Raw genomic sequence first — 57,369 nt, 5'->3', positions numbered from 1 at the left:
ACAGGTTCGACCGCGCAGTGTCACGACGCATCGTGCCGCTGGCGTCCGGACTGCTCTACGTCGCGGAGGCACCGACCGGCCCCTGGCCGACACCACCGACAGGCCGCCGGCACGCAGGGTGCTGAGGTCCGACCGGTCCGAGAACTAAGGGCACCTCGTCATCTGGCACACCTGAGGTCCTAGCGGCGCTGACCCTGCTCGTCCATCGCCCGTAGCTGCCCAGCCATCCAGCGCCACACCCAGGCGCTGCCCTCGGGTGACCAGTGGACCCCGTCGAATCTCAGTGTCACGCCGTCCACGACCTCCGCGTAGCGTCCCCCCGGGCAGACGGCTCCACGAAGATCGAGAAGCTGCACCTCTGGGTGCGTGCGCACGAACTCCCGGATGACACCGTTGAGCCAGTCCTGGCGCTCCTCGTCGTTGACGATCCGGTAGTTGTCGTCCAGGCCGGTGTTCGGCTTCCGGTAGCAGGGGATGGTCGTGATGGCGACTGACTGGGAGCTCCGGCCCAGCTCGGTCGTGGTGGAGTCCATCCAGTCGATGAGAGCCTCCCGGTAGGCCGACGACCCGAACTCGATGTCCTCACCGTCGGCGTCCTCGTGGTCGAACAGCTCGCCGTTCCCGGGCATCATCACCGAGATCTGGGGTCCCACGCGTTTGACGGCCTCGCGCCACTCGGCCGGCCAGTCCTTGCAGCTGGGGTGGATCGGCTGGCTGCGGCCGAAGACCACCTGCGCCCCGGGGAACTGTCCGCCGCAGCCGAGCTTGGTCAGGCCGGAGACGTCCAGGCCCAGGGCAGGGTCCGGACGGTGCTTGGTGTGCATGTACCAGGCGACGCTGTCGCCGAGCAGGAAGACGGACAACGGGGGGCCGGCCGGGGCCGCCCCCGACGGCTGAGCCGAGCTGAGGAGGTCATCCGACGACAGCTCGGGACGTGCGGCACGGGCCCCCGTGCTGAGCACGGTGGCCACCACGCTGACGGCCAGGGCGGACCCGACGACACCGACGACCCGACGGCTCCATCCCGCCTGGCCCCGGCGTGGACGCCACTCGCGGATCGGCTTCTCGACGAAGACGTAGGACACCGTCGCCATCAGCAGGGTCACGGCCAGCCGCACCCCAAGCAGGGCCGCGCCCTCCGCACCCGTGCGCTCCGGTGTCAGGATGACGAAGACGACCCAGTGCCACAGGTAGATGCCATAGGACGCGAGGCCGATCCAGCGAAGCGGAGCGAAGGACAGCAGGCGCGTCACGGGGTGGGTGCTCGGGTGGGCGACCGACACCACCAGTGCCGCAGCCACCAGGGCGCCAAGGAGGAAGCCACCGCGATACATCCACGGGGCGCTGTCCGAGGCGAACGCTGCAAGGGCCCCGACCCCCACAAGACCCACGACCCCCAGGCCGGCCGCCAGTCGTGCCCCAGAGCCGTGCCGGTCGTGCCACCACCCGCGGGAGGCGACGAGGCCGGCGGCAGCGGCGCCCACGAGCAGGGCCTGCGCTCGCGTGTCCGTGCCGTAGTAGACCCGCGAGGCGTCGATCCCCGGCTCGTACAGAGCGAACATCACCCCGGCCGAGACGACCGCCGCCGCTGCGCAGACGGCGGCGACCACGAGTGGGGCCCGCTCCTTCGAACCCTTGGCGACGAAGCGCCCGAGCAGGACGACGACCAACGGCCACACGAGATAGAACTGCTCCTCGATGGCGAGCGACCACGTGTGGAGAAGCGGGCTGGGAGTGGCGTACTGCTCGAAGTAGGACACGCCGTTGACGACGAACTGCCAGTTGGCGACGTAGAAGAGGGTCGACAGCATGTCTCCGCGCAGGCGCTCGCGCGTGACGTCGGGAGCCATCCAGGCGGCATACGCGGCGACGACGACGAGCACGAGGACGAGAGCAGGGAGCAGCCGGCGAGCCCGGCGGAACCAGAAGGTCGCGACATCGAGCCGGCCGCGCGCCGACCACTCGGTGATGAGGAGGCTAGTGATGAGGAAGCCAGAGAGCACGAAGAAGACATCGACGCCGAGGAAGCCACCGGGCAGCGAGCGCACCCCGCCGTGGTAGAGCAGGACGACGATCACCGCGATGGCGCGCACGCCGTCGAGGGCCGGACGGTGGGGCAGCTGTGCTCTCACGTCTACTCCTGAGTAGGAACCGGGAAGATCTTAGGTGGACCGTCAGAGAATCCGTGGACCATGAGGCATAGTCGTCAGCGGCCGTCCGAGGTGGGAGGGCATGACCGTGAGGAATCCACGTTGACCAGTCGACCTGTCGTGTCCGTGGTCGTCCCCACGAAGAACGTCGAGCGGACGATGGAACGCTGCCTGCGTTCCATCGTGGGTCAGAGCTGGGAGGCCACCGAGCTCGTCGTGGTCGACAACTTCAGCGACGACCGCACCTTCGACATCGCTCATCAGTTTGCGGACATCGCGGTGCAGGCGGGTCCGGAGCGCAGTGCCCAGCGCAATCTCGGCATCGAACGGGCCACCGGTGACTACGTGCTGTGGATCGACGCCGACATGGTGCTCACGCCCCACGTGGTCGAGGACGCCGTCCTCGCGGCTGAGCGCACCGGCAGCACCGCGGTCTTCATCCCCGAGGAGACCGTAGGGGAGGGCTTCCTCACGGCCTGTCGGTCGCTGGAGCGTAGGTGCTACGTGGGGGTGGAGATGATCGAGGCTCCACGGCTGATCCGCCGTGACTTCTTCGAGGCGCACGGCGGCTTCGTCCTCACCGTCGCTGGTCAGGAGGACGCCGACCTGCGCATGCGCCTCCTGCGGATCAACGCGCCGATGACGCACATCGACACCCCGATCCTGCACGACGAGGGTCGGCTCACCTTCGGCGACGTCATGCGCAAGCGTTACTACTACGGCCAGTCGCTGCCGGCATACAACGACGCGCAGCCCGGTGCCATCCGTGCACAGGGGATCGCGACCGTGAAGGCCTATGCCCGAGGACTTCCGCTTCTTGCGGGTGACCCGATCCATGCGGTTGCGCTCGGCGGGCTCCGGGTGGCTGAGGGGGTCGCCTACGGGATGGGCGCCGCGAAGGCCTCGATCTCGCGGTGAGCACGGGGGCACTGAGGCGCTGGGTCCCTGCGGTGGTCGCGGTGGTCCAGGCCCTCGTCATCCTGGGCCCGACCCTGGGGCCTGGCGTCGTCATCGCCTATGACATGCCGTGGTCCCCTGTCCCGCGCTGGACGCCGTTCGTGCTCGGTCAGGACACACCGGCGCCCCGGGTCGTCCCCAGCGACGCGTTCGCCGTCCTGCTCGGCAAGGTCCTCGGAGCCGGTGTGGCCCAGACCGTGGTCCTTCTCGGCATCCTTGTCGGGGCGGCTGCGGGGGCGGTCGCGCTGCTCGACGAGCTGGCGCCACGCGCCGGGGTGCTCGCCCGATGTGCGTGCGCCGTGGCCGCCGTGTGGAACCCCTTCGTCTCCGAGCGGCTCGTCATCGGACAGTGGGTGGTGGTCCTTGGGTTGGCGGTCCTTCCGTGGGCGCTGCGCGCCACCCTGCGGGCCATCGAGAGGACGGGCAGCGTGTATGCCGTTGGGCCGCCTCTCGTCGTTGCGGGCCTGGGCGGGGTCAACACGGTCGTCATCGTCGCGCTGGCAGTGATCCCGCTGGCCGGTGCTGCGGTGGCTCTCCACCGGTCCTGGCTGGCTGTGCGGGTCCTCGCGCTGACGACCGTCGTGACCCTCGGAGTCTCCGCCGTGTGGGTCCTGCCCTCCGTGGCGGCTGGTGCGCAGACATCCCGAGGTGGAGCAGCAGCTTTCGTGCCTGCTGCGGACACGCCGCTGGGGGTGTGGGGGTCGATGATCAGCGGGGGCGGCTTCTGGAACAGCGCATCGCACCCGGCCCCCCGTGCGTCCGTCCTCATAGCGACTCTCGCTGCGGTGCTCGCCGTCGCAGCGATGACCTGTCTGGTTCTCGCACTCCGTCGTAGCCGGAGGATCCTTCTGGCTGTGCCGGTGGTCGTGGCCGTCGTTCTCGTCGGTCTGAGCGTGCTGCCGTTCACTCGTGGTCTGTGGACTGTTTTGGTCACGGACCTGCCGGGTGGAGGGGCGCTGCGCGACAGCCAGAAGTTGTTGGCCGTCTGGGTGGTCGCCATCGCCCTGGGCGTTGGTCTCCTCGTCGACCGGGTCGCCGTGGCGGCGCCCTCCACCGTCGCCGCACCTGTGGGTGTGGGTCTCATCGGCCTCGTCGTCCTCCTCTCGCCGCAGATGGCGTGGGGCATCGGCGGTCGCCTCGACGCGGTGACCGTGCCCCGGGACTACCGGTCGGCGGCTGCCGAGATCTCCGCGCTGCCGCGAGGAGACGTGGGCCTGCTCCCGTGGAACCAGTACCGTCGATACGGGTGGAACGACAGCCGGGTCTCGCTGACGCTGGCGCCTCGGATCATCGACCAGCAGGTGCTCTTCGACGACTCGCTGCCACTGCGGACGCGGTCAGTGGCGGGGGAGAGCGGGCGGGCCGCGCAGGTCTCGCAGCGGATCGCGGAGGGTGTCGCACCCGTCGAGGCGCTGCGACGTGAGGGTGTGCGGTACCTGGCCGCGGAGCTGGACACCGGACTGCCGCTCGACGTCGCGGCGGTGCGGCGGGCGGGCAGCGTCGTCGTCGACGGCCCGAACCTGCTCGTCGTCGACACCGGTTCCCGAGGCCCACAGGAGCGTGCGGAGGGGTGGGCCGGTCCGGTCGGATGGGTGTTGTCCCTCCTGACCGTTGTCGTGCTTCTCGGCCATGGTGTCGGGCGCGTTCTGCGCCGTAAGTTACCAGCGGGTCTGCTACGCTCGCGGCCATGATGACTTCCCTCGCCTCGGTGATCACCGGCGTCGTGCTGGCCCTCGTCGCCGTCGTCGGTGGCATCTCTGCCGTGACGCCGTCCGCCAATGCCCCCTCGAAGAGCGAGCAGGTCGTCGTCTACGACGCCCCCTGACTGAGCGCGTCCCACAGGATGTGACCGAGACCGGTGCCCCGACGGGGTACCGGTCTCGCCTATGTCCCGGCGTCGGTTGCGACCACGCGCTGGCGCGCCCTCAGCGCCCTGCAGCGTCGAGCAGGGCTTGCTCCCACCGGTCCACCGACTCGTCCCAGTGGAACTGAGCCACCCAGGTCGTGACCTCCGAGGACATGGCCTCACGCAGTGCGTCATCGAGCAGGAGCGACCGCACGGCGTCAGCGAACTCCTTCGATCCATGGTCGACGAGCAGGCCGGTCCTGCCGTGGACGATCGAGTTGGTGGGGCCTCCTGCTTCGGTGAAGGCCACGGTCGGCGTGCCGTGCACGCCGGCCTCCACGACGACGAGTCCCCATCCCTCCTTGAGGCTGGGCATGGCGTGCACCCAGGCCCGGGCCAGCAGGTGGTGCTTCTCGGACTCCGACACGTGACCGTGGAAGGTGACGTGCTTGCCGATCCCCAGCTCCTCCACCTTGGCGTGGAGGTGCGGTTCCCACCATCCGGATCCCACGACGTCGAGGGTGAGGTCCGGCATCTCGTCGACCAGCCGCGCCACCGCCTCAAGTGCGAACTCGACGCGCTTTTGGGGCACGAGGCGACCCAGGACGATGAGCGAGGGGTTGAGCGAGCGCGGTGTCCCGTCGAGGGCGATGGCGTCCGTGCCGTTGTGGATCACCTCGACCCTGTCCGAGTCGATCCCCAACCCGCTGAGCTCACGGCGGGTGGCGTCGCTCACGGCCACGTATGCCGTGTTGCCGTACACGCGGGGAGCGATGCGGGACTCGAGCCACCAGCCCACCCTGGCCAGACGCGGCCCGAAGAACACGGGCCACTGTTCCTTGTGGACGTGGTGCACGAGGTTGATGACGGGCCGACGCCGGGTGAGGGGACTGAGGTAGGGGACACCGTTCTGCACGTCGATGACGACGTCGGCGTCATAGCGCCGTGTGAGGTTGGCGGCCAGGGCCCTCGGGTAGATGCCGAACCGCCCGCCCTTGCGGATGTAGCGCACGCCGTTGACGACCTCGTCCGCCAGGCCTCCGGGGTAGCCAGCCGTGCGGAAGGTCACCTCGTGACCCCGAGCCGCGAGCCCCTCTGCGACGGTGACCAGGTACTTCTCGGCCCCACCGGCCTCAGGGTGCTGCATGTCGCGCCAGTTGAACATGAGGATGCGAAGTCGCACGGGAATCCCTTCGCTGGCGCGTTGACTGCGGTGTCAGTGGGTGGTGCGCAAGGCCCTTCCGTGATGACTAGCATTCAGGAATGCGCCGTACGCCGACCCGAAGATACCGGACAGTAACGAGGTCGGCCGACTTGTTCCGTTCTTTCCTCGTGGAGCAGACGGATCCGGAGCGGTTCTACACCGACCTCGCGAACGACACGATCACGCTCCTCTCGCGGCACGAGCCGCTCACCGGCCGGCTCGTCCTCGACGTCGGTGCTGGCTCGGAGCAGTTCGGACGTGAGTTCGTGACCCGCGGAGCGCGCTACGTTGCGGTCGACCTGGATCGGGAGGCGCTCAGCCCGGGCCCGTCCAAGGGCGCGGTGGTCGGCCGCGGCGAGCAGATTCCCATCGCCGACGGCAGCGTCGACATCGTGATGGCCAACAACGTCATGGAGCACGTGCCCAGCCCCGGCCTCCTGGGAGACGAGATGGTGCGCGTTGTCCGGCCCGGGGGCCTCGTCTTCATCTCCTACACCGCCTGGGCGTCGCCCTGGGGCGGTCATGAGACGTCGCCCTGGCACTGGTTCGGGGGCCGCTACGCGGCTGAGCGGTACGAACGCAAGAACGGCCGCCCTCCCAAGAACGTCTTCGGCGAGTCCATGCACCCGACGTCCGTGGCAGGCGGCCTTCGCTGGGCTCGCAGCCACCCGGACGCCTGGCTCATCGAGGCAGCGCCCCGCTACCACCCCGACTGGGCCGACGGTGTGCTCAGCCTCCCGGGCATCCGTGAGGTGCTCACGTGGAACCTCATGATGGTTCTGCGCCGCACGTGAGGCGGGTGCCGCACGTCGGTGGGCTCACCTGGGCGGGACTGCTCGTCGTGTGGACCGTGGCGTGGTCGGTCACTCCCGGGCAGATCGCCGAGGACACCAAGAACGACCTCTACGTCGACCCCTGGGGCTTCCTGGGTCGGGCGCTGCACCTGTGGGACCCGCAGGTCACCTGGGGAGGCCTGCAGAACCAGGCGTTCGGCTACCTGTTCCCGATGGGTCCGTTCTTCGGCCTCGGGTCCGAGGTGTTCCCCATGTGGGTCGTGCAGCGACTGTGGTGGATGACGTTGCTCACCGCCGGTTTCGTCACGGTGCTCGGGTTGCTCCGGGACCTGGACGTGGGGACTCCGGGTGTCCGAACGATCGCGGCCCTGGCCTACACGCTGGCACCTAGGGTCGTGAGCACGATCGGCGGCCTGTCGTCGGAGGCTCAGCCTCAGCTGCTGGCTCCGGCCATCCTGTGGCCCCTCGTCCTCATCGACCGTGGACGGCTCGGGGTGCGCCGAGGGGTGGCGCTGAGTGGTCTCGCCATCCTCTGTTGCGGTGGTGTCAACGCGACAGCCACCGCGTTCGCGATCCTGCCCTCGGCGATCTGGCTGCTGACCCGGCAGGCATGGTGGCGACGGTCCACCACGTGGGCCTGGGGCCTGGCGGTCGGCGCGGCGACCTCCTGGTGGCTCGTGCCGCTGGTCGTCATGGGTCGGTACTCCCCGCCGTTCCTCGACTGGATCGAGAACGCTCGGACGGTCTCGTCTCAGATCACCCTGCTCGACGTCCTGCGAGGGACGACCCACTGGCTCGGGCACCTCGTCACGCCGGGTGGCGCCTGGTGGCCGGCCGGCTTCGAGCTGTCGTCGTCCCGGACGAGCATCGTGCTGACCACGTGCGTCATGGCTGCCGGCCTCGTCGGCCTTGCGCTCGGCCCCAGGGGCCACCGTGCCTTCCTCTGGACCCTCCTCGTCTGCGGTGTGGTCGCGATGAGCGTGCCGCACGGAGGTCCCTTCGACTCGCCTCTCGTGACGTCAGCGCAGACGGCTCTGGACGGACCGCTCGTCGCTCTGCGCAACATCCACAAGGCTGATCTCCTCGTCAGGCTCCCGCTGGCCGTCGGCCTGGCGCACCTGCTCGGACTCCTCGCCGTCTGGCGCCCTCGTCGAGGGTTGCTGCGAACTGGTGCGCTCGTGGCAGCTGTGGGGGTCGTGGTGGGTGCCGCAGCCCCGGCATTCGGCGGCGCCATCGCCACCCGTGGCACCTTCACCGAGATGGCGCCGCAATGGCGGGAGCTGGGTGCTTGGCTCGACTCCCGCGAGGGGGAGCGCGCGCTCATTGTGCCTTCGGCCAACTTCGGGGAGTACTCCTGGGGACGCACGATCGACGAGCCGCTGCGAGCACTGACATCCGCCCCGTATGCCGTGCGCGACGCGGTGCCGCTCACGCCGGCAGGCACGATCCGACTGCTCGACGAGGTGGAGAGGCGGATGCAGACCGGACGGTCCCTCGAGGGCGCCACGACGATGCTGCGCGCGGCAGGCGTGCGCCACCTCGTGCTGCGCAACGACCTCGTGCCGAGCGAGAGCGGTCAACCGCCCGTGGCGATCGCCCGCTCAGCCCTGACCAACACGCCTGACATCACGTTCACCCGTGGCTTCGGCCAGACCCGGCTCGACGCGGCTGGGGTACGGGTCTTCCCCGTCGAGGTCTTCACCCTCACGGGAGAGGTGTCGCCCGAGCTCGCCCTCTGGGAGGTGGACGAGGTCGTCGGCGCGACCGGTGCCCCCGAGGACCTCGCCCGGATGGCTGACGCAGGTCTCGACGGGCGCCCGGTCATCTTCGACGGGGACCGCACCGACGAGCTCGAGCCACTGTCAGCGGTCGTGACTGACGGCTTCCGCGCCAGGACTCGGTGGTTCGGTGCGCCACGGGGCCAGGACGTCTCGAGCGGCCTCGACGCACAAGCTGCGCAGGCGGCCCCCGACTACCTGCCCTGGCCGGAGGTGCATCGCCGGTCGGTCGTGGACCTGACCGGAGTCCGGGCCGTCCGGGCCAGCTCATCGCTCGCAGAGGACTTCGGCTTCGCGGGCCTCCAACCAGCCCACCGGCCCTTCGCCTCCCTCGACGGGAACCCACGGACCGCGTGGGCGACCATGTGGGACACCAGTCCCGAGCTCACCATCACCCTCGAGCAGGAGATGGACCTCGCGGAGGTGACGATCAGCTCATGGGCGGATCGGGTGAGGTTCGGCGAAGGGCTGGGCATCGCGACGCGGGTGACGGTGCGGACCGACGCCGGGTCGGTGGACGCACGCCTCCCCGAGTCGGGGGAGCCGACGAAAGTGACCCTGCCCGCCGGTCGGACCTCCAGCGTGAGGATCGCGATTCGCGACACCACGGGCGGAGCGCCGAGCCGGGTCGTCACCGGGCTGTCGGAGGTCGTCCTCCCGGGGATCACCGCGGGCGAGGTCGTCGTGACTCCGTCCAGGCCGGCGCAGCCCGCCGACACCGCGATCCTGGATGCGGGTCTCATCGGCAAGGACGGGTGTGCGGCGCTTCCGGCGCGGCACACCTGCTTCAGCGGCGAGCTCGTGGATCCGGAGTCGACCGGTCGCCTGGTGCGGGACGTCGATGGCCTTGCCGAAGGGCAGCGAGCCCTCCGCGGCACCCTGGCCGTCGACCCGCTCCGTCCACCCGAGGACCTCATGACGGTTCCGGGCGTCGACGTCACGGCCAGCAGCCTTCGGGGATACGCGCCGGCCATCCTCCCTGTCGGGGTTGTCGACGGAGACGGCCGGACCGCGTGGAGTCCCTCGCCCAGCGACGGGAGCCCCTCCCTGACGGTGACCCTGGACCAGCCGACGACGATCACGTCCCTGAGGCTCCAGACGCGACAGGAGTGGGCCAAGAAGGAGGCGCCGGCCGTCGTCATCGAGGTCGACGGGACCGAGGTGACACGGCGCCTGCAGTCCACAGGTGTGCTCACGATCCCGCCGACCACCGGCAGCAGGCTCACGCTGACGTTCGTCGCCGTGCCCGGCAGGAACCGTCCCGGCATCGGGGCGCTCGAGCTGGAGGAGCTGGAGCTCTTCGGGCACCCTTTCGCCCGGCCCCCGCAGGAGCTGCGCGGCTCCTGCGGGTCAGGACCGGAGGTCATGGTCGACGGACAACGCATCCGCACCTCAGCCGTCGGCCCACGATCGGCCCTCTTTGGTCTGGGTGAGTTCGCCTGGCAGGCCTGTGCACCCGTGGCCGTGTCGGACGCAGATGGTCACCGGGTCGTCGTCGAACCCTGGCGCGGTCTCGCCCCACGCACCGTCGTCATCGCTCCACTCGAGGCTCGCCCAGCCGCAGGTCCCGAGACCGTCGCCCATGGGCGCGCTGACGTCGGGGTCGTGGACGCCACCATCGGTGTGGGTCGCAAGCGGCTGCTGGTCATGGCCGAGAACTCCAACGATGGCTGGAGAGCCGAGCTCGGAGGTGTCGATCTGCAGCCCCAGGTGGTCGACGGCTGGCGCCAGGGCTTCGTCGTGCCCGAGGGGGCGTCAGGGCAGCTGAGCATCGACTTCGTGCCGGACACGCCCTATCGCTGGGCGCTGCTCGTCGGGGGTCTGCTCGTCGGAGCCCTGGCCCTTGCCGCCGCCCTGCCCGACCGCAAGCGCCGCATGGTCGATCACCGCCCACGTCCGATCGTGCGTCGACGCCTGGTCGAGCTCGGCGTGGTGGGCGTCTCGGCTCTGCTCGCCGGACCGGTCGGGCTGGCCACCGGTGTGGGGGTGGTCGCCCTCGTGCGAGCTCTTCCGGTTCGTCGCGAGGTGTGGCCGGTCGTGGTCGCAGCGCTCGGCGTCGCCGCGGCCCTCATCCAGGCCGGGCTCTCACCCGGTGCGGTGGGTGCCCCGGGAGTCGAGGGCACCGTGCGTCTCCTCGTCCTCGCCGCCATCTCGCTGGCGGTGACGTCGTCGGTTCAGGAGGCGTCCCGCAAGGCGTGAGCTGGGAACCTCGACCCAGTGATGGCTCACCGTGGCCAGGAGCAGGCTGACAGGTAGGCCGACGGCGAGGAGCGGCCACAGACCGCCGGCGAACTCAGGGACTCCACTCACGGCATACAGGGCAGTGAAGACCGGGAGGTGCCAGAGGAAGAGGCCGTAGCTGGTGACGCCCAGCCACCGGGCGACCGGCCTCGAGAGGGCAGCGCGATAGGCCGAGGCGCCTCCCTGGGTCAGGGGAAGCAGCAGTCCGAGGGCAACGACGCCGGACAGCGCCGTGCGGATGACCAGCTGCGAGGCGGTTGCCGGCTCCAGGGTCAGGGAGCCGGTGATCGGTGCTGTGGAGAGCAGGTAGGCGCCGCCGGCCAGCGCAAGGCACATGGTGGTGTCCGAGCCCCAGGAGCGCAGGCGCCGCGAGATCGTGTGCCCGGGCACGAGCAGGGCCTCTGCGCAGACCATGCCCACGACGAAGTGCGGGGCGCGCGCATGCAGCCATCGCTCGTAGAGGACGTCCTCGCCGAAGCCCGCCCCTCCGCCGAGACCGGACGTGAGCGTCAACGCCACGGCCAGGCCGGACAGCACCACCAAGGGCAGAGCCGGACGACGTCGACGCAGGGGCTGCAGCGCGAGGACGACGAGAGGCAGGGCCACGTAGAACGCGATCTCCGTGGAGATGCTCCAGGACTGACCGAAGGAGGGAATCCACGCGTCGGAGAAGTAGATCTGCAGGCCGGCTGCGTGGATGAGGGCGTCACGAGTGGGCGGGTGGGTGAGGACGACCACTACGACGAGGGTCAGCCAGTAGGCAGGCAGGATGCGAGCTGCTCGGCGGACGGCATACCCCACGAGGTCCAACCGCTTGTCAGCGTCGCCCGCGATGAGGCCCCGATGGAGCAGGAAGCCCGAGAGCGCGAAGAAGATCGCCACACCGAAGTCACCTCTGGCCCACAACCTGCCGAGGAGACCACTGCCCACACCGAAGCCGCTGAGGTAGGCCGCATGTGTCATGACGACGAGCCCGACGGCGACTGCCCTGAGCCCGTCGAGGGCAGGGATGAGGACCACTGCACCGTGGGGTGCGGATCGGACCTCGGACGGGCGCATCTCCGCATGCTAAACGAGTCCCGTGTCCTGCCCCCGAGATGACCTCGCAGTTGAATACCGGCTGGTAGGGTCACCCCAACCTCGCCCAATGCTTGCTGAGACAAAGGTGTCCCACAGATGCGCAGAATCATCGGTCTGGTCCTCATGGGCCTCGCCGGCTTCTTGGTCACGACCGCGTTGCTGGCCCTGATCTACATACCCGGACAGGTGAAGAAGACCCCGCTCGACACGGACTCGAGCACGCGTCTGCAGGGTCAGGCGACGGCGTTGCCCAGCGGGGACGGCGCGCCCGTCAAGGCGCTGAGCCGCACCGTGGCCGATGGCACGAAGTCTGACGGTGACGTGGTCGTGTTCGACACCTTCACCTGCCTGATCAAGGACCCGAGCGGTGACTCGCCGGACTGCGTCGACGACACGGACCCCGAGAAGCGGCTCGTGACGGCGTCGACCGACCGTTTCGCCACCGACCGCAAGACGGGTGTGGCGGTCAACGACGAGAAGTACATCGGCGACGCCAAGCCGCACGAGGGCCTGGTCAACAAGTTCCCGTTCGACGTCGAGAAGAAGACCTACCCGTTCTGGGACGGTCTCCTCGGCCGCGCCGTCGACGCGAACTTCGAGGGCGAGGAGAAGGTCAACGGCTGGAACACCTATAAGTTCGTCATCGACGTGCAGGACGAGCCGGCCGAGATCGCCAAGGGCATCCAGGGCAGCTACTCGTCGCTCAAGACGATGTTCGTCGACCCCCGCACCGGCGCGATCCAGAAGCAGACCGAGCAGCAGGAGCGCGTGCTCGACAACGGCACCACCGTCCTCGACCTCGACTTCGGGTTCACCGACGAGACCGTCGCGGCCAACATCAAGGACGCCAAGGCCAACGACTCGCGGCTCGGGCTGGTCGGCAACCTCCCGCTGATCGCCGGCCTCCTGGGTCTGATCGCGGGTGCTGCAGGGTTCTTCCTCTGGAACAGTGCGCGTCGCGCCGATGGCGAGGGCGACCCGGCCGTCGCCGGTGATCGTGGCGGGGACGGTGGCACCCACAACGACACCGACACCCTCGACGTCTTCGGTGCTGACGAGGACTCAACTCGCAGCCGCGCCGACCTGCACCGTTCCTGAGATGTTCGGCGTGACCACGTGAGCGCCGTGGGCACGTGCGCGCCGTAGTCACCGGTGGCGCCGGGTTCCTCGGCTCTCACCTGTGCGAGGCGCTCATCCGGCGGGGAGACGAGGTCGTGTGCCTCGACAACTTCCTCACCGGTGCTCCGGCGAACGTCGCCCACCTCGTCGAGGAGCCCGGGTTCCGGCTGATCCGGTCCGACGTCACCGACTTCGTCCACGTCGGTGGCCGGGTGGACCTCGTCCTGCACTTCGCGAGCCCGGCGTCACCGATCGACTACCTCAAGCTGCCGATCGAGACGCTCAAGGTGGGATCGATCGGCACCCTGCACGCCCTGGGCCTGGCTCGGGACAAGGGCGCCAGGATCATCCTGGCCTCGACGTCCGAGGTCTACGGCGACCCCGAGGTGCACCCGCAGCCCGAGACCTACTGGGGGCACGTGAACCCGGTCGGTCCGCGCGGCGTCTACGACGAGGCGAAGCGGTATGCCGAGGCGCTGACCCTCGCCTACCGCAACACCCACCAGGTCGACACCGGCATCGTGCGGATCTTCAACACCTTCGGGCCGAGGATGCGGCCCGACGACGGTCGCGCCATCCCCAACTTCATCCGCCAGTCACTGGCCGGTGAGCCGGTCACCGTGGCCGGGGACGGGTCGCAGACCCGGTCGATCTGCTACGTCGACGACCTCGTGGAAGCCATCCTGCGCATGGCCGACGGCCGGCACCAGGGGCCGGTCAACATCGGCAACCCGCACGAGATCTCGATGCTCGACCTGGCCCGCAAGGTCATCGACCTCACCGGGTCCTCGTCGCCGGTGGTCCACATCGAGCGACCGGTGGACGACCCCACGGTGCGGCAGCCGGACACCACCCTGGCGCGCGAGGTCCTCGACTGGGAGCCCAAGGTCGACATCGACGAGGGTCTGGCCCGCACCATCGCGTGGTTCCGCGAGGTGCACCCCTGGTCGGGTCCCTGAGGCTCAGGACGCTGCGGGCCGTCGGCAGACGAAGATCGCCGTCCCGGGGATGACCTTCCCGCGTGTGGGGGACCAGCCTCCCCACGTCGCCGTGTTGTCCTCCGGCCACTCCGGCTCGACGACGTCCTCGACGACGAGGCCACCGGCGACGATCTCGCGGATCCGGTCGCCCATGGTGCGGTGGTGCTCGACATAGGTGGCCCGGCCCGCACCGTCGGACTCGACGTAGGGCGTGCGGTCGAAGTAGCTGAGCCGCGCCGTCAGCCCGGACTCGGTGGGGTCGTCCGGGAACGCCCACCGGATCGGGTGGGTCGTCGAGAAGACGAACCGGCCACCGGGGCGCAGCACCCGCGCCACCTCTGCCATGACCGCTGCGCTGTCCGCGACGAAGGGCACGACGCCGTATGCCGTGAAGACCGTGTCGAACGACGCGTCACCAAAGGGCAGGGCGAGGCCGTCACACTGCACGAGAGGTGGAGCCACCCCGGTGCGCTCACTCACCTCGAGACCGACGCGCAACATCCCCGCTGACAGGTCCGAAGCCACGACCGAGGCACCCACGTGCCGCTTCAGCCAGCGGGCGCACTGACCCGCCCCGGCCCCGATCTCCAGGATCCGCTGGTCCGACGACGCGCTGAGCAGGTCGAGCATCTCCTCGGTCCACCCCTCGGGACCCCAGACGAACTCGTCGTCGCCGAGGAACGAGCCGTGCTCGGCGTAGTACCCCGCTGCCTCGCCGTCCCACCAGGCCCGGTTCGCGGTGTGGGTCTCGTCCGTGTCGGCGGTGCGCCGCCCGACGTCGTCGCTCACCGGCATACCCCGCTTTGACCGCTCACGGACAACCTCGGTAGGGTGGCCGAGCATTCGCGTGTGCTCTCGCCTGCCCACAAGGGCGGAAGAGCCCGTCGAACGGCACCAGTACCAACCCTCATCCATCTGTCCACATCGGAGTTCCTACTACATGACTGCCAGCACGGTCGAAACGACCGCCCCTCAGATCGCCATCAACGACATCGGCTCTGAGGAAGACCTTCTCGCCGCCATCGACGCGACGATCAAGCACTTCAACGACGGCGACATCGTCGAAGGCATCATCGTCAAGGTCGACCGCGACGAGGTCCTGCTCGACATCGGCTACAAGACCGAGGGTGTCATCCCCTCGCGTGAGCTGTCGATCAAGCACGACATCGACCCCAACGAGGTCGTCAAGGTCGGCGACGAGGTCGAGGCCCTCGTTCTCCAGAAGGAGGACAAGGAAGGCCGCCTCATCCTGTCCAAGAAGCGGGCTCAGTACGAGCGCGCCTGGGGCACCATCGAGAAGGTCAAGGAAGAGGACGGCGTCGTCACCGGCACCGTCATCGAGGTCGTCAAGGGTGGACTCATCCTCGACATCGGCCTGCGCGGCTTCCTCCCCGCCTCCCTCGTCGAGATGCGCCGTGTCCGCGACCTCCAGCCGTATGTCGGCAAGGAGATCGAGGCCAAGATCATCGAGCTCGACAAGAACCGCAACAACGTGGTCCTGTCGCGTCGCGCGTGGCTCGAGCAGACCCAGAGCGAGGTCCGCACGACCTTCCTCAAGGAGCTCCAGAAGGGCCAGGTCCGTTCGGGCGTCGTGTCCTCCATCGTCAACTTCGGTGCGTTCGTGGACCTCGGCGGCGTCGACGGTCTCGTCCACGTCTCGGAGCTGTCCTGGAAGCACATCGACCACCCGTCCGAGGTCGTCGAGGTCGGTGACGAGGTCACCGTCGAGGTGCTCGACGTCGACATGGACCGCGAGCGTGTCTCCCTGTCGCTGAAGGCGACGCAGGAGGACCCGTGGCAGCACTTCGCGCGCACGCACGCCATCGGTCAGGTCGTGCCTGGCAAGGTCACCAAGCTCGTACCGTTCGGCTCCTTCGTGCGCGTCGAGGACGGCATCGAGGGCCTGGTCCACATCTCCGAGCTGGCCGAGCGCCACGTGGAGCTGCCGGAGCAGGTCGTCACCGTCGGCGCCGACATCTTCGTCAAGGTCATCGACATCGACCTCGAGCGTCGTCGCATCTCGCTCTCGCTCAAGCAGGCCAACGAGGACGGCGCCGGACTCACCGAGTTCGACCCGACCCTCTACGGCATGGCAGCCGAGTACGACGAGGCCGGTGCCTACAAGTACCCCGAGGGCTTCGACTCCGAGACCAACGAGTGGCTCGAGGGCTACGAGAAGCAGCGTGAGGTCTGGGAGAAGCAGTACGCCGAGGCGCACTCCCGCTGGGAGGCGCACCGCGCCCAGGTCGACGAGGCCGCCAAGGCCGACGCCGAGGCCGCTGCCGGTGGCGACAACGCCACGTCCTACAGCAGCGACTCGTCCTCCTCGTCCTCTGCGTCCGACTCGGACGACGAGGGCACGGACTCGCGTCCGGCCGCTCCCGTGGCCAACGAGGGCACCCTCGCCTCCGACGAGGCCCTCGCCGCACTGCGCGAGAAGCTCACCGGAAACTGAGCCGACCGGCATACCTCGCGTATGCCGTGACGCACGACCGAAGGCCCGGTTCCCCTCGCGGGGACCGGGCCTTCGGCCTGTCCGGGAGATGATGCGACGAAATCTCGGCCACACTCAACCGATCGGGTCAGGCACTCGTAGAGATGGCTGACAGGCGGGACGGGCTGAACCGGACGACGGGGGGCGATGTGCAGACATCGAAGGGGGCGGATGCCGAGTTCACGGCCTTCGTCGAAGGGGCGCAACCGAGGTTGTCCCGCGTGGCGGTGCTGCTCACCGGCAACCGCGCAGTGGCTGAGGACCTGCTCCAGGAGGCCTTCATCCGCACCTACCTCAGCTGGGGCAGGGTGCGGCCCGAGGGTGCGTACTCCTACACGCGCAAGGTCCTCGTCAACCTCAACACCGACCGGTGGCGTCGCCGGCACCTCGAGCCCGTCGTCGGCGACCTCGGCGATCTGCACGTCAGCGGCGCCGCGTCACGGGCCTACGCCACGGTCGACCATCGCGACGACATCGTGCACGAGCTCGCGGGCCTGAGCCAGCGTGAACGCACGATCGTCGTCCTCCGCTACTACTTCGACCTCAGCGAGCGCCAGGTCGCCGAAGAACTCGACATCTCCGTCGGAACAGTGAAGTCCACGTGCTCCCGAGCGCTCTCGCGCCTCGGAACGCAGCGCGTGGAGGAAGGAAGGTTGTCATGAGCCCGATCAGTGAGGACGAGCTCCGCGCCAGGCTCAAGGACGTGCGGCCGTCACCGGCCCGTTCGGGTTTCGCGGAGCGAGTCGTCGACCAAGGACGTCGGCGCCGCCGTCGGCAGCGCTGGGTGATGGGGGCGGCTGCCGCCGCCGCAGTCGCGGTCATCGGAGGGGGAGCCCTCGCGATCGGGGACCAGATCGGGCGCGAGGACGCCCTTCCGGCCTCACCCACGCCCACACCGACGCAGCCCGAGGTGACGCCGACGGTGACCGGCACGTCGTCGCCGTCGCCGAGTGCGACGGCCACGAGCACCCCTGCACCCTCCGTGACCCCCACGGCAACGCCGACGGCGTCGGCGTCGCGCCCGACGGCTTCCGCCACGTCAGTCCCCTCGTCCACGCCCACGCGGACCACCGCCCCGGAGCCCACACCCACGTCCACTCCTGCCCCGGAGGTGACGCCGACCAGGCCGCCGACCATCGAACCGGCGTGGGAGACGGTCAACCCGATCACGTTGCTCCACGCCAGGTCGTGGACCCCCACCAACGCGTTCGCCGGACCATGTGGCAGAGAGGTCTCCGCCATCGCCGGCCTGCGTCACTCCTACCGATCCGACGCGCGTCGCAACGACACTGGCGAAGGCCAGGCCGACGGCGAGATCTACGAGTTCTTCGTCGACGAGGCCAATGCGGTCGACTTCATGAACGACCTGCGCAACCAGGGCCGCAGGTGCCTGTCCACCACGGACGGCGCCATCGGTGGGGTCGTCGAGGGACTGAGCGGGCCGTGGAGTGACGGACTCGCCCTGAGCTACTTCTCGACCCAGCCGGCCGTGACGGGTGGGTCGGTCGTCCTCGCGGTCCGGTCAGGGCGCGCCGTGACCCTGTCGAGCGCGTCCGGTTCGTTCACTCGCACCGACCGTGTCGACCCGGCACTCATCCGGGCTGCGCGACCGTCCGTGGAGCACGTGTACCCCCAGCTGTGTGGCTTCACGAAGGCGGGCTGCTGACGGCCGAGGCGGTTGCCGTGGAGCCTTCTCGTGCGAGAGTGGCTCCATGGCACGCACCATCGCGACGAACTCAGTGGTGGACCTCGACGGGCTGCTGGACTTCGTCCGGCCCCGCCACAACCTCGTCCTCATGACCACGCGCAGGGACGGGCGTCCGCAGGCCTCGCCGGTCACCGGAGGAGTCGACCAGGCGGGGCGCATCGTCATCTCGACCTACCCCGAACGAGCCAAGACCGCCAACGTCCGTCGGGATCAGCGGGTCAGCGTCCTGGTTCTCTCCGACGACTTCGGCGGAGCCTGGGTCCAGGTCGACGGCGACTGTGAGGTCATCGACACGCCAGAGGCGGCGGACGCCCTCGTCGACTACTACCGCTGCATCTCGGGGGAGCACCCCGACTGGGACGAGTACCGGCGGGCCATGCGTGAGCAGGACAAGTCACTGCTCCGCATCACGCCGACGCGGTGGGGGCCCGTCGCGACGGGCGGGTTCCCGGCTCGACTGGAGGCTGGGCACTCGCCGACAGGTCCGTGACGAGGCCGCGCGGCGGGCGAGTCGTGAGCTGGGCAGGGCTGGCGATCCTGCGGCTGGTTCCCCGCGCGTCGCGGCCGGCACCCGGCCCGCATAGGTTGTGCCCATGTTGCGCGTGGGTCTCACCGGTGGAATCGGGTCCGGCAAGTCGACGGTGGCACGCGCGCTCGCGGACCTCGGCGCCGTCATCGTCGACGCGGACGCGGTGGCGCGAGAGGTCGTCGAACCCGGTATGCCGGCGCTCGCGGCGATCAGGGACCGCTTCGGTGACGCTGTGTTCGGCCCAGACGACACGTTGGACCGGCCGGCCCTCGGCCGGGTCGTCTTCGGGAACCCGGGCGCCCTGACGGACCTGGAGGCGATCACCCACCCGGCGATCTGGGAGAGAACCGCGGAGCTCATGGGTGCCGTGCCCCCCGAAGCCGTGGTCGTCCACGACATGCCGCTCATCGTCGAGAAGGATCTGGGAGCCGGCTATCACCTCGTCGTCGTCGTGGGTGTCGACGAGGCCGAGCGACGCGATCGACTCGTCCGCGACCGTGGCATGGACGTCAAGGACGCCCAGTCCCGCATCGACGCACAGGCCGGCGACGCTGCCCGCCGCGCCGCTGCCGACATCTGGCTCGACAACAACGGCACCCGTGACCACCTCCAGGTGGAGGTTCGCCGGTTGTGGGCCGAGCGTCTCGAGCCGTTCAACGAGAACCTGCTCCACGGCATACGTGCTCGTCGTCCGGACGCGCTCACGCTGAGCGAACCGAGCGGCGACTGGCCGGCCCAGGCAGCGCGGCTCATCGCCCGCATCCAGAGGGCCCTGGGGGAGCGGGCGGTGACGGTGGACCACATCGGCTCCACGGCGGTCCCCGGGCTCGTCGCCAAGGACGTCATCGACCTGCAGGTCGGCGTGCGGAGCCTGGCCGATGCCGACGCCGGGGAGTTCGTGGAAGCGTTGGCGCGCACCGGGTTTCCTCGGGTGGAGGGCAACGTCAGCGACAACGGCAAGAGCGGGGAGCCGTGGCCCAAGAGGTTCCACGGCAGCGCCGATCCTGGACGGGTGGCGCACGTCCACGTGCGCGAGGTCGACAGCCCGGGTCATCGGTGGGCGCTCGACTTCCGCGACTGGTTGCGGTCGGACGCGGGCGCACGGGACGACTACGCAGCCCTCAAGCTGGACCTGCTCGCGCAGGGCCTCAGCACCTCCGACTACGCCGCGGCCAAGGAGCCGTGGTTCGACGCGGTCCACGCGCGCGTGACGGGTCACTCGCCGGGGTAGCGCACCCCGATCTGCGCTCGGACGTCGTCGAGCACCTCCATGATCCGCAGGGTCTCGGCCGCGGGCAGCAGCGGGCTCTCGGTGAGGCCGGCGTCCACGCAGCGGGCTGCCTCGCACAGCTCGAAGTGGAGGCCGTGGGTGCGGTCCTCGGGCTCCCACGAGAGGTCGGTCGCAGCGTCGCGGGACACGAAGCGGACCCGTGACGGGGCGTACCAGCTGCTGGTCGGGTTGTCCGGGTCGCCGAGCTCGAGCCGTCCGGCGGTGCCGTTGATGCTCGCTCGCGTCCAGGTGCGTGACGTCATCGTGGCGTGGAGGAGGCCGCGGCCGCCCCGGCTGCCGGTCACGAGGATGCTCTCCTCGGCGTCGACGCCCTCGTCGGTGAGGCGCCCGGTGGCGGTCACAGAGTCGATGCCACCGAGCGCGAAGGACGCGAACGACGTGGGATAGATCCCGAGGTCGAGCAGGGCGCCGCCGGCGAGGGCGGGGTCGGAGAGGCGCTGCGGGCCACCGGGGTGGAGCGGCTGGCCGTGGTCGGCGAAGACGGTCTCGACCTCACCGAGCAGCCCGTCCTCGAGGCACTGGCGCGCGACGTCGATGCCGGGCAGGAAGCGCGTCCACATGGCCTCCATCGCGAGGAGCCCCTTGGCCTTCGCGCTGTCGAGGATGTCGCGGGTCTCACCGGCGTTGCGCGCAAAGGCCTTCTCGACGAGGACGTGCTTGCCGGCATCGAGCGCGAGCCGCGCGTGCGCGTGGTGCTCGGAGTGCGGGGTGGCGACGTAGACGATGTCGACGTCGGGGTCGTTGACCAGCTCTTCATAGGACCCGTATGCCGTGTGCGCACCGAACTCGTCCGCGAAACCCTGCGCTCGGGTCAGCTCGCGCGAGGCGACGGCCTGGATCACCTGGTCGGTCTCGGCCCGCAGGGCGGTGGCCGTCGAGCGGGCGATCCCACCGGGACCGAGGATGCCCCACCGGAGGGTGGGTGCGGTACGGGGGTCGGGGGTGCGGGGGGCGGGGAGTGTCGTGGTCACGAGTCCATCGTCTCGCACCGGCTCAGGAGATGCCGCCTGCGTCCCACCTCCGGTCGCCGGGGTCATTCCCTTTCAGTGCGGGGCCAGCGGTGAGAGGATGACGCGTCAAGGTTAAGGAGCACGATGAACCCAGGACGGTGCCACCGACGTCGACCAGCAGCCGCACTCCTCGTGGTCACCGTGCTGATGCTGACCGGGTGCCAGGACGATGGCGCCCCTGACGCCGCGGCGACGCAGCAGACGACCGAGGCCGGGGCCGGAACCGGACTGACCAACCCCGTGTGGCGCAGCAACTTCCCGGACCCGCAGATCGTCGAGGACGAGGACGGCTACGTCGCCTTCGCCACGAACGGCAACGGTATGAACGTCCAGACCCTGACCAGCACGGACCTCGTCGACTGGAGCCAGGGGTCGGACGCGCTGCCCGAGCTGCCCGCCTGGACCTTCCCGGGCAAGGTGTGGGCTCCCGAGGCGGCACCCTTCGGCGAGTCCTGGGTCATGTACTACACGACCAGGGCGCCCAACCCGGACATCCAGTGCATCGGCGTCGCCGTCGCGGACGAGCCGGAGGGGCCCTACCTCGACAGCAGGCCCGGACCGCTGGTCTGCGAGGCGGACCGGGGCGGGTCGATCGACGCCTCGCCGTTCGTCGCTGCGGACGGCAAGGCCTACCTGTACTGGAAGAACGACGGGAACGCCGTGGGTGTCGACACCTGGATCTCCGTCCAGCCGCTGTCACCGGACGGCACCGGCGTCGTCGGCAAGCCACGACAGCTGCTCAAGCAGGACCTCACCTGGGAGGGGGAGCTCGTCGAGGCCCCGAGCCTGTTCGAGCGCGACGGGGTGTTTCACCTCTTCTACTCGGCCAACGACTTCGGTTCCGACCGGTATGCCGTGGGGCACGCGACGTCGTCGTCACCGCTCGGGCCCTTCGTCAAGACTCCCGAACCGGTGCTCGTGAGCACCGAGGTCGCGGCCGGTCCGGGCCACTGCTCCCTCGTCGAGAAGGACGGGCGGGTCTGGATGGTCTACCACGCGTGGGCTCCGGACGCGGTCGGCTCGGACGTGCCCGGCCGGACCATGTGGCTCAGCGAGGTGACCTTCGACGGGAAGTCGGTCCGGGTCCAGCCGCCGGCGACGACAGGTGCGCGGCGTCCCTGAGCCGCGCCGCGGCATACGCAGGACTGACGGCGCGAACACCGAGACCGGCGGGGACTGTCAGTGGCACGGCATACCGTGGACTCATGCGTCCCACCACTGACCTGAAGCGCACCGTCGCACCGTTCCGGGTCGTCTCCGACTTCGAGCCCGCCGGTGACCAGCCGACGGCCATCAAGGACCTGACCCAGCGGATCAACGCCGGTCAGCAGAACGTCGTCCTCCTGGGCGCCACGGGCACCGGCAAGTCCGCGACCGCGGCCTGGCTCGTCGAGCAGGTGCAGCGGCCGACGCTCGTCATGGCCCCCAACAAGACGCTGGCCGCCCAGCTCGCGAACGAGTTCCGGGAGCTGTTGCCCAACAACGCCGTCGAGTACTTCGTGAGCTACTACGACTACTACCAGCCCGAGGCCTACGTCCCACAGACGGACACCTACATCGAGAAGGACAGCTCGATCAACGACGAGGTCGAGCGGCTGCGACACTCGGCGACGAACTCGCTGCTGACGCGGCGGGACGTCATCGTCGTCGCGTCCGTGTCGTGCATCTATGGCCTCGGCACCCCGCAGGAGTACGTCGACAGGATGGTGCAGCTGCGGGTGGGCGACGAGCTCGACCGTGACGACCTGCTCCGACGGTTCGTGCAGATGCAGTACACCCGCAACGACCTCGCCTTCACCCGCGGCACGTTCCGGGTGCGCGGGGACACGGTCGAGATCATCCCGATGTACGAAGAGCTGGCCGTGCGCATCGAGTTCTTCGGCGACGAGGTCGACAAGATCTACACGCTGCACCCGCTCACCGGCGAGATCGTGCGCGAGGAGACCGAGATGTATGTCTTCCCCGCCTCGCACTACGTCGCCGGCCCGGACCGCATGGAGCGCGCCATCGCCGGGATCGAGCACGAGCTCGAGGAGCAGCTCAAGACGTTCGAGAGCCAGGGCAAGCTGCTCGAGGCCCAGCGGCTCCGTATGCGCACCACCTATGACATCGAGATGATGCGCCAGGTGGGGTCGTGCTCGGGGATCGAGAACTACTCGATGCACCTCGACGGCCGCACCGCGGGCTCGGCGCCCAACTGCCTGCTCGACTACTTCCCCGAGGACTTCCTCCTCGTCCTCGACGAGTCGCACGTGACGGTGCCGCAGATCGGCGCGATGTACGAAGGCGACGCGTCCCGCAAGCGCACCCTGGTCGACCACGGCTTCCGGCTGCCGTCCGCGATGGACAACCGGCCGCTCAAGTGGGAGGAGTTCCTCGAGCGCATCGGCCAGACCGTCTACCTCTCGGCGACCCCGGGCAACTACGAGATGGCGCAGGCCGACGGAGTCGTCGAGCAGATCATCCGCCCGACCGGCCTCATCGACCCCGAGATCGTGCTCAAGCCGACCAAGGGCCAGATCGACGACCTGCTGCACGAGATCAACCAGCGAGCCGCGCGCAACGAGCGGGTGCTCGTCACCACGCTGACCAAGAAGATGGCCGAGGACCTCACCGACTACCTCCTGGACAAGGGTGTGCGGGTCCGCTACCTGCACTCCGACATCGACACCCTGCGCCGGGTCGAGCTGCTGCGCGAGCTGCGGATGGGGGAGTACGACGTCCTCGTCGGCATCAACCTGCTCCGTGAGGGACTCGACCTCCCCGAGGTGTCGCTCGTGTCGATCCTCGACGCCGACAAGGAGGGCTTCCTCCGGTCGGCGCGCTCGTTGATCCAGACCATCGGTCGTGCCGCCCGCAACGTCTCGGGGCAGGTCCACATGTATGCCGACAAGGTCACCCCCTCGATGCAGGAAGCCGTCGACGAGACGAGCCGTCGGCGCGCGAAGCAGGTCGCCTACAACCTCGAGCGAGGCGTCGACCCCCAGCCGCTGCGGAAGAAGATCGCCGACATCACCGACCTGCTCGAGCGCGAGGACGCCGACACCGAGGCGCTGCTCGGCTCCGGTCGCGCCCGCTCGCGCGGGAAGAGCGACGGTGGCCGGGGTGGTCGCGGAGCGCTGGCAGCCGACGCCGTCACCGTGGGAGCCGGTCGGCTCGAGAACATCGCCGCCGGTGACCTGGCCAACCTCATCCAGGAGCTCACCACGCAGATGCACCAGGCTGCTGGTGACCTGCACTTCGAGCTGGCCGCGCGACTGCGCGACGAGGTCGGGGACCTCAAGAAGGAGCTCCGGCAGATGAGCGAGGGCACGAGGTGAGACCCCCCGACCTGAGCGGCGCGCCCGCATGACGCCCGAGGAGGTCAGCGCCTACGCCCTGGCCAAACCGGGCCCGTGGGCCGACCAGCCGTGGGAGGGCGACGACGTCGCCAAGGTCGGCGACAAGATCTTCGCCTTCCTCGGTGGACTGGGTGCGGCAGACGGGCCACGCGTGGGTGTCAAGCTCGGGTCGCGCGCGGAGGCCGACGAGTGGATCGCGGAGTTCCCCGACGACGCGAGCGTGTCGCCCTACATCGGACGCCACGGGTGGAACACGCTGGCGATCGGCGGGGCGATCCCCGACGACGCGTTGCGCGAGGCGATCGACACGTCCTACGACCTCGTCGTCACCAAGCTGCCGCGGGGTCAGCGACCGGCGAGCTCGTCGAGCAGCTCGAGCTGACGCGTCCAGGCGCTCGAGTCCACGTCGATGACGACGAAGTGGTCACCGTCCACCTCGCTCGACGTGGCGTCGGCGCCTGCACGAGTCGCAGCTGCCACGTAGTCCGTGGACTGGCTCAGCGGCACGGTCTCGTCGTCTCGACCGTGGATGGTCCGCACGGGGACGTCGAGGGGGATCTGTTGCTGGGGGTCGTAGGGACGGTCGGCGTCGGTGGGCGCGTGCCCCAGCAGCGCGGCGGCAGCCTCACCACCGAGGCCGGCGTCGTGCGCTGACCTCAGGTCGAGCACCCCGGCCTGTGAGAGGGCTCCGGTGACGGGGACCTTGGTGCGCTGCCACTGCGCCTGGTGCTGTCGTCCCGCTGCCCAGACCGCGAGGTGTCCGCCGGCGGAGTGACCGAGCGTCAGGGTCGTGGTCGTGTCGACGTCGTCGATCTCGGCGAGCCGGTCGATGGCGGCGTGGACGTCGTCGAACGTCGCCGGCGCGCCTCCACCGTTGCCCACCCGGCGGTACTCGATGTTCCAGGCGGTCCAGCCATGCTCTGTGAGCGAGGCGGCGAGCGGTCGGCCGAGCTCGAGGTCGTACTCCGCCTTCCAGAAGCCGCCGTGGATCACCACGACGACGCCCCTGCTCGTGCCCGTCGGCCGGGTCAGCTCACCGAACTGGCTCGGGTCGTCGCCATAGCTGATCCGCATCGGTCGGTCCTGTTCGTCGGTGCTGGGGGACTCTGACGGCCCACACGCCGCGAGAGGCAGGGTGGTCGCTGCCGCGATCACTGCTCTCCGGGTGGGCACCCCCGCAGCGTATGCCGCCACATCGTCACTGGCCGTCGCGAGCAAGCGCCGGTTCGCCGCAGTCCCATCCGCCGCTCGCGCGCTGAGCGCGCTCACGGCTCCCGCCACGCCCAGCCAGCGGCGAACCGACACCTACCCGCTCCTGGTCGTGTCTCCCCGCGGCTCGGACCTCGCTACGAACCTGTGCGACCAGCGGAGGGCGGGCCCACTTCGCTGGTCAGGATTCATCTCATGAGCGAAGCCATGCGAGCGGAGGGCGGGCCCACTCCGGTGGTCAGGATTCATCTCATGAGCGAAGCCATGCGGGCGGAGGGCGGGCCCACTCCGGTGGTCAGGATTCATCTCATGAGCGAAGCCGTGCGGGCGGAGGGCGGGCCCACTCCGGTGGTCAGGATTCATCTCATGAGCGAAGCCGTGCGGGCGGAGGGCGGGCCCACTCCGGTGGTCAGGATTCATCTCATGAGCGAAGCCATGAGAGAATCCTGACCAGCGGAGGGGAGTATCCCCAGCGCGGTCTCCTCGTCATCACGGCGTTTGTGTTCTCGCCCGGGGAGCCGGTCCGGCCTCACAGGGCGGGAGAGACCTCCGGACCTCACGTCCCGAACCCGGAAGGTGTCCGCGTTGCACTCCCTCACCACCCTCACGGCGGCGACGCCCTCGATGAACGTCGCCACCTGGCAGTGGTTCCTCACCATCGGCATCGCCGCGGCAGTCCTGCTCTTCGACGTCGTGATGATCGCCCGGAACCCGCACCGGCCGTCGACCAAGGAACTCACCATCACGCTGTCGTTCTACGTCGGCGCCGCGATCCTCTTCGGCATCTGGGTGTGGTTGAGCCACGGCAGCCAGCTCGCAGGTGAGTTCTATGCCGGATGGCTGACCGAGTACTCGCTCTCGGTCGACAACCTCTTCATCTTCCTGCTCATCATGGCCAAGTTCGCCGTGCCCGAGAAGTTCCAGCAGACCGCCCTCATGTGGGGCATCATCATCGCGATCGTCCTGCGCGGCATCTTCATCGCCGTCGGGGCGGCGGCCATCAACAACTTCTCCTGGGTCTTCTACATCTTCGGCGCGTTCCTCATCTACACCGCGGTCAAGCTCGCGACCGAGGGTGAGAGCGACGACGAGGAGTACGAGGAGAACCGCTTCATGAAGTGGGTCGAGTCGACGTTCCCCTCGACCAAGGAGTGGAGCACCAAGCTCCTCACCAAGGAGAACGGCAAGCGGGTCATCACGCCGCTCTTCATCGTCGTGCTGGCGCTCGGCACGACCGACCTGCTCTTCGCGCTCGACTCGATCCCGGCGATCTACGGACTGACCCAGGAGCCGTACCTCGTCCTGACGGCCAACCTCTTCGCCCTCATGGGTCTGCGCCAGCTGTACTTCCTCCTGGGCGGCCTGCTGCAGAAGCTCGTCTACCTCAGCCTGGGACTCTCGGTCCTGCTGGCGTTCATCGGCGTCAAGCTCATCCTGCACGCGCTCCACGAGAACGAGCTGCCGTTCCTCAACGGCGGCGAGCACTTCAACGTGCCGGACATCCCGATCGCGGTCTCGCTCGGCGCGATCGTCGTCATCCTCGGTGTCACGACCGTGGCCAGCCTCTGGAAGACGCGACGCGACGAGAAGGCGGAGATCAACGCCTGAGGCGAGCGGGCGGCATACACCGCTCGCACGCGTCTAGGACCCCGTCATCTCGGCGGGGTCCTTCCGCGTCCCGAGGCCCAGCACGATGGCCGACGCCAGCACGACGAGACCCATGCCGACCAGCTGCCACCCGTCGAGGAACTGGCTCAGGATGAGCAGGCCCGCGAGCGCGGCGACGGCGGGCTCCAGGCTGAGCAGGACTCCGAGGACCCGGGCGCTCATGCGACGCAGCGCCAGGAGCTCGAGGGAGTAGGGCAGCACGGACGACAGCACGGCGATGCCCAGGCCCTTGGCGAGGAGCTCGCCGTCCCAGTCGGGGACCGAGGCGATGCCGAGCGGCAGGGTCACGGCGCTGGCCACGACCATCGCGATGGCCAGCCCTTCGAGCTGGTCGAACTGCGCCCCGGTGTGCCCGCTGAAGACGATGTATGCCGCCCAGAAGGCTCCCGCGGTCGCCGCCAGTCCCAGCCCGGTGAGGTTGAGCTCCTCGAAGGGGACGGAGAGTGCCTCCGAGATGAGGAGCACCCCACCTGCCGCAGCGGAGACGGCGACGAGGTCGATCACGCGCCGCGACATGGCCGCAGCGAGCAGGAGGGGCCCGAGGAACTCGATGGTCACGGCGACCCCCAGCGGCAGGTGCGCGAGGGAGCTGTAGAACGTGAAGTTCATCAGCCCCAGGATGAGTCCGAAGGTGATGACCGTGCGCCACGCCCTACCCGAGTGTCCTCGCCAGCTGGGTCGGGCGTAGGCGACGAGGATGACCGTCGCGAAGAGCAGCCGCATGACGACCGATCCACCGGCCCCGATCTCGGGGACGAGGGTGGCCGCGAGTGCCCCGCCGAACTGCACCGAGAGGATGCCGATGAGGACGAGGACCGGCGCAGGCACACTCTCGAGTCGACGCACGTCGTCAGGTTAGGTCGCCCCACTCACCAGCCGCGGTCGCGCCACTCCGTGAGATGGGGTCGCTCGGCCCCGAGCGTGGTGTCGCCGCCGTGTCCGGGATAGACCCACGTGTCGTCGTCGTAGACGTCGAAGAGCCGGGTCGTGACGTCCTCGATGAGGCTGTCGAAGCTCTGGTACTCGTAGCGGGTCGTCGCCCCGACCCCACCGGGGAAGAGCGAGTCGCCGGTGAAGAGGTGCGTGTGCCCGCCGGGGTCGCCGTAGGCCAGCGCCACGGAGCCGGGCGTGTGGCCACGCAGGTGGACGACGTCGAGCTCGCACTGGCCCACCGTGATCCGATCGCCCTGTGCCAGAAGGACATCGGGCCGGACCGGGAGGGCTTCGGCGTCGTCGCGCCCGGCATACGTGCGGGGGTGGAACGCCTCGACCAGGTCGGGGAGCGCGCGCACGTGGTCCCAGTGCTGGTGGGTGGTGACGAGGTGCTCGAGGCCGCCGGTGCCTTCGTGGACGAGCGCGCCGAGCCGAACGGGGTCGTCGGCAGCATCGACGAGCAGCTGCTCCCCGGTGGCGCGACAGGTGAGGAGGTAGGCGTTGTTGGACATCTCTGACACGGCGACCTTGCGGATGACGAGGTGCTCCAGCTCGCGGACCTGGGTCGCGTCGCCCGGGGAGACGTCGCCGGTGTAGGTCGGGTCAGCGGCCATGGTCACAGCCCGGCCGTGAGCTCGGGCAGGCTCTCGCCCCGGACTCCGGACGGGTCCTGACGAGCCAACCAGCGCAGTATGCCGGCCCGCGAGCCGACGATGTCAGCGCCACCGTCGCCGATGGACCAGACGTCGCCCTCGTCGCTGCGGAGCGTGAGGGAGGGGGCAGTAGGCGCTCCCTGCTGGCGCTTGAGCTCGTTCTCGATGAAGAGGACCTGGAGGTCGCCGTCGAGGTCGTCGAAGCCGAACTCGGTGTCAAGGTCGACGTGGTGGTAGACGACCTCACGAAGCCGCATGAAGGGCAGCATGCCGCCCTTGAACGTCGGACCGCCGGGAGTGCGCTCGAGGACGAGGTCCCGGTGCTCGGGGGTGAGTCTCCGGAGCGCGGTGGCGAGCGGCCTGGCGGTCTGCTCGACGTCGTCGACCACGACGTCCGCCGGGCGGCCGACACCGGCGTCGATGTCGTCGTCGCGCGACTCCGGGGAGGCATACATCGTCTCGCCCGTCCCGTCGACGGCAGACGCGACGAGGCGGCACAGGGCCTCCGCGTTGCGCGCGACGTGGTTGAGGACGTGGTCGCGGCTCCAGCCCTCGCACAGACTGGGCGCCGCGAGGTCGTCGGCGCTGCGGGCGTCGGCGACGAGTCGGGCGGTGTGGTCATCGATGGCAGCCAGAAGGTCGGTCACGACGTCAGGCTACGCGCGAGCGCCACAGCGTGCCGTCCCCTTGCGCATCCGCCGTCACCACCCACAGCTCGTCACCGTGGACGACCGCCGACCCCGGCGATCCGACCGGCCCGGCTGCGACGGACCACCGTGATCCGGAGCGGCGCAGCACCGAGCTGCCGCGGTCGGACGGTGCGATGACGAGGGCGCCGTCATTAAGGATGAGCGGCGCGAGAGCCGTCGCCGACTCCGGGACGACGACATCGGGTATGCCGTCCAGCTGGGTCGCGCTCGTTCCCACCACCTCCCACAGGGCGAGCCTCCCGCCCACCACGCCCGAGACGAGGCAACGGTGCAGCGCGCAGGAGGCGGCGTGGGCCAGGGCGGCGTCGGTGCCTCCCTGGCGGCGGGGGAGGTCGATCCGGGTCCAGGGCCCGTCTGCGTCGGGTGAGGTCCAGACGGCGGGGTCGACGCGCACGGAGCCGGGCGCGAGGCGGGTGACCGACCCCGAGAGCATGAGGCCCTCTCCGGCGGACGTGATGGCGGTGGCGGAGACGAGGAGCTCCGGGGTGCTGCCCAGCGGCGTCCCCGTGGACGTCTGCCGCGCCCAACGGGTGCCCGTGCGCGTCCACGTCGCGATGTCGAGGCCGGTGCGTTCGCTCTGCCAGGCGCCGAGGATCACGGGTGACCCGGCGGCATACGCCAGGCCGACCAGGTCTCCCGCTCCATAGCTGCCGAAGACTCCGAAGGGCTGTTCCTGCTCGGCGACCGAGTCGGCCGCACCGGACCAGGTCGTCCAGCGGTAGTTGCCGTGGGCGCCACCCCGAGCACCGGCGATGGCGTCGATGCGCCCGGCATGGGTCGCCACCTGGAACCAGCGGCCCTCGAAGGCGTAGCCGGACCGGGGCGTGAGGGCCAGCTCGCGCCACTGTCCGGACCCTGTCCCCGACAGCAGGTGGGGTCGCGGTCGTCCTGGCCCGTAGGCACCGACGAGGACCGAGTCGTCATCGCTGGCGAGGGTGACCGCGGAGAGTCCCACGGGCAGGGGCACGGGCTCCCACGAGAGCGGGCGGGAGTCGTCGCCGGGCGCCGCGGTCGCCTCCGACCCCTCTGACGACGTCACGGCAGGGGCGGGAGCGTCCGTGCTGCACGCGCTCGCGAGCAGACCGGACACCAAGACGACTCCGAGGAGGAGGGGACGCACGCCCACGTCTGTCACTGTAGGGGCGCAAGGGGCGTTCGTCAGGGGCTGTCGGTGGCGACACCTAGCATGGGGAGCGTGACTTCTGCTGTGACCCCCGCGCCCGCCCGACGCTCCGGCAGCGCCACCCACGACCGACTCGTCGTCCGTGGCGCGCGTGAGCACAACCTCAAGGACGTGTCGGTCGACCTGCCGAGAGACTCGCTCGTCGTCTTCACCGGCCTGTCGGGCTCGGGCAAGTCGTCGCTGGCGTTCGACACGATCTTCGCCGAGGGCCAGCGCCGCTACGTCGAGTCGCTGTCGGCCTACGCCCGCCAGTTCCTCGGCCAGATGGACAAGCCCGACGTCGACTTCATCGAGGGACTCTCCCCGGCGGTCTCGATCGACCAGAAGTCGACCAACCGCAACCCCCGCTCCACGGTCGGCACGATCACCGAGGTCTACGACTACCTCCGCCTGCTCTTCGCCCGCGCCGGTCGACCGCACTGCCCGACGTGTGGCGAGCCGATCACTCGGCAGAGCCCCCAGCAGATCGTCGACCAGCTGCTCGAGCTGCCGGAGCGCACCCGCTTCCAGGTCCTCGCGCCGGTGGTCCGCGCGCGCAAGGGCGAGTTCGTCGACCTCTTCTCGGAGCTGCAGTCCAAGGGGTTCGCCCGGGCCCGCGTCGACGGGGATGTGGTCTCGCTCGCCGAGCCGCCGATCCTCGAGAAGCAGATCAAGCACACCATCGACGTCGTCGTCGACCGGCTCGTGGCCAAGGGCGGTGACGCCTCCTCCAAGCGTCGGCTCACCGACTCCGTCGAGACCGCGCTCGGCCTCGCCGGCGGCGTCGTGCTCATCGAGTTCGTCGACGTGCCCGAGGGGCCCGAGGGCGAGGCGCTGCCGCGCGAGCGCCGCTTCTCCGAGAAGATGGCCTGCCCCAACAACCACCCGCTTGCGATGGACGAGGTCGAGCCGCGCTCCTTCTCGTTCAACTCGCCGTTCGGCGCCTGCACCGTCTGCACCGGCATCGGCACCGAGCTCGAGGTCGACCCGGAGCTCGTCGTTCCCAACGACGACCTCAGCCTGGCCGAGGGTGCCATCGCACCGTGGGCGTCGGGCAGCGGTGCGTCCGAGTACTTCCAGCGGGTCCTCGGAGCCCTCGCCGAGGAGCTGAAGTTCAGCATCGACGCGCCCTGGCGCGCCCTGCCCGAGCGCGCCCGGGAGTCGCTGCTGCACGGCCGCAACCACAAGGTCCACGTCAAGTACAGGAACCGCTTCGGGCGCGAGCGCTCCTACACGACCGGATTCGAGGGTGCCATCCCCTTCGTCAAGCGCCGGCACGCCGAGACCGACTCCGAGTGGAGCCGCGAGCGCTACGAGGGCTACATGCGCGAGGTGCCCTGCCCGGCCTGCCGCGGCAGCCGGCTCAAGCCGGAGTCCCTCGCCGTGCTCATCGGCGGCAAGAGCATCGCGGACGTGTGCGCCCTGCCGATCTCTGACTCGGCCGGGTTCCTCGAGCACGTCGACTTCACCGTGCGCGAGCGACAGATCGCCGAGCGTGTCATCAAGGAGATCAACGCCCGGCTCGGCTTCCTCCTCGACGTCGGCCTCGACTACCTCAGCCTCGACCGGCCCTCCGGCACGCTCTCCGGCGGTGAGGCACAGCGCATCCGCCTTGCCACCCAGATCGGCTCCGGCCTCGTCGGTGTGCTCTACGTGCTCGACGAGCCGAGCATCGGCCTGCACCAGCGCGACAACCGCCGGCTCATCGAGACGCTCACCCGGCTGCGCGACCTCGGCAACACCCTCATCGTCGTCGAGCACGACGAGGACACGATCGCCACGGCCGACTGGGTCGTCGACATCGGCCCGGGCGCCGGCGAGCACGGGGGAGAGGTCGTCCACTCCGGCACGGTCGCCGACCTGCTCACCCACGAGACGTCGGTCACCGGCAAGTACCTCTCGGGTCGCCTCGAGATCCCGCTTCCGGCAGTGCGGCGTCCGCAGGAGCGCGGCCGCGAGGTCACCGTCGTCGGAGCCCGCGAGCACAACCTCCACGACGTCACCGCCAGCTTCCCCCTCGGCAACCTCGTGGCCGTGACCGGGGTCTCGGGCTCGGGCAAGTCGACGCTCGTCAACGACATCCTCTACCACGTGCTCGCCAACAAGCTCAACGGCGCGAGGCACGTCCCCGGGCGGCACAGGACGGTCACGGGGCTGGAGCACCTCGACAAGGTCGTCCACGTCGACCAGGGCCCGATCGGCCGGACGCCCCGGTCCAACCCGGCGACCTACACGGGCGTCTTCGACGTGATCCGCAAGCTCTTCGCGACGACGACCGAGGCCAAGATCCGGGGCTACCAGCCGGGACGCTTCTCCTTCAACGTCAAGGGGGGCCGCTGCGACGCGTGCTCCGGCGACGGCACGATCAAGATCGAGATGAACTTCCTCCCCGACGTCTACGTCCCCTGCGAGGTCTGCCACGGAGCGCGCTACAACCGCGAGACCCTCGAGGTGCACTTCAAGGGCAAGACCATCGCCGACGTGCTCGACATGCCGATCGAGGAGGCCGCCGAGTTCTTCGCTGCCGTCCCCGGGATCGCGCGGCACATGAACACGCTGACCGAGGTGGGACTGGGCTACGTGCGGCTCGGTCAGCCCGCTCCGACGCTCTCCGGTGGTGAGGCGCAGCGCGTCAAGCTCGCGACGGAGCTGCAGAAGCGATCGACGGGGCGCACGATCTACGTCCTCGACGAACCCACGACAGGCCTGCACTTCGAGGACATCCGCAAGCTGCTCGGCGTCCTCCAGGGGCTCGTCGACAAGGGCAACAGCGTCCTGGTCATCGAGCACAACCTCGACGTCATCAAGTGCGCCGACTACATCGTCGACCTCGGTCCAGAGGGCGGCAACAAGGGCGGCTCCGTCGTCGCGACGGGCACTCCCGAAGAGGTCGCGGCACATCCCGACAGCTACACCGGCCAGTTCCTGGCACCGGTGCTGGCCAAGACCTCACGCACGACGACGCGCCCCACCGCTGCCGCCAGGAAGGCGGCAACGAGCCAGGTGAAGCCCACGAAGGCTGCAGCCAAGAAGTCGTCGACGACGAAGAAGGCCACGGCGTCAGCGTCGACAAAGGCAGCAGCAGCGCAGGCAGGCGCCTCGAAGGAGACAGCTGCGAAGGCGACAGCCAAGGCGAAGTCGGCAACGACCAAGAAGACCGCTGCTGCGCGGACGGCCACCAGGAGCCAGACGACATCAGCGACGTCGTCCACGCGGGCCAACGTCACCAAACGATCGCCGCGCAAGAGCGCCTAGACCAGCGGGCGGCATACGCAGCGTTCCCGCGAACCACACGAGAGGGCCCCGCACCGAGTCCGGTGCGGGGCCCTCTCGTGTGGTCGTGCCGCTCAGTCCTCGCCGAGGTAGGCCTTGCGGACGTCGTCGCTCTTGAGGAGCTCGGAGCCCGTGCCCGAGAGGACGATCTTGCCGACCTCCAGGACGTAGCCCTTGGTCGCTCGCTTGAGGGCCGCCTGGGCATTCTGCTCGACCAGCAGGATCGTCGTGCCCTGCTCCTGCAGCGTCGTCACCGTCGACATGACGGTCTTCATCATGAGCGGTGACAGGCCCATCGAGGGCTCGTCGAGCATGAGGAAGCTTGGGGCGGCTCATCATCGCGCGACCCATGGCGAGCATCTGCTGCTCACCACCGGAGAACGTGCCGGCCGCCTGGGCCTTGCGCTCGCCGAGGATCGGGAACAGCTCGTAGGCCGCCCTGAGATCCTTCGGGACGTCGCCGTCACGTCGAGCGAAGGCTCCGAGGAGGAGGTTCTGCTCGACCGAGAGCCGCGGGAAGATCCGACGACCCTCGGGGGAGTGCGCGAGACCGAGCGTGACGATGTCGTGTGCTGCCGTGGCATCGATGCGCTTGCCCTGGAAGCGGATCGATCCGCTCACGGGGCGCAGAAGACCCGAGATGGTGCGCAGGGTCGTCGTCTTGCCGGCGCCGTTGGTGCCGATGAGGGTGACGACCTCGCCCTCGTCGACGCTGAAGCTGATGCCCTTGACGGCCTTGATCTTGCCGTAGGCGACGACGAGGTCCTTGACCTCGAGCATGGGGCTCACAGCTTCTCCTCCGTCGAGTGCGGGACGTGGTCGGACGGCGGGGCCGGGACCTCGTCCTCGTCGTCATCGTCTCCGCCGCCGATGTAGGCGTCGATGACGCGGGGGTCGGACTGGACCTCACCGGGGGTGCCCTCGACGAGGACCTCACCCCGGACGAGACAGAGCACGCGGTCGCAGAGACCGAAGATGAACCGCATGTCGTGCTCGATGACGACCACGGCGAGACCGCTGTCCCGGATCCGGAAGATGAGGTCGGACGCCTGCTTCGTCTCCTGCGGGTTCATGCCGGCCGTGGGCTCATCGAGGAGGATGAGCTTGGGGTCGGTGGCCAGGGCGCGAGCGATCTCGAGACGCCTCTGGTCGCCGTAGGGCATGTTGCGCGCGAGGTGCTCCGACGACTCACCGAGACCGACGAACTCGAGGAGCTCCTGGGCCCGCGCGCGGGTCGCCTCCTCCTCACGCCGGAACTTCGGTCCACGCAGGATCGAGGTCAACGCCATCGAGGTGGTCCGGCAGTAGCGCCCGACCATGACGTTCTCGAGGGCCGTCATGTTGGCGAAGAGGCGGATGTTCTGGAAGGTCCGGGCCATGCCGGCGATGACGACTGCTCGTGGCTTGGGCGGAAGGACCTCACCGCCCAGCGTCACCACACCCTCGGTCGGCTTGTAGAGACCGGTGAGGCAGTTGAAGAAGGTGGTCTTCCCGGCGCCGTTGGGACCGATGAGGCCGACGATCTCGCCCTCTCGGACGGTCATGTCGACGTCCTTGACCGCGGTGAGCCCACCGAAGCGCATGGTCACGCCACGCGCCTCGAGGATCGCAGCGCCGACCGTCGCCGCACCTGCGGGTGGGGGAGTCTCGGTGATGGTCATGCCTTGGCCTCCGCTTCCTCGAGATGGACTTCTTCGATGCGTTGCGCGAGCCCTTCGTCTTCCTCATGGAACTCGAGCTTGCGCCGCTGGCTCGCGATGAGGCCCTCCGGACGGAACCGCATCATGAGGACGAGCACCAGTCCGAAGATCAGCAGTCGGTAGTCAGCGATGAAGCGGAAGCTTCTCGGGGAGGAGCTTGAGGATCGTGGCACCGACGATGACGCCGGCCACGGTCCCCATGCCGCCGAGGACGATCGCCGCGAGCAGGAACGCGGACTCGAGGAAGATGTACTGGTCGGGCGTCACGGACACGTCGTGGTGGGCCTTGACCGTGCCGGCCATGCCGGCCAGGAACGCGCCTCCGGCGAAGGCGAACAGCTTGAGCCCGAAGACGTTGACGCCCATGGCCTCGGCTGCCTTCTCGTCCTCGCGGATCGCGACCCAACCACGGCCGATCCGGCTGTTGTTGAGGCGGGTGAACACGAGAATGATGATCACCGCGATGAGGAGGAGCAGGAAGTAGTAGTTCGCGAACCTTCCGAGGGTGACCCCCAGGATCGTGTGGGGTTGACCGAAGTCGAACGACCCGATGGCGAGCTCCGGGATCGCCGGGACCCCGTTGGGTCCGTTGGTGAGGTCCGGGCCGTTCTCGCCGTCGAGGTTGCCCATGGTGAACCGGAAGATCTCACCGAAGGCCAGGGTCACGATGGCGAGGTAGTCACCGGAGACACGGAGTGTCGGCGACCCGATGATGAGCCCGAGCAGCGCCGAGAAACAGGCACCGACCAGGACGACCACGATGAACGGCGGCTTCCAGTCGATCGTCGCGAACGCTGACGTCGAAAGCACCGCACCGACGTAGGCGCCGGCGCCGAGGAAGGCGATGTAGCCGAGGTCGAGCAGCCCGGCGAGGCCGACGACAATGTTGAGGCCGAGGGCGGTCGCCGCGAAGATCAGCACCTGCGTGGCGATGGACATGTTCTCGTCCGAGCCGCCCTGGGTGAACGGGAAGAGGAACGCCACCGCGAAGAAGCCGAGCATGAGCACCGGGCGGTTCTTCTGGGCGATGAGCCCGACCCAGGTGAAGAGCCCGGCCTTGGACAGGGCCACCGCGACGAAGGCGACGAAGAGCAGGAAGAGCGAGAGCTTCACCCGTCGCCGATGTCGAGCGCGTAGGCCGCGCCGAAGAGCACGAGCGCCATCAGCACGATGATCGTGCAGATCTCCAGCCACGACGACGTCTTGGCGAAGAGCGGGTCGCGGTGCTGACGGGAGACGAGCATCAGGCCGGCTGCCGCGAGGAGCAGCGCTCCGAGGAGCGAGATCCAGCCGCCGGGGTTGACGTTGACGAGGCCACCGGACTCGTAGGCGATCGCGCCGATGGCGATGACCATGTAGGCGACGGCTCCGAGGCCGAGGACGCGCACGGCAGCGGCCGTGTCGAGCCACTCGCCAAGGCCGTGCAGCGGACCCTTGTGGGCCAGCAGGAACACCAGGGCGGTGACGCCGAGGGCGATCATGCAGATCTGCACGCCACCGGGGTAGCCGTCGATCGAGAGGTCACCGAGGACGTCCTTCGTGAAGCTCCACGAGAGGAACGTGCCGGCGATGAGGATGACAGCGCCAGCGAGACCGAGGGGCCAGGCAGCGGCGCTGCCGCGCCCGGGGACGCGCTCGAGGAGCGGCACCTTGGCGGCGTCGTCGTCGTGGTCGTGCGTGAGGTCGGTCGTCGAGGTGCTCATGCGCGGTCCACCACCCGGGCGCCGAGAAGGCCCTGAGGCCTGAAGACGAGCACGAGAATGAGAAGCACGAACGCCCACACGTCCTTCCATGCCGACCCGCCGAACTGGCCGGGTATGAACTGGGTGGCCATCGACTCGGCGATGCCCAGGGTGAGACCGCCGACGATCGCACCCTGGATGTTGCCGATGCCGCCGAGCACCGCAGCCGTGAAGGCCTTGAGGCCGGCGAGGAAGCCCATGCGGAAGTCGATGTTGGAGTTGAGCAGACCCTGGGCCACACCGCCCACGGCAGCGAGCGCAGCACCGAGCGCGAAGGCGATGACGATGATGCGGTTGACATTGATGCCCATGAGCTGAGCCGTGTCCGGGTCCTGCGAGACGGCCTGCATGCCCTGGCCGAGGCGCGTCCGGTTGACGAAGAACCACAGGAAGATGGCGGAGATGACGAGCGCACCGACGGTGAAGATCGCGGCCCGCTGGATGTTGAGGCCACCGATGGCCAGCGCGGACCCGGTGACGACGTCGATCTCGGGGAAGGTCAGCTTGCTCTTCGCGCCGGGGTAGAAGAGGCGGATGGCCTCCTGGAGGAACACCGAGATGCCGATGGCGGTGATGAGCGGCGCCAGGCGGGGGGCGTTGCGGAGCGGCCGGTAGGCAATGCGCTCCATGACGACGGCAGTGAGGACGGACACGAGCACGGCGCCCAGCACCATGATCGGAAGGACCCACAGGCCGGTCTGGCCCTTGAAGAGGACACTCCACGTGGCCAGGGCGCCGAAGGCCCCGATCATGAAGACCTCACCGTGGGCGAAGTTGATGAGCTGGACGATGCCGTAGACGACGGTGTAGCCGACGGCGATCAGCGCGTACAGCGACCCGAGGGTCAAGCCGTTCACGATCTGTTGCAGGAACTCGGTCATCGCGGAACCGGCACCTCTCTGTTTGGGGGCTGGCACATTCAAGCAGGGGCGGACTCTCGCCCGCCCCTGCTTGGATGAACTACGTCAACGCGTCGGACTGTTGCCGATCAGCTGACGTTCTCGGACTTGACGGTGGCCCACTTGCCACCCTCGACCTTGTAGCCCGTGATGACCTTGACCTTGGTGTCGCCGAACTCGTCGAACTCGACCTTGCCGGTCACGCCGTCGAACGAGACCTTGCCGACCTCGTCGACCGTGGCCTGACGAGCGCCCTTGGCGTCATCGGCGTCCTTGAGGGAGACCTTGAGCGCGTTGATGATGGCGTTCGCTGCGTCGTACGAGTAGCCGCCGTAGGCCGCGGACGGCTCGGCGTACTTGGCTGCCTCGTAGTCGGCGAGGAACTTCTTGCCGGCCTCGCTGGCGTCGGTGGGCTCACCGACGGAGGTGGCGAGGTCGCCCGTGGACGTCGAGCCGGCCAGCGCGATGAACTGCGGGTCGAAGATGCCGTCGCCACCCATGAGGGGGACGTTGAGGCCACCGGCCTTCATCTGCTTGGACAGCGGTCCGCCCTGCGGGTACTCGCCACCGTAGAACACGGCGCCGGGCTTGGACGGGGCGACCTTGGAGACGACCGGGGAGTAGTTGGACTCGTCCGGGTTGATCGTCTCGGCAGCCACGACGTTTCCGCCGGCGGCCTTGTAGGCCTCGGTGAAGTACTGGACCAGGCCCTGGCCGTACGTCTTCTTGTCGTGGATCGTGGCGACGGTCTTGATCCCCTGGTCGATGAGGAACTTGGCCGCGAAGCCACCCTGCGCGATGTCCGTGGTGCAGGTGCGGAAGAACGTCTTGTAGGGACGTGCGTTGCCATCGGCGCCGCGGGTCAGCGACGGGCCGGTGTTGGCGGGGGAGATCTGGGTGATGTTGGCAGCCGCGAAAACCGGCTGGGTCTGCTGGCTGACACTCGAGTTGAGGTTGCCGACGACGCCGACGACCTGGTCGTCCGAGGCGAGCTTGGTGGCGCCGTTCTTGCCGACGTCCGCCTTCCCCTCGTCGTCCACGGCCTCGACCTGCAGGGTCCACCCGGGGATGGCCTTGGAGTCGTTGGCCTGCTTGACGGCAAGCTCGACAGAGTGCTGGATGCCCTTACCGAGGGCGGACAGGTCACCTGAGAGCGGCGCGATGACGCCGATCTTCGCGACCTTGGCGTCTCCGCCGGTGGTGCCACCGGTGTCTTCGCTCTCTCCGCGGGTGCCGCATCCGGCGAGTGCGATCGAGGCCACCAGCAGCGATGCACCCATGGTCATGACGGAACGCTGAGCCACGTTTCCTCCTGAAACTTCTTCTCCCGCGGCGGATCAGCCGAGGAGCTCGCGACGGGTGTGCGAGCACCGCGAACAATAGCCACGGGATGTGCCGTTTCCGGCCACGTTGACGCAAGTTGTGCCGAGTCGTTACCAAGGGTGACGTGCACACTTATGTGTGCGATCTTCACAGGCGGCCAACAGGAACCGTCGGCATACTGGCGGCACACCGTACGAAGCAGCGTACGAACTGACCCCGCAGGACGAGAGGTTGAGGACCATGGCAGAAGCACTGGACACCCGAGACGCGACACCAGACACCGATCTGGCGCGGCTCTCCTGCTGCGGCCGACGCGAGGCCATGAGAGCGGCGGGTGTGGTCGCGATCGCCGGTGTCGGGCTCACCGCCTGCGGCACGAGCGCCGAGGACGTCGAGGGTGCCGCGAGCGGAGCTGCGTCGGCAGCGACATCGGCGGCCTCGTCCGCCGCCTCGGGCGCGGCCGGTGCCGTCAAGGACCTCGCCAAGAAGGCCGACATCCCCGTCGGCGGCGGGACGATCGTGGAGTCCGCCAAGGTCGTCATCACCCAGCCGACGGAGGGCGAGTACAAGGCCTTCTCCGCTGTGTGCCCCCACCAGGGCTGCAACGTCACGAGCGTCGAGGACGGGCTCATCAAGTGCTCGTGCCACGGCAGCCAGTTCGACATCGCCACCGGCGCGGTCAAGCAGGGCCCGGCCACGTCGGGCCTGGAGGTCAAGTCCGTGACCGTGGGGGCTGACGGCGTCAGCGTGACGTGAGCACACGGCATACCGGACAGGTATGCCGTCCGGGCAGGGGCGTCCCGGGCTGACGGTGCCGCGTCCTAGGGTTGGGGATGTGGCCCACCCGTCGTCGTATCGTCCCCGGCCGGGAGAGATCCCGACCGATCCGGGCGTCTACCGGTTCCGTGACAAGGACGGCCGGGTCATCTACGTCGGCAAGGCCAAGTCGCTGCGTCCCCGCCTGTCCTCCTACTTCCAGGACATCGGGTTGCTCCACCCGCGGACGGCCTCGATGGTCATGGCCGGAGCCAGCGTCGAGTGGACGACGGTCCTGACCGAGGTCGAGGCCCTCCAGCTCGAGTACTCGTGGATCAAGGAGTTCGACCCGCGGTTCAACGTCAAGTACCGCGACGACAAGTCCTATCCCTATCTCGCGGTGACGATGGGTGAGGAGTTCCCACGAGCGCAGGTGCTGCGGGGGGCCAAGCGCAAGGGCACCCGCTACTTCGGACCGTACGCCCACGCCTGGGCGATCCGGGAGACGCTCGACCAGGCGCTGCGGGTCTTCCCGATCCGCACGTGCTCCGCCGGGGTGTTCAAGCGCGCCAGCCAGGTCGGCCGCCCCTGCCTGCTCGGCTACATCGACAAGTGCTCCGCGCCGTGCGTCGGGCGCGTCGATGCCGACACCCATCGCCAGATCGCCGAGGACTTCTGCGACTTCATGGCGGGGGAGAAGCTCGAAGTTCGTCAAGCGCCTCGAGCGGCAGATGCGCGAGGCCTCCGACGCGATGGAGTTCGAGACCGCGGCTCGGCTGCGTGACGACATCGGGGCGCTGCAACGCGTCCTCGAGAAGTCGGCCGTGGTCTTCGGCGACGGCACGGATGCCGACGTGTTCGCCCTCGCCGACGACGAGCTCGAGGTCGCGGTCCAGGTCTTCCACGTGCGCGGCGGCCGCATCCGGGGTCAGCGCGGCTGGGTGGCCGAGAAGGAGTTCGAGACGGTGCCCGAGGTCGTCGGACACCTCCTGCAGCAGCTCTACGGCGGAGAGGAGGGCGAGGGCGTGCCCCGTGAGGTCCTCGTGCCGGTCATGCCGGACTCCGCAGAGACCCTGGGTGAGTGGCTCTCCGGGCTGCGGGGGAGCCGGGTCGACCTGCGCGTCCCCCAGCGCGGCGACAAGCGCACCCTCATGGAGACCGTCGAACGCAACGCGACCCAGAGCCTGGCCCGGCACAAGGTCGCGCGCGCAGGTGACCTGACGGCACGCTCGCAGGCCCTCCAGCAGCTCCAGGAGTTCCTCGCCCTCGACGAGTCGCCGCTGCGCATCGAGTGCTACGACATCAGCCACGTGCAGGGAACCCAGGTCGTCGGGTCGATGGTCGTCTTCGAGGACGGGCTCGCCCGCAAGGGCGAGTACCGCCGGTTCATCGTCCGCGGCCACGAGGGCGCCGACGGCGCCGACGGCGCGGACGGCGCGGCCGGGCCGATCGACGACACGGCCGCCATGCACGAGGTCCTCACCCGCCGCTTCCGCCGCTACCTCAAGGACCGTGACCAGCCGCAGGGGCGCGACGAGGAGACCGGGCGGCCGACCCGCTTCGCCTATCCACCGCAGCTGGTCGTCGTCGACGGTGGCCTGCCACAGGTCAACGCCGCGGCCCGCGCGATCGAGGACCTCGGCATCGTCGACGTCGCCGTCGTGGGGCTCGCCAAGCGACTCGAGGAGGTGTGGGTCCCCGGGCAGGACTTCCCCGTCGTCCTGCCGCGCACGAGCGAGGGGCTCTACCTCCTCCAGCGACTGCGTGACGAGGCGCACCGCTTCGCCATCACCTTCCACCGCCAGCGGCGGAGCAAGGCCATGACGAACTCGGCACTGGACGGCATACCGGGCCTGGGTGACGTCAAGCAGAAGGCGCTGTTGCGCCACTTCGGCTCGGTGAAACGGATCAGGGCAGCGAGCCTGCTCGAACTGGGGGAAGTCAAGGGAATCGGCCATACGCTGGCAGAGACGATCCAGCGCGAGCTGACCGGCGCGCCCACCGAACCCACGGTCAACCTCATGACCGGCGAGGTCATCGACGACGAGAGGGGCAGCGATGCCTGACAGTCCCGTCCCGGAGAGCCAGCAGCCCGCCGCGGCATCTGGCGCCGACTTCGTCATCGTGACCGGCATGAGCGGGGCCGGGCGCTCGACCACCGCCAACGTCATGGAGGACCAGGGCTGGTACGTCGTCGACAACCTGCCGCCACAGCTGCTCGTCTCGATGGCCAAGCTCGGCAACCAGGCCCGCGCCGAGGGCCGCGAGATCAAGATCGCCGCCGTCGTCGACGTCCGGAGCCAGCACTTCTTCACCGAGTTCGAGGACGCGGTCCAGCACCTCCGGTCGACGGGCTGGACGCCCCAGCTGCTCTTCCTCGACGCGACCGACGAGGCGCTCGTCCGGCGCTTCGAGTCGGTCCGGCGCCCCCACCCGCTCCAGGGTGACGGCCGCCTCCTCGACGGGATCCAGCACGAGCGCGAGATCCTGCGTGACCTGCGGTCGCGGGCCCAGATCGTCGTCGACACCTCCGGCCTCAACGTCCACCAGCTCGCCCGCAAGATCGCACCACTCTTCGGGAGCGGAGACGGGCCGTCGCTGCGCCTCGCCCTGCTGTCCTTCGGCTTCAAGTACGGCGTGCCGCTGGACGCCGACTTCGTCTTCGACATGCGCTTCCTCCCCAACCCGTTCTGGGTGCCGGAGCTTCGACCCCTCGACGGTCGGGACGCGCAGGTGTCGGCGCACGTCCTCGGTCAGAGCGACGCCGGTGAGTTCCTCGACCGGGTCGTGGCCCTCATGGAGCCCGTGACCCGCGGCTACCACTCCGAGGGCCGGCGCTACGTCACGCTCGCGATCGGCTGCACCGGCGGCAAGCACCGCTCCGTGGCCATGGCCGAGGCCCTGGCACAGCGACTGGCCTCCGACCGCATCGAGACCTTCCTCGTCCACCGAGATCTGGGGCGCGAGTGAGTCGGCCGGTCGTTGCGGCTCTCGGCGGCGGTCACGGGTTGGCGGCGTCACTGGCCGCCCTCCGCTTCGTCACCGACGAGATCACGGCGATCGTCACGGTCGCCGACAACGGTGGGTCGTCGGGGCGGTTGCGGGGAGAGTTCGGCGTCCTCCCACCCGGTGACCTGCGCATGGCGCTGTCCGCGCTCTGCGAGGAGACCGAGTGGGGGCACACCTGGCGCGACGTCCTCCAGCACCGCTTTGCCGGCGACGGACCGCTCGGGGGCCACGCCCTCGGCAACCTGCTGATCGTCGCCCTCTGGGAGCTGCACGAGGACCCCGTGGCCGGGCTCGAGCTCGTCGGCCGCCTGCTCAACGCGCGGGGTCGTGTCCTCCCGATGGCTGCGGTCCCTCTCGACATCGAGGCCGACGTGATGGGCGCCCACCCGGAGCAGCCCGACGAGGTCACTCTCGTGCGCGGTCAGGCCCAGGTCGCCACGACCAAGGGCCAGGTGCGCGAGCTGCGGCTCCTCCCGGCCAACCCGCCGGCATACCCCGAGTCCATCGCGGCCATCCGCGCGGCCGACTGGGTCGTGCTCGGACCGGGGTCGTGGTTCACGTCGGTCATGCCCCACCTCCTCGTCCCCGACCTGGCCGAGGCCCTCTCGGTCACGCGTGCCCGACGCCTCCTCGTGCTCAACCTCGAGATGGTGACCAACGAGACGGCCGGCTTCAGCGCCATCCACCACGTGGAGTCGTTCGCCGCCCACGCGCCCGGGATCACCCTCGACGCCGTCCTCGCCGACCCGTCGGTCGTCGACGACGAGCAGGCGCTGGCCGCGGCCTGTCGGGCCGTCGGCGCGGAGCTCCACATCCACCGCGTGGCGATCGCCACCTCGCCGACCCAGCACGACCGGCTGCGACTGGCGGCCGCGCTGCAGGACGTCCTTGGCTCGGGGCGCCGCCCCTGATGTCGCGTGGCAGGATGACGGGCATGGCAATGACGGCGAAGGTGAAGGACGAACTCAGCCGCCACGAGGTGACCAAACCCTGTTGCCGCAAGTCGGAGGTGGCCGCGACGCTGCGGTTCGCGGGTGGGCTGCACATCATCGGGGGACGGATCGTCGTCGAGGCAGAGCTCGACACGGCAAACGCCGCGCGGCGGCTGCGTCGCGAGATCCACGAGCTCTACGGGCAGACGCCCGAGATCCTCGTGCTCGCGGCGGGCGGGCTCCGCAAGGGCAGTCGCTATGTCGTGCGCGTCGTCCAGGACGGCGAGGCACTTGCGCGACAGACCGGGCTCATCGACGGTCGGGGTCGACCCGTGCGTGGCCTGCCCCCCAAGGTCGTCTCGGGGTCGGTGTGCGACGCCGAGGCGGCGTGGCGTGGAGCGTTCATCGCGCACGGCTCGCTGACCGAGCCGGGCCGGTCCTCCGCCCTCGAGCTGACCTGCCCCGGACCCGAGGCCGCGCTGGCACTCGTCGGTGCCGCGCGCCGGCTCGGCATCCAGGCCAAGGCGCGCGAGGTCCGCGGCATCGACCGGGTCGTCATCCGGGACGGTGACGCCATCGGCGCGATGCTCACCAGGCTCGGCGCGCACGACGCGGTGATGGCCTGGGAGGAGCGCAGGATGCGACGCGAGGTCCGGGCCACGGCCAACCGGCTCGCCAACTTCGACGACGCCAACCTGCGGCGATCGGCCCGCGCCGCGGTGGCGGCGGGGTCACGCGTGGGTCGGGCTCTCGAGATCCTCGGCGACGACATCCCCGACCACCTCCGTGAGGCCGGCCAGCTGCGGCTCCAGCACAAGCAGGCCTCGCTCGAGGAGCTCGGCCAGCTGGCCCAGCCGGCGATGACCAAGGACGCCGTCGCCGGACGCATCCGACGTCTGCTCGCGATGGCCGACAAACGCGCCGAGGACATGGGCCTGCCCGGCACCGACGCCGACCTCACGCCCGACATGCTCGACACCTGAGCCGAACCGGCGCAGGCTCGACCCCGCTCCCTCCCTCGCCCCTTTATCGGGTGACCCGATAAAGGGGAGCTCCACCCGGGTTGGCACATCAGGTGAAGCGGGACAAAGTCGGGTCGGGAGCAGCGGTGGGTCGCTCATCCACAGGGCCAAGCTCAGGTCCGCGTCGTCCACAGGTGCACACACTGACTCTGGCGCCCCTGCCAGGAGCCCACGCAGGCTGTGGCCATGGATGATCTGATCCCCGTCGGGAGAACCGAGTTCGCTCTGTTCGCGACTCATGAAGCGATGAAGCTCGGCCTCGATCGCAAGACTCTCGCGCGCCTGCGTTCCCGGGGCCAGGTCGAGTCGGTCTGCCGTGGGGTGTATGCCGTCGGCACGAGCGATCTGTCGCCGGAGTCCCAGCATCGTCGGCTGGCGTGCGCAGGCCTTCTCCTCTATCCGGACGCCGCCGTGAGTCATGCATCGGCACTCGCGTTGCGCGACGTTCCGATCTGGCCGGCGCTGCCGGCACGGGTCGATCTCGTGCGACCGCTGACCCACGAGGTCCTCACCCAGTCCTTCCGCATGCGACCGCGACACGGCACGGTGGAGCTGGTCGGTGAACTCGCCGCCTGCGACGTCGCCGCCAGCCTCATCCACTACACGATGGACGCGGGCCCGACGTCAGGCACGATCGCCGCGGATCACGCGCTGCGCCTCGGCCTGGTCGACAGAGGCCAGCTGCAGGCGGCATACGCCCTGGTCACGGGACAGCCGCACAGCGGCAGGTGCCAGATGATGCTCACCCTGACCAACGAGAGACGCGAGTCGGTGGGGGAGTCTCGGTTGGGCGTTCTCGCGATCGCGGCCGGCATACACCTCGTTCCTCAGGTGACCATCTTCGACGAGGACGGAGAGTTCGTCGCCAGGGTGGATTTCGTCGTGGAGGGGACCAAGATCGTCGTCGAGTTCGATGGCAAGCTGAAGTACGCCGACGGCGGCCCGGACGCCCTCTTCGCCGAGAAGCGCAGAGAGGATCGGCTGCGCCGCCTGGGCTACACCGTGATCCGGGTGACATGGGCAGATCTGCAGCATCCGGGGCGGATCGCCGCGTGGATCCGCTCGGCCGTCGCTGCCGCCTGACCCAGGCAACCGGCCCGGCGCCGGGGCTTGACCCGACTTCGGCCCGCTTCACCCGAGTTGCCAACCCGGGCAAAGCGGAGCTTTATCGGGTGACCCGATAATGTGGCGGTGCGAAAACGGTTACTTGACCGTACGACGGACCTCCGCCAAAGGGCCCGGGGACCGGCACTAGGGTTGTGACGTACCCCATGGTGACGTGGTCCAGCCCCACGCACCCTCCCGATCGGAAGGCAGACTGCTCGTGACTGTCCGCGTTGGCATCAATGGCTTTGGCCGCATCGGCCGCAACTTCTACCGCGCCGTGATCGCGTCCGGCGCCGACATCGAGATCGTCGCCGTCAACGACCTCACCGACAACGCCACGCTGGCCCACCTGCTCAAGTACGACTCGATCCTGGGTCGCTTCGAGGGTGAGGTCACCTCGACCGAGGCCGACATCACCGCGAACGGCAAGACGTTCAAGGCCTTCGCCGAGCGCGACCCCTCCAAGCTTCCCTGGGGCGAGGTCGGCGCCGACATCGTCGTCGAGTCCACCGGAATCTTCACCGACGCCGAGAAGGCCAAGGTCCACCTCGAGGGTGGTGCCAAGAAGGTCATCATCTCGGCCCCGGCCAAGAACGAGGACGTCACCATCGTCATGGGCGTCAACGACGGTGACTACGACGCCGCCACGCACAACATCATCTCCAACGCGTCCTGCACGACGAACTGCCTCGGCCCGATGGCCAAGGTGCTCAACGACGAGTTCGGCATCGTCAAGGGCCTCATGACGACGATCCACGCCTACACCCAGGACCAGAACCTCCAGGACGCGCCGCACTCCGACCTGCGTCGGGCGCGCGCCGCCGCGATCAACATCGTGCCGACGTCCACCGGTGCGGCGAAGGCCATCGGCCTCGTCCTCCCCGAGCTCAAGGGCAAGCTCGACGGCTACGCCCTGCGCGTCCCGGTGCCGACCGGCTCGGCCACCGACCTCACCTTCGAGGCCGGTCGCGAGACCACCGTGGAGGAGGTCAACGCCGCCGTCAAGAAGGCCGCCGAGGGTCCGCTCAAGGGCATCCTCGTCTACACCGAGGACCCGATCGTCTCCAAGGACATCGAGACCGACCCGGCGTCGTGCATCTTCGACTCGGGCCTGACCAAGGTCATCGGCAACCAGGTCAAGGTCGTCGGCTGGTACGACAACGAGTGGGGCTACTCCAACCGCCTCGCCGACCTCGTCACGCTCGTCGGCACGTCCCTCTGACCAGAGCCGACCACCACACACGGAGCTGTCTGACATGAAGTCGATCGCCGACCTCGGCGACCTGCGGGGCAAGCGCGTCCTCGTCCGGTCCGACCTGAACGTCCCCCTCGAGGGCACCACGATCACCGATGACGGTCGGATCGTCGCTTCGGTCCCGACGATCAAGGCCCTGTCCGAGGCGGGCGCACGCGTCATCGTGTGCGCCCACCTCGGGCGGCCCAAGGGTGCCCCGGAGAACAAGTACTCCTTGGCCCCCGTCGCCGCCCGCCTGGGTGAGCTGCTCGACGACGAGGTGACGTTCGCGACCGACACCGTCGGCGAGGGCGCCCGGTCGGCCGTCGACGGCGCCCAGGACGGCGACGTCGTCCTGCTCGAGAACCTCCGCTTCAACGCGGGTGAGACGGCCAAGTCCGCGCAGGAGCGCGCCGAGTTCGCGGGCCAGCTCGCCGCCCTCGCGGACGTCTTCGTCTCCGACGGCTTCGGTGTCGTGCACCGTGAGCAGGCGTCCGTCTTCGACGTCGCACGCCTCCTGCCGTCCGCCGTCGGTGGCCTCGTCGAGACCGAGGTCGACGTGCTGCGTCGCCTGACGACCGAACCCGAACGCCCGTATGCCGTGGTGCTGGGTGGCGCGAAGGTGTCCGACAAGCTGGCGGTCATCGACAACCTCATCCAGACCGCCGACCGGCTGCTCATCGGCGGCGGCATGGTCTTCACCTTCCTCAAGGCCCAGGGCCATGAGGTCGGCAAGAGCCTGCTCGAGCAGGACCAGGTCGAGGCAGTCAAGGGATACCTCGACCAGGCGCAGCAGCGCGGTGTCGAGATCGTCCTGCCCGTCGACGTCGTCGCTGCCACCGAGTTCTCGGCTGACGCCGACCACGAGGTCGTGGCCATCGACGCCATCCCGGCTGACCGCATGGGTCTCGACATCGGCCCGAGGTCCTCGGAGCTGTTCGCAGAGAAGCTCGCCGACTGCCGGACGGTCTTCTGGAACGGACCCATGGGCGCCTTCGAGATGGAGCCCTACGCGGCGGGCACGGCGGCCCTGGCCAAGGCGCTCGCCGACATCACCTCCGACGGTGCGCTCACCGTTGTCGGTGGCGGAGACTCTGCCGCCGCGGTGCGACAGCTCGGCTTCACCGACGACCAGTTCGGTCACATCTCCACCGGCGGGGGTGCCAGCCTCGAGTACCTCGAGGGCAAGGACCTCCCCGGACTCACCGTCCTCGACGAAAAGCTGAAGGAACCCCCAGATGGCCAAGGCCACCGCAGCCCAGCGCGTCCCGCTCATGGCGGGCAACTGGAAGATGAACCTGGACCACCTGCAGGCCACCCACCTCGTGCAGAAGCTCGACTGGACGCTGCGGGACGCCAAGCACGACCACGGTGCCGTCGAGGTGGCCGTGCTGCCTCCGTTCACCGACCTCCGCAGTGTCCAGACCCTCGTCGACGGCGATCGTCTCTCGATCCGTTACGGCGCCCAGGACCTCTCGCAGCACCAGAGCGGCGCCTACACCGGCGAGATCAGCGGGGCCTTCCTCGCCAAGCTCGGCTGCACCTATGTCACCGTCGGCCACAGCGAACGGCGGGAGTACCACGCCGAGACGGACGAGACGGTGAAGGCCAAGGTCGCGGCGGCATACGAGAACGGTCTGACACCGATCTTCTGCGTCGGCGAGGGCCTCGACATCCGCCAGGCCGGAACGCACGTCGACCACGTCCTCGCCCAGGTGCGGGCCGGCCTCGACGGCCTGCCCGCCGACAAGGCTGCGAGCATCGTCATCGCCTATGAGCCGGTGTGGGCCATCGGCACCGGAGAGGTCGCGACACCGGCTGACGCGCAGGAGGTGTGTGCGGCCATCCGGACCGCGCTGGCCGAGCTCTACTCCGGCGACCTCGCCGACCGGGTGCGCATCCTCTACGGCGGGTCGGTGAAGTCGGGCAACGTCGCGGCAATCATGGAGCAGGGTGACGTCGACGGCGCCCTCGTCGGTGGTGCCTCGATCGACCCCGCGGAGTTCGCGGCCATCTGCCGCTACCGCGACCACCTCAAGACCAGCTGACGCGGCAGGTATCCTGTAGCGGCGCCCCATTGGGCGAAGCACTGAACTGACTATCGAAGGAGCACCGTGGAAGCGGTCAAAATCGGCCTCCAGGTCCTCCTGGTCCTGGGTGGCCTCTTCCTCACCCTGCTCATCCTGCTCCACAAGGGCAAGGGCGGTGGCCTCTCCGACATGTTCGGCGGAGGCATGTCCACCTCCCTCGGTGGGTCCTCGGTCGCGGAGCGCAACCTCGACCGCATCACGTATGCCGTGGCCATCGTCTGGTTCGTCTGCGTCGTCGGCCTGGGTGTGCTCGACCGGTTCTCCTCCTGAGATTCGCTTCCTGACCCGAGAGAAGGTTGATGTCGATGTCTGGTGGTAACGCGATCCGCGGCAGCCGGGTCGGCGCCGGTCCGATGGGCGAGGCCGAGCGTGGGGACTCCGCCCCCCGGGTGCACGTCTCGTTCTGGTGCACCAACGGCCACGAGACGCGACCGAGCTTCGCGCAGGAGCACGACCTCGAGGTGCCCGAGACCTGGGACTGCCCACGGTGCGGCCTCCCGGCCGGCCAGGACAAGGACAACCCGCCGGCCCCGGTCAAGGTCGAGCCCTACAAGACCCACCTGGCCTACGTGAAGGAGCGCCGTTCCGACAAGGACGGCGAGGCGATCCTGGACGAGGCGCTCGGGTCGTTGCGACAGCGCGGACTCATCCAGTAGGCACACACATCCGTGTCAGACACGTCAGCCCCGGCCGGAATGGCCGGGGCTGACGTCGTCCGTGGGTCCGTGCAGGCGTTCGTCCAGGCCTCACAGGTTCACGGCGGCCTCCGCGTCGATGAGCCACAGGGTGCGCTGCTCACCCTTGACCTGGGCGGCGGAGCTGTAGGCAGGACCGGCGCCCGCGACACCGTTGGCGACGGCCTTGGCCTTGTCGGCGCCGGCGACGACGAACCACACCTCGCGGGAGCGACGCAGCGCCTCGAAGGTCAGGCTGACGCGGTCCGGCGGCGGCTTGGGGGAGTCGTGCACCGCGACGGCGATGGCGTCGCTGCTCTGCTGGGCGGGGTGTCCCGGGAAGAGCGAGGCGACGTGGCCGTCCGGCCCGACACCGAGGATCATGACGTCGAACGCACCCGCGCCGCTCGCGCGGACGAGCTCCCCGTATGCCGTGGCGCTGGCCTCCGCGCTCTCGGACGCATCCGGTCCGAGCACCCGGTGGATGTTCGCCGGGTCGAGGGGGAGGGAGGCCAGCCCGGCCGCGTCGTTCTGGACGTCGTTGCGGTCCTTGTCACCCGCGGGAAGGTAGCGCTCGTCGCCCCACCACAGCTCGACCCGGGACCAGTCCACCGCTGCGCGTGCCGGGAGCGCTGCCATGGAGGCCCAGATGGCCGAGCCGAGCGAGCCCCCGGTGAGCGAGACGTGCGCGACGTCCTGACTGGCCAGGGCGTCGGCGATCGCGGTCACGAGGCGGGCGGCGATGGCGTCGCTCAGCTCCTGGATGCCGGGGTGCACGATGACGTCGACATCGTGCACCTGGCTGAGGTCGTTGGCTCCGGTCATGTGCGGTGTCCTCTCAGGATGACTTCTTGCGCTTCGCGCGCGCCTTGTCGAGCTGGCGGGCCGCGGCCTGCTGGACCTGCGCGGGGTCGTCGTCCTTGGCCGGCATGGGCGCGTTGACCATGGCCGCGCTGGCACCGACCTTGGTCTCGCGCCGGATCCGGGCGGCGTCGGCGCGGGCCTCGGCCACCGACGGGCTGATGCCCTTGCGCTGGGCCTCGCTGGACGTGCGCCGGCTGTGGATCACGGACGCCAGGCTCTCCCGCAGGGCGTCGGCATAGACCTCGTCCGGGTCGAGCCGGCGCAGCTCGTCAGCCAGGCACTCGGCGTCGCTGCGCGGGGGCAGCGCGATGGTGCGCTCTGGACGGCCCGGCTGCGACAGCGTCGCCGTCGTGCCGTTCTGGGGGCGGACGAGGTCGAGCGGTCCACCGGGTCGGTCGAGGCGGACGCTGATGATGCCCGTGCCCGCGCGGGAGGGCACGAGGGTGACCGGGCACCGCAGCCGCTTCGCGAGCCACCCGGCGAGCAGGGTCGCCGATGGTGAGTCGGACGCGCCCGTGACGGTCACCGAGACCACCGGCTCGAAGGGGGCCTGGTCGAGGGCTGCGGTGAGGAGCGCGCGCCACAGGGTCACGCGAGACCAGGAGAGGTCGGTGTCACCGGGCGAGTACGCCGCCGCCAGACGGGTGAGCGGGCCCCGGGGTGCACCCTTGGACCGCGAGACGTCGGTGACCCGTCGCTGGGCCATCTCACCGATGGGGTCGTGGGCCGGGTCCTTGGGCGGCTCGGTGGGCCACCACGCCACGATCGGGGCGTCGGCGAGCAGGAGGGGGGTGACGACCGAACGCCCGTGCGAGGCGAGGGGACCGTAGAGCCGGAGCACGACGACCTCGCTGGCCCCGGCGTCTCCGCCGATGCGGATCTGACCGTCGAGCCGGGCGGCGCCGCGACGGTTGGCGATGACCACCACGATGATGCGGCAGGGGTGTTGGCGGCTCGCGTCGTTGGCCGTCTCGATCGCGGCATCGGCGTCGCTCTCGTCGACGACGACGACCAGCGTGAGCACGCGGGTGAGGGCCATGGACCCGGTGTCGGAGCGCAGCCGCACGAGCCTCTTGGAGATGTCCACGGTCGTCGTGCTGGGCAGGTCGACGATCATTGTTCTCTCCTGCGTTTCTGGGGTCCCCGCGAAGTATCGGAGGAGCGCAGCGGGGGAGAACTTGGTGGGGTGTTCACGGGAGCCTCCAGGTGCGGCCGTCGCGGCTCATGAGGTCGTCGGCGCTCTGTGGCCCCCACGTGCCCGAGGTGTACTGGTCGATGCGAGCGGTGTTCTTGGCCCAGAACTCCTCGATCGGGTCGAGGATCTCCCAGGAGAGCTCGACCTCCTCATGACGCGGGAAGAGCGGTGGCTCCCCGAGGAGGACGTCGAGGATGAGTCGCTCATAGGCCTCGGGTGAGCTCTCGGTGAAGGCCCGGCCGTAGCCGAAGTCCATCGTCACGTCGCGCACCTCCATCTGGGCGCCGGGCACCTTGGCACCGAAGCGCATGGTCACACCCTCGTCGGGCTGGACCCGGATGACGACGGCGTTCTGGCCGAGCTCCTCGGTGGCGGTGTCGGAGAACGGCAGATGAGGAGCCTTCTTGAAGACGACCGCGATCTCGGTGACCCGCTTGCCGAGGCGCTTGCCGGTCCGCAGGTAGAACGGGACTCCCGCCCAACGGCGGGTGTCGACCTCCAGCTTGACCGCGGCATACGTCTCGGTCGTCGAGCTCTTGCCCACGCCGTCCTCGGCGAGGTAGGAGCGGACCTCCTCGCCGCCCTGCCATCCCTTGGCGTACTGCCCGCGTGCGGTCCCCTTGTCGAGGTCCTTGGGCAGTCGAACTGCCGAGAGGACCTTCTCCTTCTCGCTGCGGAGGTGGTCGGCGGCGAACGACACCGGCTCCTCCATCGCCGTGAGGGCGAGGAGCTGCAGGAGGTGGTTCTGGATGACGTCACGCGCAGCGCCGATGCCGTCGTAGTAGCCGGCGCGGCCCCCGATGCCGATGTCCTCGGCCATCGTGATCTGGACGTGGTCGACGTAGTGGCTGTTCCAGACCGGCTCGAACATCTGGTTGGCGAAGCGCAGGGCGAGGAGGTTCTGGACGGTCTCCTTGCCGAGGTAGTGGTCGATCCGGAAGACCGAGTCCGCAGGGAACACGTCGGCGACGATCTCGTTGAGCTCGCGTGCGCTCTTGAGGTCATGGCCGAACGGCTTCTCTATGACCACGCGCCGCCACGAACCGGGCGCTGCGGTCGACAGGCCAGATCGCTTCAGCTGCTCACACACCGTGGCGAAGAACGACGGGGGGATGGACAGGTAGAAGGCGTGGTTGCCGCCCGTGCCTCGCTGCTCGTCGAGGTCCTTGACGGTCTCGGCGAGGAGGTCGAAGGCCTTGGGGTCGTCGAACGTGCCCGGCACGAACCGGATGCCCTCGGCGAGCGCGCGCCACACGTCCTCGCGGAACGGGGTGCGGGAGCGCTCCTTGACCGACTCGTAGACGATCTTGCCGAAGTCCTGGTCGGCCCAGTCGCGACGAGCGAAGCCGATGAGCGAGAAGCCCGGCGGCAGCAGACCACGGTTGGCGAGGTCATAGATCGCCGGCATGAGCTTCTTGGTGGCGAGGTCGCCGGTGACGCCGAACAGCACGAGGCTGCACGGGCCGGCGATGCGGGGCAGTCTCTTGTCTCGTGGGTCCCGGAGGGGGTTGTGGGTGGCAGTGATGCGTGCCGGACTCATCAGGCTCCTGGGTTCGAGAGGGCCGACCGCACCTGACCCAGGCCGCGCCCGTGCGAGGTGAGGTGCAGGCGAAGGACGGGTCGGCCGTGCTCGGCGAGGACCTGGGCGTCGCCACCGGCCTGCGCCGCGATGAACTCCCCGAAGGTGAACCCGCGACCCGGGACCGCGAGGTCCTCCTCGGGAGCTGCAGTGACCTGGATGAAGACACCGTTGGCCGGGCCGCCCTTGTGGTACTGACCGGTCGAGTGGAGGAAGCGAGGGCCCCATCCGAAGGTCACCGGTCGACCCGTGTGGTCGAAGAGCTCGCGGGCCACCTGCTCCAGGTCGGCGTCCTGCTCGCGGTCGAGGTAGGCCATGACGGCGACGTAGCCGGTCTTCTCGTCCAGCTGGGACAGGAGAGCGGACACGGCACCGGGCAGCGTGCTCTCGTCACCGAGCCAGTTCCCGCCCAGGGTGCGCACCTCGACGGAACCGTCGACGAAGGCCGGTTCCTCCTGGGCTGACCCGGCCTGGTCGAGCAGACCTCGAGCCGCCTCCTTGGCGCTCTCGACGTCGGGCTGGTCGAACGGGTTGATGCCGAGCAGTCGACCAGCGATGGCTGTCGCGGCCTCCCACAGCAGGAGCTGCGCGCCGAGGGTGCCGGCGACAGTGATGACCGAGCCACTGTCGCCGAGGTCCTCGGGGACGACATCGGCCGGGCCGGGCCGCTCCGCCGCGATCGAGTCCGGGTGGCGCGGCGTGCCGTCGACGACGGTCGCGACACCGTCGTCGGTCAGGGCGCTGCCGCCGTCGACGGCCTCGTCGTCGTCGCCACCGGTGGCGACCAGGCGCACGACGTTGGCATCGGCGTAGGTGTGCTCGGGCGCTTCGCCGTCGGCGACGACGGGCAGGATGCCGGTGCCGTCCTTACCGGTGGACTCGGCGATGAGCTGTTCCGCCCACGCGCCGAAGCCGACGTTCTCGGTGCCCGCGTCGACGAGGACGAGCTTGTCGCGCAGGGGCTCGGTGCCGGCCATTGCAGCGGCCAGCCGCAGCGCCGGGTTGCCCTCGTCGTCGGCCGCGAGGAGGTCGGCCACGGCCTCGGCGTCGTCGAGGAGCGCGCCGACGTCGGCACCGGCGAGGCCCGAGGGCACGAGCCCGAAGGCCGTGAGGGCTGAGTAGCGGCCGCCCACGTCGGGGTCGGCGTTGATGACGCGGAAGCCGGCCGTGCGGGCCTCGCGGTCGAGGGGGCTGCCCGGGTCGGTGACGACGATGATGCGGCGGGTGGCGTCGATGCCGGCCTCGGTGAAGGCCTGCTCGAAGGCCCGCCGCTGCGAGTCGGTCTCGACGGTGGAGCCCGATTTGGACGAGACGACGACCGCGGTCTTCCTGAGGTCGGTCGTGACGACCCGACGCACGACGTCGGGGGCCGAGGAGTCGAGGATGACGATGTCGACGCCGGCGGTCGCGCAGATGACCTCCGGGGCGAGCGAGGACCCACCCATGCCGCAGAGGACGATCCGCGAGACACCGTCGCCGCGCAGCTCCTCACGCAGGGCAGCGATCTCGCCGAGCAGCGGACGGGAGGAGCGGGGGAGGCCCACCCAGGAGAGCCGCTTGCCGGCCTCCTCCTCGGCGGCGTCGCCCCAGAGCGTGGCGTCCTGGGCGAAGAGCTTGCTCGCCACCTCGTCCTGGACCAGCTGCGGGACGTGTGTCGAGATGGCGTCGGCGGCAGCGCCCCGAGCGGTGATCTCGAGGCTGCTCATCGAGAAGCCTTGTCGAGCTCGGACTGCACGCCGTCGAGCAGCTCTCCCCACGACTTCTCGAACTTGTCGACGCCTTCCTTCTCGAGCAGGGCGGTGACCTCGGAGTAGGAGATGCCCAGCCGCTCGAGGGCGTCGAGGACCTCGGCCGCCTCCTCGTAGGTGCCCTCGATGGTGTTGCCGGTGATCTCGCCGTGGTCGGCGACGGCGTCGAGCGTCTTCTCCGGCATCGTGTTGACGGTCCCGGGGGCGACGAGCTCCGTGACATACATGGTGTCGGGGTATGCCGGGTCCTTGACGCCCGTGGACGCCCACAGCGGCCGCTGTGGCTTGGCACCGTCGGCCTCGAGGTTCTTCCAGCGCGGTGTCGAGAAGACCTCCTCGTAGGCCTGGTAGGCCAGCCGCGCGTTGGCGATGGCGGCCTTGCCCTTGAGGCTCTTGGCGGTCTCGGTGTGCTCACCGTCGATGGCGTCCAGGCGCTTGTCGACCTCGCTGTCGACCCGGGAGACGAAGAACGAGGCCACGGACGCGATGTGGGCGACGTCCTTGCCGCGCTCACGTGCCTGCTCGAGACCGGTGAGGAAGGCGTTCATCACGGCGCGGTAGCGGTCGAGGCTGAAGATGAGCGTGACGTTGACCGAGATGCCCTCGGCCATGACACGGGTGATCGCCGGCAGCCCTTCGACGGTCGCGGGGATCTTGACGAGCAGGTTGGGTCGGTCGACGAGCTGACGAAGCTTCCTTGGCCTGGGCCACGGTCCCGTCGGTGTCGTGGGCCAACCGTGGGTCGACCTCGATCGAGACCCGGCCGTCGAGGCCCTTCGTGGCCTCGAACACGGGCAGCAGGACGTCGCAGGCGTCACGGACGTCCTGGGTCGTCAGCGCGGTCACGGCTTCGTCGATCGTCTTCTTGTCGGCTGCGAGCTGGGCGACCTGCTCGCTGTAGCTCTCGCCGTCGGAGAGCGCGACCTGGAAGATCGACGGGTTCGTCGTCACGCCGACGACGCCCTTGGTGTCGATGACCTCCTGGAGGTTGCCCGACGTGAGCCGCTCGCGACTGAGGTCGTCGAGCCAGATCGAGACGCCGTTGGCGGCGAGGTCCTTGAGGGCGGTGTTGTCAGTCATGAGAGGTCACTTCCCAGCCTTGGCCGCGCTCTTGGCGGCAGGCTTCTTCGTGGTCGGCACGTCCGTGCCGGTGTCCTTGCGGGTGCGGGGGGCGGTCTCGGTGGCGCCGACGACCCCGGTGCCGGCCTTGGCGGCCTTGAGGGAGTCCTTGGCCGCCTTGACGACGGCTGCGGAGGTGAAGCCGAACTCGGTGAAGAGGGTCGCGGCATCCGCCGAGGCACCGAAGTGCTCGATGCTGATGGAACGCCCCGCGTCGCCGACGATCTCGCGCCAGCCCTGCGCCAC

Annotated in this window: 49 protein-coding genes and 4 pseudogenes (2 of these 53 cut by a window edge); 30 read left to right on the top strand and 23 right to left on the bottom strand. The window is 69.4% G+C overall.

Annotation, left to right across the window (positions count from 1 at the left end; genetic code table 11):
- Positions 1-125, top strand: the final stretch of a protein-coding gene (locus ACZZ98_RS18495) for a class I SAM-dependent methyltransferase (protein WP_463517605.1). It extends 616 nt beyond the left edge of the window; 125 of the gene's 741 nt are visible here — the last part of the coding sequence; its start codon lies off the left edge, out of view; the stop codon is at positions 123-125.
- A gap of 54 nt (positions 126-179) precedes the next feature.
- On the opposite strand, the gene ACZZ98_RS18490 is transcribed toward ACZZ98_RS18495, so the two are convergent.
- Complete coding sequence (locus ACZZ98_RS18490; protein WP_463517604.1) at positions 180-2,132, bottom strand: acyltransferase family protein; 1,953 nt, start codon at positions 2,130-2,132, stop codon at positions 180-182.
- Between the two features lie 120 nt (positions 2,133-2,252).
- On the opposite strand from ACZZ98_RS18490, the gene ACZZ98_RS18485 reads away from it, so the two are divergent.
- Genes ACZZ98_RS18485 through ACZZ98_RS18475 form a run of 3 tightly spaced genes read left to right on the top strand, consistent with a single transcriptional unit; the run spans position 2,253 to position 4,932 of the window.
- Positions 2,253-3,068: a glycosyltransferase family 2 protein gene (locus tag ACZZ98_RS18485; protein ID WP_463517603.1), complete on the top strand. Its 816-nt coding sequence runs from the start codon at positions 2,253-2,255 to the stop codon at positions 3,066-3,068.
- Positions 3,065-4,798 (top strand): MmpA family trehalose lipid delivery protein, encoded by a 1,734-nt coding sequence (locus ACZZ98_RS18480; RefSeq protein WP_463517602.1) that lies wholly within the window; start codon positions 3,065-3,067, stop codon positions 4,796-4,798. Before ACZZ98_RS18485 ends, ACZZ98_RS18480 begins: the two co-directional genes overlap by 4 nt.
- Entirely contained in the window at positions 4,795-4,932 is a 138-nt protein-coding gene (locus ACZZ98_RS18475) for a hypothetical protein (RefSeq protein ID WP_463517601.1), read from the top strand. The genes ACZZ98_RS18480 and ACZZ98_RS18475 overlap by 4 nt, the downstream gene beginning before the upstream one ends.
- Before the next feature lie 100 nt (positions 4,933-5,032).
- On the opposite strand, the gene ACZZ98_RS18470 is transcribed toward ACZZ98_RS18475, so the two are convergent.
- The gene (locus tag ACZZ98_RS18470; RefSeq protein WP_463517600.1) at positions 5,033-6,136 is read right to left on the bottom strand and encodes a glycosyltransferase family 4 protein; all 1,104 of its coding nucleotides are present in this window, start codon (positions 6,134-6,136) and stop codon (positions 5,033-5,035) included.
- 149 nt (positions 6,137-6,285) lie between these two features.
- Here ACZZ98_RS18470 and ACZZ98_RS18465 point away from each other — a divergent pair, with 149 nt between their 5' ends.
- Complete coding sequence (locus ACZZ98_RS18465; protein ID WP_463517599.1) at positions 6,286-6,951, top strand: class I SAM-dependent methyltransferase; 666 nt, start codon at positions 6,286-6,288, stop codon at positions 6,949-6,951.
- A complete protein-coding gene (locus ACZZ98_RS18460) occupies positions 6,948-10,928 on the top strand; it encodes an alpha-(1->3)-arabinofuranosyltransferase domain-containing protein (protein WP_463517598.1) in 3,981 nt (1,326 codons plus the stop codon). The genes ACZZ98_RS18465 and ACZZ98_RS18460 overlap by 4 nt, the downstream gene beginning before the upstream one ends.
- Here the strand turns inward: ACZZ98_RS18460 and ACZZ98_RS18455 are convergent.
- The gene (locus ACZZ98_RS18455; RefSeq protein ID WP_463517597.1) at positions 10,815-12,029 is read right to left on the bottom strand and encodes an acyltransferase family protein; all 1,215 of its coding nucleotides are present in this window, start codon (positions 12,027-12,029) and stop codon (positions 10,815-10,817) included. The genes ACZZ98_RS18460 and ACZZ98_RS18455 overlap by 114 nt on opposite strands.
- A gap of 117 nt (positions 12,030-12,146) precedes the next feature.
- On the opposite strand from ACZZ98_RS18455, the gene pgfA reads away from it, so the two are divergent.
- Positions 12,147-13,148 (top strand): cell envelope lipid trafficking protein PgfA, encoded by a 1,002-nt coding sequence (gene pgfA / locus ACZZ98_RS18450; protein ID WP_463517596.1) that lies wholly within the window; start codon positions 12,147-12,149, stop codon positions 13,146-13,148.
- Positions 13,149-13,183: 35 nt separating this feature from the next.
- Complete coding sequence (locus ACZZ98_RS18445; RefSeq protein ID WP_463517595.1) at positions 13,184-14,128, top strand: UDP-glucuronic acid decarboxylase family protein; 945 nt, start codon at positions 13,184-13,186, stop codon at positions 14,126-14,128.
- Between the two features lie 3 nt (positions 14,129-14,131).
- Here the strand turns inward: ACZZ98_RS18445 and ACZZ98_RS18440 are convergent, their stop codons facing one another.
- A complete protein-coding gene (locus tag ACZZ98_RS18440) occupies positions 14,132-14,944 on the bottom strand; it encodes a class I SAM-dependent methyltransferase (protein ID WP_463517814.1) in 813 nt (270 codons plus the stop codon).
- 145 nt (positions 14,945-15,089) lie between these two features.
- Between ACZZ98_RS18440 and rpsA the strand changes: the two genes are divergently transcribed.
- The 5 genes from rpsA (at position 15,090) to coaE (ending at position 20,111) form a co-directional block, all read left to right on the top strand.
- A complete protein-coding gene (gene rpsA / locus ACZZ98_RS18435; RefSeq protein ID WP_463517594.1) occupies positions 15,090-16,604 on the top strand; it encodes a 30S ribosomal protein S1 in 1,515 nt (504 codons plus the stop codon).
- A 188-nt stretch (positions 16,605-16,792) separates the two neighbouring features.
- Positions 16,793-17,305: a SigE family RNA polymerase sigma factor gene (locus tag ACZZ98_RS18430; RefSeq protein ID WP_463517593.1), complete on the top strand. Its 513-nt coding sequence runs from the start codon at positions 16,793-16,795 to the stop codon at positions 17,303-17,305.
- Positions 17,302-18,309 carry a hypothetical protein gene (locus ACZZ98_RS18425; RefSeq protein ID WP_463517592.1) on the top strand — a complete coding sequence of 336 codons (1,008 nt, stop codon included), beginning with the start codon at positions 17,302-17,304 and terminating at the stop codon, positions 18,307-18,309. Before ACZZ98_RS18430 ends, ACZZ98_RS18425 begins: the two co-directional genes overlap by 4 nt.
- Positions 18,310-18,355: 46 nt before the next feature.
- Positions 18,356-18,841, top strand: a complete 486-nt coding sequence (locus ACZZ98_RS18420) for a PPOX class F420-dependent oxidoreductase (protein ID WP_463517591.1) — start codon at positions 18,356-18,358, stop codon at positions 18,839-18,841.
- Positions 18,842-18,944: 103 nt separating this feature from the next.
- Positions 18,945-20,111 (top strand): dephospho-CoA kinase, encoded by a 1,167-nt coding sequence (coaE, locus tag ACZZ98_RS18415; protein ID WP_463517590.1) that lies wholly within the window; start codon positions 18,945-18,947, stop codon positions 20,109-20,111.
- Here coaE and ACZZ98_RS18410 read toward each other — a convergent pair.
- Complete coding sequence (locus ACZZ98_RS18410; protein ID WP_463517589.1) at positions 20,096-21,142, bottom strand: Gfo/Idh/MocA family protein; 1,047 nt, start codon at positions 21,140-21,142, stop codon at positions 20,096-20,098. The genes coaE and ACZZ98_RS18410 overlap by 16 nt on opposite strands.
- A 123-nt stretch (positions 21,143-21,265) precedes the next feature.
- Between ACZZ98_RS18410 and ACZZ98_RS18405 the strand changes: the two genes are divergently transcribed.
- The 3 genes from ACZZ98_RS18405 to ACZZ98_RS18395 all read left to right on the top strand — a co-directional run bounded on the left by ACZZ98_RS18405 (position 21,266) and on the right by ACZZ98_RS18395 (position 24,904).
- Complete coding sequence (locus ACZZ98_RS18405; RefSeq protein WP_463517588.1) at positions 21,266-22,303, top strand: glycoside hydrolase family 43 protein; 1,038 nt, start codon at positions 21,266-21,268, stop codon at positions 22,301-22,303.
- Positions 22,304-22,386: 83 nt separating this feature from the next.
- Positions 22,387-24,501: an excinuclease ABC subunit UvrB gene (gene uvrB / locus ACZZ98_RS18400; RefSeq protein ID WP_463517587.1), complete on the top strand. Its 2,115-nt coding sequence runs from the start codon at positions 22,387-22,389 to the stop codon at positions 24,499-24,501.
- 28 nt (positions 24,502-24,529) lie between these two features.
- On the top strand, positions 24,530-24,904 hold the full coding sequence (locus ACZZ98_RS18395) for an MmcQ/YjbR family DNA-binding protein (protein ID WP_463517586.1): 375 nt from the start codon (positions 24,530-24,532) through the stop codon (positions 24,902-24,904).
- On the opposite strand, the gene ACZZ98_RS18390 is transcribed toward ACZZ98_RS18395, so the two are convergent.
- The gene (locus tag ACZZ98_RS18390; protein ID WP_463517585.1) at positions 24,868-25,596 is read right to left on the bottom strand and encodes an alpha/beta hydrolase family protein; all 729 of its coding nucleotides are present in this window, start codon (positions 25,594-25,596) and stop codon (positions 24,868-24,870) included. The genes ACZZ98_RS18395 and ACZZ98_RS18390 overlap by 37 nt on opposite strands.
- A gap of 330 nt (positions 25,597-25,926) precedes the next feature.
- Between ACZZ98_RS18390 and ACZZ98_RS18385 the strand changes: the two genes are divergently transcribed.
- Both ACZZ98_RS18385 and ACZZ98_RS18380 read left to right on the top strand, forming a co-directional pair.
- On the top strand, positions 25,927-26,181 hold the full coding sequence (locus ACZZ98_RS18385) for a hypothetical protein (RefSeq protein ID WP_463517584.1): 255 nt from the start codon (positions 25,927-25,929) through the stop codon (positions 26,179-26,181).
- Positions 26,182-26,355: 174 nt separating this feature from the next.
- A complete protein-coding gene (locus ACZZ98_RS18380; RefSeq protein ID WP_463517813.1) occupies positions 26,356-27,339 on the top strand; it encodes a TerC family protein in 984 nt (327 codons plus the stop codon).
- Between the two features lie 33 nt (positions 27,340-27,372).
- Here ACZZ98_RS18380 and ACZZ98_RS18375 read toward each other — a convergent pair whose 3' ends face one another.
- From ACZZ98_RS18375 to ACZZ98_RS18360, 4 genes are read right to left on the bottom strand one after another with little or no spacing between them, the layout of a single operon-like run.
- Positions 27,373-28,245: an EamA family transporter gene (locus ACZZ98_RS18375; protein ID WP_463517583.1), complete on the bottom strand. Its 873-nt coding sequence runs from the start codon at positions 28,243-28,245 to the stop codon at positions 27,373-27,375.
- 23 nt (positions 28,246-28,268) lie between these two features.
- Positions 28,269-28,946, bottom strand: a complete 678-nt coding sequence (locus ACZZ98_RS18370; RefSeq protein ID WP_463517582.1) for an MBL fold metallo-hydrolase — start codon at positions 28,944-28,946, stop codon at positions 28,269-28,271.
- A 2-nt stretch (positions 28,947-28,948) separates the two neighbouring features.
- Positions 28,949-29,632, bottom strand: a complete 684-nt coding sequence (locus tag ACZZ98_RS18365) for a maleylpyruvate isomerase family mycothiol-dependent enzyme (RefSeq protein WP_463517581.1) — start codon at positions 29,630-29,632, stop codon at positions 28,949-28,951.
- Positions 29,633-29,636: 4 nt separating this feature from the next.
- The gene (locus ACZZ98_RS18360) at positions 29,637-30,821 is read right to left on the bottom strand and encodes a hypothetical protein (protein ID WP_463517580.1); all 1,185 of its coding nucleotides are present in this window, start codon (positions 30,819-30,821) and stop codon (positions 29,637-29,639) included.
- A 60-nt stretch (positions 30,822-30,881) separates the two neighbouring features.
- On the opposite strand from ACZZ98_RS18360, the gene uvrA reads away from it, so the two are divergent.
- On the top strand, positions 30,882-34,112 hold the full coding sequence (gene uvrA / locus ACZZ98_RS18355) for an excinuclease ABC subunit UvrA (protein ID WP_463517812.1): 3,231 nt from the start codon (positions 30,882-30,884) through the stop codon (positions 34,110-34,112).
- A gap of 92 nt (positions 34,113-34,204) precedes the next feature.
- On the opposite strand, the pseudogene ACZZ98_RS18350 reads toward uvrA, so the two are convergent.
- The 7 genes and pseudogenes from ACZZ98_RS18350 to ACZZ98_RS18320 form a co-directional block, all read right to left on the bottom strand.
- Positions 34,205-34,910, bottom strand: a pseudogene (locus ACZZ98_RS18350) (ABC transporter ATP-binding protein).
- A 5-nt stretch (positions 34,911-34,915) separates the two neighbouring features.
- On the bottom strand, positions 34,916-35,791 hold the full coding sequence (locus ACZZ98_RS18345; RefSeq protein ID WP_463517579.1) for an ABC transporter ATP-binding protein: 876 nt from the start codon (positions 35,789-35,791) through the stop codon (positions 34,916-34,918).
- Entirely contained in the window at positions 35,788-35,928 is a 141-nt protein-coding gene (locus ACZZ98_RS18340; RefSeq protein WP_463517578.1) for a hypothetical protein, read from the bottom strand. The genes ACZZ98_RS18345 and ACZZ98_RS18340 overlap by 4 nt, the downstream gene beginning before the upstream one ends.
- Positions 35,929-35,953: 25 nt before the next feature.
- Positions 35,954-36,943: a branched-chain amino acid ABC transporter permease gene (locus ACZZ98_RS18335; RefSeq protein ID WP_463517577.1), complete on the bottom strand. Its 990-nt coding sequence runs from the start codon at positions 36,941-36,943 to the stop codon at positions 35,954-35,956.
- Positions 36,940-37,533: a hypothetical protein gene (locus tag ACZZ98_RS18330; RefSeq protein WP_463517576.1), complete on the bottom strand. Its 594-nt coding sequence runs from the start codon at positions 37,531-37,533 to the stop codon at positions 36,940-36,942. The genes ACZZ98_RS18335 and ACZZ98_RS18330 overlap by 4 nt, the downstream gene beginning before the upstream one ends.
- Complete coding sequence (locus ACZZ98_RS18325; protein WP_463517575.1) at positions 37,530-38,453, bottom strand: branched-chain amino acid ABC transporter permease; 924 nt, start codon at positions 38,451-38,453, stop codon at positions 37,530-37,532. The genes ACZZ98_RS18330 and ACZZ98_RS18325 overlap by 4 nt, the downstream gene beginning before the upstream one ends.
- Before the next feature lie 107 nt (positions 38,454-38,560).
- Entirely contained in the window at positions 38,561-39,757 is a 1,197-nt protein-coding gene (locus tag ACZZ98_RS18320; protein WP_463517574.1) for a branched-chain amino acid ABC transporter substrate-binding protein, read from the bottom strand.
- Positions 39,758-40,034: 277 nt separating this feature from the next.
- On the opposite strand from ACZZ98_RS18320, the gene ACZZ98_RS18315 reads away from it, so the two are divergent.
- From ACZZ98_RS18315 to ACZZ98_RS18265, 11 genes and pseudogenes are all read left to right on the top strand, one after another.
- Positions 40,035-40,550, top strand: coding sequence for a Rieske (2Fe-2S) protein (locus tag ACZZ98_RS18315; protein WP_463517573.1), 516 nt, complete (start codon positions 40,035-40,037; stop codon positions 40,548-40,550).
- 79 nt (positions 40,551-40,629) lie between these two features.
- Positions 40,630-42,616: pseudogene (gene uvrC, locus ACZZ98_RS18310) on the top strand (excinuclease ABC subunit UvrC).
- Positions 42,609-43,520, top strand: a complete 912-nt coding sequence (rapZ, locus tag ACZZ98_RS18305) for an RNase adapter RapZ (RefSeq protein WP_463517572.1) — start codon at positions 42,609-42,611, stop codon at positions 43,518-43,520. Before uvrC ends, rapZ begins: the two are co-directional and overlap by 8 nt.
- Positions 43,517-44,470 (top strand): gluconeogenesis factor YvcK family protein, encoded by a 954-nt coding sequence (locus tag ACZZ98_RS18300; RefSeq protein WP_463517571.1) that lies wholly within the window; start codon positions 43,517-43,519, stop codon positions 44,468-44,470. Before rapZ ends, ACZZ98_RS18300 begins: the two co-directional genes overlap by 4 nt.
- Before the next feature lie 23 nt (positions 44,471-44,493).
- Entirely contained in the window at positions 44,494-45,474 is a 981-nt protein-coding gene (gene whiA / locus ACZZ98_RS18295; protein WP_463517570.1) for a DNA-binding protein WhiA, read from the top strand.
- Between the two features lie 225 nt (positions 45,475-45,699).
- A complete protein-coding gene (locus ACZZ98_RS18290; RefSeq protein ID WP_463517569.1) occupies positions 45,700-46,596 on the top strand; it encodes a type IV toxin-antitoxin system AbiEi family antitoxin domain-containing protein in 897 nt (298 codons plus the stop codon).
- A gap of 241 nt (positions 46,597-46,837) precedes the next feature.
- Positions 46,838-47,842 carry a type I glyceraldehyde-3-phosphate dehydrogenase gene (gene gap / locus ACZZ98_RS18285; protein WP_463517568.1) on the top strand — a complete coding sequence of 335 codons (1,005 nt, stop codon included), beginning with the start codon at positions 46,838-46,840 and terminating at the stop codon, positions 47,840-47,842.
- A 34-nt stretch (positions 47,843-47,876) separates the two neighbouring features.
- Positions 47,877-49,073, top strand: a pseudogene (locus tag ACZZ98_RS18280) (phosphoglycerate kinase); the annotation flags it as partial.
- 19 nt (positions 49,074-49,092) lie between these two features.
- Positions 49,093-49,902, top strand: coding sequence for a triose-phosphate isomerase (gene tpiA, locus ACZZ98_RS18275; RefSeq protein WP_463517567.1), 810 nt, complete (start codon positions 49,093-49,095; stop codon positions 49,900-49,902).
- A 66-nt stretch (positions 49,903-49,968) separates the two neighbouring features.
- The gene (gene secG, locus ACZZ98_RS18270) at positions 49,969-50,214 is read left to right on the top strand and encodes a preprotein translocase subunit SecG (protein ID WP_463517566.1); all 246 of its coding nucleotides are present in this window, start codon (positions 49,969-49,971) and stop codon (positions 50,212-50,214) included.
- A gap of 35 nt (positions 50,215-50,249) precedes the next feature.
- Positions 50,250-50,600 (top strand): RNA polymerase-binding protein RbpA, encoded by a 351-nt coding sequence (locus tag ACZZ98_RS18265; protein WP_380089557.1) that lies wholly within the window; start codon positions 50,250-50,252, stop codon positions 50,598-50,600.
- A 90-nt stretch (positions 50,601-50,690) separates the two neighbouring features.
- Here ACZZ98_RS18265 and pgl read toward each other — a convergent pair whose 3' ends face one another.
- The 6 genes and pseudogenes from pgl to tkt form a co-directional block, all read right to left on the bottom strand.
- Entirely contained in the window at positions 50,691-51,443 is a 753-nt protein-coding gene (pgl, locus tag ACZZ98_RS18260; protein ID WP_463517565.1) for a 6-phosphogluconolactonase, read from the bottom strand.
- Between the two features lie 13 nt (positions 51,444-51,456).
- Positions 51,457-52,599 (bottom strand): glucose-6-phosphate dehydrogenase assembly protein OpcA, encoded by a 1,143-nt coding sequence (locus tag ACZZ98_RS18255; protein ID WP_463517564.1) that lies wholly within the window; start codon positions 52,597-52,599, stop codon positions 51,457-51,459.
- A 73-nt stretch (positions 52,600-52,672) separates the two neighbouring features.
- Positions 52,673-54,217, bottom strand: coding sequence for a glucose-6-phosphate dehydrogenase (gene zwf / locus ACZZ98_RS18250; protein ID WP_463517563.1), 1,545 nt, complete (start codon positions 54,215-54,217; stop codon positions 52,673-52,675).
- The gene (locus ACZZ98_RS18245; RefSeq protein WP_463517562.1) at positions 54,217-55,962 is read right to left on the bottom strand and encodes a glucose-6-phosphate isomerase; all 1,746 of its coding nucleotides are present in this window, start codon (positions 55,960-55,962) and stop codon (positions 54,217-54,219) included. Before ACZZ98_RS18245 ends, zwf begins: the two co-directional genes overlap by 1 nt.
- Positions 55,959-57,084, bottom strand: a pseudogene (gene tal, locus ACZZ98_RS18240) (transaldolase). The gene ACZZ98_RS18245 and the pseudogene tal overlap by 4 nt, the downstream one beginning before the upstream one ends.
- A 6-nt stretch (positions 57,085-57,090) precedes the next feature.
- On the bottom strand, positions 57,091-57,369 hold the end of the coding sequence (gene tkt, locus ACZZ98_RS18235) for a transketolase (RefSeq protein ID WP_463517561.1). The gene runs 2,031 nt beyond the window's last position; 279 of the gene's 2,310 nt are visible here — the last part of the coding sequence; its start codon lies beyond the right edge, outside the window; the stop codon is at positions 57,091-57,093.

Source organism: Knoellia sp. AC549 (assembly GCF_979258975.1).
Note: the sequence above shows the minus strand (reverse complement) of the source record. Positions and strands in the feature narration are given on the sequence as shown.

What these genes read in the sequence shown, in the direction of transcription:
- ACZZ98_RS18440 (WP_463517814.1), bottom strand. Translation starts at nt 14,944, where the DNA reads ATGCCGGTGAGCGACGACGTCGGGCGGCGCACCGCCGACACGGACGAG.
- ACZZ98_RS18370 (WP_463517582.1), bottom strand. Translation starts at nt 28,946, where the DNA reads ATGGCCGCTGACCCGACCTACACCGGCGACGTCTCCCCGGGCGACGCG.
- ACZZ98_RS18265 (WP_380089557.1), top strand. Translation starts at nt 50,250, where the DNA reads ATGTCTGGTGGTAACGCGATCCGCGGCAGCCGGGTCGGCGCCGGTCCG.
- ACZZ98_RS18475 (WP_463517601.1), top strand. Translation starts at nt 4,795, where the DNA reads ATGATGACTTCCCTCGCCTCGGTGATCACCGGCGTCGTGCTGGCCCTC.
- tpiA (WP_463517567.1), top strand. Translation starts at nt 49,093, where the DNA reads ATGGCCAAGGCCACCGCAGCCCAGCGCGTCCCGCTCATGGCGGGCAAC.
- ACZZ98_RS18380 (WP_463517813.1), top strand. Translation starts at nt 26,356, where the DNA reads ATGAACGTCGCCACCTGGCAGTGGTTCCTCACCATCGGCATCGCCGCG.
- zwf (WP_463517563.1), bottom strand. Translation starts at nt 54,217, where the DNA reads ATGAGTCCGGCACGCATCACTGCCACCCACAACCCCCTCCGGGACCCA.
- ACZZ98_RS18395 (WP_463517586.1), top strand. Translation starts at nt 24,530, where the DNA reads ATGACGCCCGAGGAGGTCAGCGCCTACGCCCTGGCCAAACCGGGCCCG.
- ACZZ98_RS18320 (WP_463517574.1), bottom strand. Translation starts at nt 39,757, where the DNA reads ATGACCATGGGTGCATCGCTGCTGGTGGCCTCGATCGCACTCGCCGGA.
- ACZZ98_RS18330 (WP_463517576.1), bottom strand. Translation starts at nt 37,533, where the DNA reads ATGAGCACCTCGACGACCGACCTCACGCACGACCACGACGACGACGCC.
- ACZZ98_RS18290 (WP_463517569.1), top strand. Translation starts at nt 45,700, where the DNA reads ATGGATGATCTGATCCCCGTCGGGAGAACCGAGTTCGCTCTGTTCGCG.
- pgfA (WP_463517596.1), top strand. Translation starts at nt 12,147, where the DNA reads ATGCGCAGAATCATCGGTCTGGTCCTCATGGGCCTCGCCGGCTTCTTG.
- ACZZ98_RS18345 (WP_463517579.1), bottom strand. Translation starts at nt 35,791, where the DNA reads ATGACCATCACCGAGACTCCCCCACCCGCAGGTGCGGCGACGGTCGGC.
- ACZZ98_RS18390 (WP_463517585.1), bottom strand. Translation starts at nt 25,596, where the DNA reads ATGCGGATCAGCTATGGCGACGACCCGAGCCAGTTCGGTGAGCTGACC.
- ACZZ98_RS18385 (WP_463517584.1), top strand. Translation starts at nt 25,927, where the DNA reads ATGAGCGAAGCCATGCGAGCGGAGGGCGGGCCCACTCCGGTGGTCAGG.
- ACZZ98_RS18315 (WP_463517573.1), top strand. Translation starts at nt 40,035, where the DNA reads ATGGCAGAAGCACTGGACACCCGAGACGCGACACCAGACACCGATCTG.
- ACZZ98_RS18255 (WP_463517564.1), bottom strand. Translation starts at nt 52,599, where the DNA reads ATGATCGTCGACCTGCCCAGCACGACGACCGTGGACATCTCCAAGAGG.
- uvrA (WP_463517812.1), top strand. Translation starts at nt 30,882, where the DNA reads ATGGGGAGCGTGACTTCTGCTGTGACCCCCGCGCCCGCCCGACGCTCC.
- whiA (WP_463517570.1), top strand. Translation starts at nt 44,494, where the DNA reads ATGGCAATGACGGCGAAGGTGAAGGACGAACTCAGCCGCCACGAGGTG.
- pgl (WP_463517565.1), bottom strand. Translation starts at nt 51,443, where the DNA reads ATGACCGGAGCCAACGACCTCAGCCAGGTGCACGATGTCGACGTCATC.
- uvrB (WP_463517587.1), top strand. Translation starts at nt 22,387, where the DNA reads ATGCGTCCCACCACTGACCTGAAGCGCACCGTCGCACCGTTCCGGGTC.
- coaE (WP_463517590.1), top strand. Translation starts at nt 18,945, where the DNA reads ATGTTGCGCGTGGGTCTCACCGGTGGAATCGGGTCCGGCAAGTCGACG.
- ACZZ98_RS18325 (WP_463517575.1), bottom strand. Translation starts at nt 38,453, where the DNA reads ATGACCGAGTTCCTGCAACAGATCGTGAACGGCTTGACCCTCGGGTCG.
- ACZZ98_RS18405 (WP_463517588.1), top strand. Translation starts at nt 21,266, where the DNA reads ATGAACCCAGGACGGTGCCACCGACGTCGACCAGCAGCCGCACTCCTC.
- ACZZ98_RS18425 (WP_463517592.1), top strand. Translation starts at nt 17,302, where the DNA reads ATGAGCCCGATCAGTGAGGACGAGCTCCGCGCCAGGCTCAAGGACGTG.
- ACZZ98_RS18420 (WP_463517591.1), top strand. Translation starts at nt 18,356, where the DNA reads ATGGCACGCACCATCGCGACGAACTCAGTGGTGGACCTCGACGGGCTG.
- ACZZ98_RS18245 (WP_463517562.1), bottom strand. Translation starts at nt 55,962, where the DNA reads ATGAGCAGCCTCGAGATCACCGCTCGGGGCGCTGCCGCCGACGCCATC.
- rapZ (WP_463517572.1), top strand. Translation starts at nt 42,609, where the DNA reads ATGCCTGACAGTCCCGTCCCGGAGAGCCAGCAGCCCGCCGCGGCATCT.
- ACZZ98_RS18455 (WP_463517597.1), bottom strand. Translation starts at nt 12,029, where the DNA reads ATGCGCCCGTCCGAGGTCCGATCCGCACCCCACGGTGCAGTGGTCCTC.
- rpsA (WP_463517594.1), top strand. Translation starts at nt 15,090, where the DNA reads ATGACTGCCAGCACGGTCGAAACGACCGCCCCTCAGATCGCCATCAAC.